The following is a 57,671-nucleotide window of genomic DNA, read 5'->3' on the forward strand; positions in this document are numbered from 1 at the left end:
GCGGCGCCGCGGCGGTCGGGCCGGTGCTCGGCGGGCTGCTCACCGAGGGGCCGGGCTGGCGGTGGATCTTCTTCGTGAACCTGCCGGTGAGCGTGGCGTCGGTGTGGCTGACGCTGCGGGTGGTGCCGGAGTCACGCGGACCGCGGGGGATGCGCATCGACTGGGCGGGCACGGTCGCCTTCGCCTGCTTCGCGGGGGCGACGACGTACGGGGTGGTGCGGGCCGGGGCGGACGGCTGGACGTCGGGGGTGGTGACGGGATCGTTCGGGACGGCGGCGCTGGCGCTGGTCGCGTTCGTCCTCGTCGAGCGGCGGGTCGCCCACCCGCTCCTGGACCTGTCGCTGCTGCGCAAGCCCGCGTTCGTGGGCGTGATGGCGGGCGCGCTCGCCTTCAACGGGGTGGCATTCGGTGTGATCCCGTACCTGTCCATCTGGATGCAGACCGTGCTGGGCATGAGCCCGGTGCGCGGCGGCCTCACCCTGCTCCCGCTGACCGGCGCGACGATGGTGGTCGCGATCCTCGCCGGGAAGCTGCTGCACGGGGTTCCCGCGCGGCTGACGATAGGCGGCGGGCTGCTCCTGGTCGGCTCGGGGGCGTTCTGCCAGGCCGTGCTGGACGCGGGTACGAGCTGGACGGTGCTGGTGCCGGGCCTCGTCCTGGTCGGCATCGGCACGGGCTTCGTGTCCCCCGCCATCGCGGGCGCCGCGCTCGCCGCCGTACCGCCGGAGCGGGCGGGCATGGCGGGCGGCGCGGTGAACACGGTCCGCCAGCTGGGGTACGCGCTCGGTGTCGCCGTCTTCGGCACGGTGCTGACCTCCCGCATGCAGGACACGCTCTCGCACGACGCGGCCCACACCCTGGCCGGCGGCGGCGCCGGGGCCCTGCGCGGCCCTCTCTCCGAACACGCCCTGCGGGCCGCGTTCGCCTCGGGGCTCGACTCGGCTTCGGTGGCGGCGGGCGTGACGGGGATGGTCGCCGGTGCGCTGGTACTGGTGTTGGTGCGGACGCCGCGCGCTGTGACGGACACGGCCGAGACACCGGCGAAGCGGGCGACGGCGTCCCGCGCATGACACCGGTGAGGGCCCGGTCATGACACCGCCGGAGCCGGTCCCGGAGCCACCGGGACCGGCTCCGGCGGTAGCCGCGGGGCGCGGAAGCGGAGCCTCCGCGTCCGGTATTCGGTGCCCCGCGCCCCGTAGCCGGGTCGTACAGATTCCGTGGAGATTGCGGGGCCGAAACTTACGCGAGCGTAGGGAAGATGTCCGGTCCCTTCCCCTTGTGCGGGCATTTTCTCGACTGACCAGTGCATATGCCGCACCCTCCGGCGCTTCGACCCCTCTCCCGCCCGGCCGCTGGGTGGGGTAGCTTCCAAGGCGCTGTGCGGAGCGCCACTAGGAGCGGGATTGCGCGAGTTCACCAACCCCCCGTTGGCGTCGGCGCCGCCGGTGGGCGGCCTGGCCGACGTCGTGTTCGACCATGCCCAGGAGGACCCGCTGCGGGCCGCGTTCGGCCGCAAGGACGAGAACGGACAGTGGCGCGATGTGACGGCCGCCGAGTTCCGTGACGAGGTCCTCGCCCTTGCCAAGGGACTGCTCGCCCAGGGAATCCGATTCGGCGACCGGGTCGCGATCATGTCCCGTACCCGCTACGAATGGACACTCTTCGACTACGCATTGTGGACGATCGGCGCCCACGTCGTCCCCATGTACTCGACATCCTCGGCCGAGCAGGTCTTCTGGATGCTGCACGACGCGCAGGTGTCGGCCGCGGTGGTCGAGCACGAGGACCACGCGATGACCATCGCCACGGTGATCGACCGGCTGCCCCAGCTTCACAAGCTCTGGCAACTGGACTCGGGCGCGGTGCAGGAGCTCTACGAGGCGGGCGCGGGCATCGACGACGAGGTGGTGCACCGGCACCGGCGCGCCGTCACCCCCGAGTCGATCGCGACGATCATCTACACCTCGGGCACCACGGGCCGCCCCAAGGGCTGCGTCATCTCGCACGCCAACTTCATGGCCGAGGCGAGCACGGTCATCGGGCTCATGGAACCGATCTTCACCTCCAAGCGCGACAACGGGGCGTCCACGCTGCTGTTCCTGCCGCTCGCGCATGTCTTCGGGCGGATGGTCCAGGTCGCGGGCGTCCTCGGGAAGGTCAAGCTGGGCCATCAGCCGCAGATGCACGCCGCCGTGCTGCTGCCCGACCTGGCCGCGTTCCAGCCGACGTTCATCCTGGCGGTGCCGTACATCTTCGAGAAGGTCTTCAACGCGGCCCGCCGCAAGGCCGAGAAGGACGGAAAGTCCGGTGCCTTCGAGAAGGCCGTGGAGGTCGCGGTCCGCTACGCGGACGCGATCGAGGCGAAGGCGTGGGGGATCGGCGCCGGGCCGTCGGCGAGCCTGCGGATGCAGCATCAGTTCTTCGACAAGGTCGTCTACACCAAGATGCGCGCCGCCATGGGCGGCCGGGTCAGACACGCGGTGTCGGGCGGCTCCGCGATGGACCGTCGGCTCGGGCTGTTCTTCGCCGGCGCGGGCATCCAGATCTACGAGGGATACGGGCTCACCGAGACCACCGCCGCCGCGGTCGTCACCCCGCCCGAGCGGACCCGGTACGGGACGGTCGGCCAGGCCATTCCGGGCATGACCGTGCACATCGCGGACGACGGAGAGATCTGGCTGCACGGCGACAACATCTTCCAGGGCTATCTGAACGACCCCAAGGCCACCGACGCCGCACTGCACGACGGCTGGCTCGCCACCGGCGACCTCGGCACCCTCGACGAGGACGGCTTTCTCACCATCACCGGGCGCAAGAAGGAGATCCTGGTGACCTCCGGCGGCAAGAGCGTCTCGCCGGGCGTCCTGGAGGAGCGCGTGCGTGACCATCCGCTGGTCGCCCAGTGCATCGTGGTCGGCAACGACCGGCCGTACATCGCGGCGCTCGTCACCCTCGACTCCGAGGCCGTCGAACACTGGCTCCAGATGCGGGGCAAGACGCGGCTGTCCCCGTCCGACCTGGTGCGCGACCCGGACCTGGAGACCGAGGTGCGGCGGGCGGTGGTCGCCGCGAACACCCTGGTCTCGCAGGCCGAGTCGATCCGTACGTTCCGGATACTGGCGAACCAGTTCACCGAGGAGCACGGGTTGCTGACGCCGTCGCTGAAGTTGAAGCGGAAGGCGATCGAGAACGCGTACGCGACGGAGGTGGAGGCGTTGTACCGGGCATGAGCCCGCCGCAACGCCTCGGTCCGGCTAGTTGATGCTCACCTTGAAGATCTTGTCCGAGCCGTCCGCAGCTCCTCCGTTGTTGTCGCAGTTGGTGGTGGAGAGCCAGAGCTGGTCGGCGCCGGGCACCTTGGTGACCGTGCGCAGGCGGCCGTAGGTGCCGACGTAGTACGCCGTCGGCGTGCCGACGTTCTCCGTGTCGCCGGTGATGGGGACGCGCCACAGGCGTTCGCCGCGCAGGGACGCCATGTAGACGACGTTGCGGACGATCGCGATGCCGCTGGGTGACGCCTCGGAGACGTTCCAGGTCGCCTTCGGGTTGGTCATCCCGGAGACGCTGCAGCTGCCCTCGCAGGTCGGCCAGCCGTAGTTGGCGCCCGGTTTGATGAGGTTGAGTTCGTCCTTGGAGCTGTTGCCGAACTCCGCTTCCCACAGGCGGCCGTTGCGGTCGAAGGCGAGGCCCTGCGGGTTGCGGTGCCCGTAGCTGTAGACGTAGTTGCCGAACGGGTTGCCGGGGGCGGCCTTGCCGTCCGTCGTCATCCGCAGGATCTTGCCGTTCAACGACGTCTTGTCCTGGGCCAGTTCGGGTGTCTGGGCCTCGCCGGTGGAGACGTACAGATAGCCGTCGGGGCCGAAGGCGAGGCGTCCGCCGTTGTGGTAGCGGTTCTTCTTGATGCCCTGGAGGAGGATCGTGTAGTTGGTGAGGGAGCTGCCGTCGTAGGTCATGCGGACGACGCGGTTGCCCTCGGAGGCCGTGTGCATGAAGTACACGTAGTGGTTGGTGGCCCACTTCGGGTCGACGGCCACGCCCAGCAGTCCGCCCTCGCCGTTCGTGGTCACGGCGTTCGGCACGGTTCCGACCTGGGTCCTCGTGCCGTCCTTGGTGACCTTCCAGACCCGGAAGTCGTCCCGCTCGGTGACCAGCGCCGTCTGTCCGTCGGGCATCCAGTACGTGCCCCAGGGGATCGTCCAGCCGCTGGAGACGGTCCCGATGGACGAGGGGACCCCGCCGTCGGTGGCACAGGCCTTGGTCGTGAACGTGACCGTGTTGCTCTGCGGCGACACGTTGCCGGCCGCGTCGCGCGCCACCACGTTCAGCGTGTACGGGCTGTTGCAGGCGAGCCCGGTGAGCGTGGTCGACGTACCGGTGACGCTCTTGTAGACCGTCGTGTCGCTGCGCACGTCGTAGCCGACGACCGCCTTGTCGTCGGTCGAGGCGCCCCAGCTCAGGTCGGCGCTGGTGGCCGTGACGTTCGAGGAGGTGAGGGTGCCGGGTTTGCCGGGCGGGGTGGTGTCGGAGCTGGGCCGTGTCGTGCAGTCGACGACCGGGCTGGCCTGGGAGGCGTTGCCGGCGGCGTCGCGGGCGATGACGGTGAGGTTGTAGGTGGTGTTCGGACTCAGGCCGGTGAGCACCTTGGAGGTCGCGTCACCGGCCGCCTCGCCGAGCTTGTTGCCGTGCTCGTAGAGGTCGTACGCGGCCACGCCGACGTTGTCCGTGGAGGCGCCCCAGGAGAGGGTGAGGCCGTCCTCGCCGATGGCCGAACAGCTCGGCTGGCCCGGCCGCGAGGGTGCCTGGGTGTCGGCGGCGGTACCGACGCTCACACGGTCGAGGTTGGGGCCGCCGTTCGCCGTGGTGGCGGTCGCGCGGATCTTGTTGGAACCCGCGTCGAGCTGGACGTTCACACTCTTCGTCGCCCAGGTGTTCCAGTCGGTGGTGGCCGGGAAGGAGACCCCGGAGGCGACGACCGTGCCGTTGACGGAGAGGTCCATCGGGCGGTCGACGCTCGTGCCGTTGGCGTAGCGCAGGGCCAGCGAGGAGGTGCCGGCCGTGGCCGCGCTCACCGTGAACTCCACGTACGAGCCGGTGATGTTGGTGTAGTCGACGAAGCCGGTTCCCGTGTAACCGGTGTGGTTGGTGGCGACGGCGCCCTGCGAGATCGTGGCGTCCTCGGCCTGGTAGTCGGTGGCCGCCTGCGCCGCCGTGCCGGTCAGTGCCACGAGCGGCACGGCCAGGACGAGCGAGAGGCACCAGGGCAGCGCTCTGTTGAGTTTCATGGGTTCGTCCCCTCAGCCCGTGTACTGGGCGAAGACCTTGAGGAAGTCGTACGGCTGCTGCGACACGCCGCTGCAGGAGTCACCGTCGGAGCCGGAGCCGCAGGCCCGGTCGCGGTTCACGGACCAGTAGGTGAGGCGCCCGATGTGGTGCTGCTGGGCGTAGGCGAGCATGGTCTTGAAGTCGGCGACACGGACCAGTTCGCCGGAGTCGTCGGTCTTGCCGTTCATGGACGACAGGCCGATGTGCGCGTACGCCGTCGCGTCGCTGTATCCATAAGCCGACTTGACCCGGGCCTTGAGGCCCTCCATGGCCTGGGTGGTGAGCGTGCCCATGTTCGTGGTGCCGCCGCCGAAGTCGAACGGCATGATGCACCAGATGTCGTTCACGAGGCCCGAGGCGGCGCCGCGCTTGATCATGTCGACGCCGGTGGAGTCCGGACCGCTGGTCGTCGTGCCGAAGGTGATGATCGTCTTGAGCCCGGAGTTGCCGGCCTTCACGATCTTCAGCGCGTCGATCACGCGTTGACGGACGGTGGCGTTGCTCCACTCGGTGTTCTCGATGTCGATGTCGATGACCTTGAGGCCGTAGGCGTTGATGACCTTCTGGTAGGCGCCCGCGAGCGCCGAGGCGCTGGAGCACTTCTCGCCGAGCTTGGCGCCGCTCCAGCCGCCGATGGAGACGACGACGTCACCGCCGGCCGCGCGGATCGCGTTGATCTTCGACTGGTCGTTGCCGCCGGTCAGCGGGCGCGAGCCGTCCCACTTCGGGTTGCAGGAGCCGTCGGAGAGGACGAACGCGAGCGTGAACCACTTCACCCCGGTGGCCGACATGACCGAGGTCGGGTTCTGCGGGCTGCCCCAGCCGAGGTACTCGTAGGGCGCCACCGCCATGCCGGGTGAGGCCGCGGCGGTCTTCAGGGCGGTGCTCACCGGCTTCACGCGGATCAGGCGCGTCTCGCCCGGGCGCAGGGTCGCGCTGTACGAGTCGGCGATCGTGCCCTTGTGGGAGCCCGACCACAGGTCCGTGACGTCACCGGAGCCGGTGAAGCCGACCTGCGACCAGTTCACACCGACCGTGGAGTTGCCTGACGTGCCGGTGTTGAAGAGGGCGACGACGTACTGGCCGTCGCTCTCCTTCTTGCTCCAGACCTGCTTGACGCCGCTGTTCACGATCCGTTTCGCGGCGACGCCGTCCTGATCGACACCGATGAGCCGGTCGTTCGTGAGCATCGGTTTGTCGACGGAGTCGAGGTTCGTCAGGTCCGTGCCGAGGAGCAGGGGCGCGCCCGCCATCGCCCACAGGGTGAAGTGCGAGCGGCGCTGGTCGGCGGTGAGGCCCGCCCGGTCGCCGTTGCCGATCTCCAGCGAGTCCAGGTCGTTCCAGCCCCCCGGGCCCGCGTACTGCTGCCAGTTGGCCGCCGAGGTGAAGCGGGCGGAGACGTGCGACCAGTCGGTCAGCGGATAGCCGCTGCCGTTGTCGCCCGAGCCGCAGTAGCACTCGACATCGCCCTGGGTGCGCCAGCTGTTCGCCAGTGACTTCCAGGTGGAGGCGCCCGCGATCGGCAGGTTGTTGGAGAGGGCGAAGGTGATGGGCCGTCCGGTGGCGCGCAGCGCCTTGTCCCAGGCCTGGACGTCGGGGATGTCGGCGCTGCCCACCCCGTCGATCTTCAGGTAGTCGACTCCCCAGGAGGCGAACTGCTTGGCCCATGAGTTCACGAACTCCTGGGCGCCCGGTTTCCCGTAGTCGATGTAGTACATGTTCTTGCAGTTGTAGTTCTTCTCGGTCTTCGAGGTGTCCGCGATGTCGGCCGCGTGGTACGAGGTCCCCTCGATCGGTGTGTTCCTGGTGACGGCGTTCTTGGCGATGCCCGGCGTCACGTAGAAGCCGAACTTCAGCCCCTTGGAGTGGATGTAGTCGGCCAGCGCCTTGATCCCGGCGGGGAATTTGGCGGTGTCGACGGTCCAGCGTCCGTAGGAGTCGACGACGAATCCGTTCGCGTCGCACTTCTGCCAGAAGTCGTCGAGGTTGATGTACACGAAGCCGTGGTCCTTGAGCCCGCTCGCGACGAGCGCGTCGGCCTGGGCCTTGATCTTCGCCTCGGTCGGCCAGCGGCGCACGAAGCTCCAGCTGCTCCAGCCCATGGCGGGGCGGAGGGCCTGGCCGTTGTCCGAGTACGTGTGGACGGTGGCCGCCGGGGTGGCGTACGACGTGCCGATCCAGGCCTCGTCGATCCGCAGCCGCTTGTAGCGGGTGGTGTCGGTGGACGCGGCCCAGGTGGTGTCGACTTCGAGGCGTACGTATCGGGCGTTGGCGGCCGTCAGGTCGATCCCCTGGATGCCCCGCCGACTGGCGAGCTGACCGGTCTTGACCGCGCTGCCCCAGGTGGACCCGTCGTTGCTGAGGAACACCTTGTAGTCCTTGATACGTGCGGACTGCTCGGTGTCGGAGCGCGCGTAGGCGACGGAGTCCTCGCGCTGGTTGAGGCCGATGTACTGGACCTTCTTCGCGCTGCCGAGGTCGAAGGTGAGGTTGACGGGCAGCGTCTTGTTGCTGTCCCAGTAGGTGAGGTAGTCGCCGTCGCCCGCGGCCGCCGCGCCGTGACCGCTCGCCGAGGCGCTCGCGGACATCGTGACGCCGGACGCGATGCCCTGGCGGCCGGCCGTGGTGACCTTGAAGACGGTGTCGTAGGGGTCCCAGTTCGCCAGGCCGGTCAGGGTGAGCACGCCGCCCGACTGGGACCACGAAACAGCCGCTCCCGTACGGAGGTCGGTGACGGAGGCGATGCGGTAGCCGTTGTCGCGGATGCGCAGGGTGCTGGTGCTGGGCGGGGTCAGTACGTGGATGTACTGCAGGTCGGGGTCGGTCTTGCTGACCGTGGTGACACCGTGGGCCCCGTCGTTCCAGAAGCCGGGCTTGAGGCCGCCGTACATGTAGCCGCCGCCCTCGGTGCCGTGCAGGGACTGCCAGATGGGGCCGAGATAGGAGTTGGCGAAGTTGTTGAAGGCCTCCTGATTCGACGGGAACTTACCGTTGACCTGCGCGGTCTCGGCCATCAGCGCCTTCACGGACGAGCCCGCGTTGGTGATCAGCCGGCCGAGGGTGAGCATCTTGTCGACGGAGGGGTTGGAGCCGTCGTACCACCACGCCCCGCTCGACGGCAGCTTGAAGTCGGCTTCGGTGAGGCGGGGCCCGGCCGTGTAGACGGCCTGGGGGTAGTCGTAGGACGGGGTCATGCCCGTCTTCTGCTCATTGCTGATCATGTCCATGATCGGCGTGTCTTCGTTGTTGTTGCTGAGCGTGTACTTCGGGCGCTTCTGCTGGATCTGCGCGTAGAGGTCGTGGCTCTCCCAGTACGCGTTGTCGTTGTCGATCCAGAAGCCGCCGAGGTCCGGATAGCGGTCCATGACCTCGAAGAAGTTGTCGTAGCTGAAGCGGCCGAAGCCGTCACGGGTGGTGAGGTCGACATCGGTGCCCTTGTAGGCGGAGTACGCGGCCGAGTCGAGCCACTCGTGGCCGCCCTCGTTGTGCCACTGGGGGTCGTCGGTCATGTAGAGGACGACCTTGAGGCCCTTGGCCTTGGCGGCGGTGATGAGCTCGCCGAGGAAGTCCCGCTTGGTGGAGCAGCTGCCGGGGATCTTCGAGGGCCAGGGGCGGGCGTAGCCGAGGCGGCTGTGGAAGGTGGCGAGGACGAGGTACTGGGTGTGCAGTTTCTGGGCCTCGTTCACCCAGTAGTCCGGAGTCCAGCCGCCGTTGGTGACGTCGTTCTCCCAGGCGGTGCAGCTGGTGTGGGCGGGGGCGGTGCGTTCGCCCCAGTGCAGGAAGAGTCCGCCGACGGAGCCGCGCAGGAAGGCCTGGCGGGGGTTTTCGAGGTCGAGCGGTTTCACACCTGTGTGCGGCCGCTGCACGGCTGTGGTCGCCCTCGCCGTGCTCTTGGCCGCCGTACCGCAGGTCTCACTGGAGCCGCTGGTGGAAACCCTCAGCGCGCCGCCCGAGGTGTTGTGACTGTCCGTCAGGCAGTAGCCGGTGACGTTCTGGAAGCCCATGTCGTGGGGTGAGTTGCTCCCCCGCTGGGCCGTGAACCGGGTGAACCTGATCCCGTTCGCGGCGTTCGCGATGACGGCCGGGCGTCCGTCGTCGGCCGCGTACCTCACCGAGCTGTCGGTGAAGGTGACGTTGTCGGCGTTGTGGACGTACCAGCCGTAGGCGGGCCGCGTGCCGATGGCCTTCGGGTTGTAGTCGCCCGGGTCGTTGCTCGGCACGGCGGTGGACATGGTGCCGTTGCCGCCGGGGACGGTGATGTTGACGTTGGTGAAGGTGACCCCGTTGATCCGGTGGCCGCTCTCGCCCCACAGCGTCGGGCTGAAGGACGGACTCACCCCGGTCGCCGTGATGTTGTCGTACGTGACGTTGCTGATCGAGCCGACGCCGGGACTGTTGCCGCAGCGCTTTCGGGTACCGATCTTCTGCATGATCGGCGAGTGGACGCCGGTCATGGTGATGTCGCGGTAGTGGACGTCGGAGATCTTCGCGCCGTCCATGGAGACCATGCCGAGCCCTGACTTGTTGGAGCCCTCGATGCGGATCTTGGCGAACTGGTAGTCGGAGAAGTCTCCACAGGTCTCGGACCCGAACATCAGGGCGTTGCAGCACACCGCCGACAGATATGAATCGCTCACCCGCACATGGCCGTTGGGGAGCTTGGCGCCGAGCGCGTAGTCGCTCTTGAAGACGAGGGCGTCGTCGTTGGCCTTGATGTTGGCGTTCGTGACCGTGACGTTGGTCGTGCTGATGATGTTCCAGCCGTCGCGGTCGCTCGCCGTGTCGATGGTCAGATGGTTCGAGGTGACGTTCGTACAGCCGTTGATGAGGGCCGCGAAGTGGCCGCCGCGCCGAAGGGTGAGGCCGTCGCCGAGGCGCAGGCCGTCGCAGCGGGTCAGCGAGAGGATCTTGTCGGCCTCGCCGGACTTGGGGTTGCCGGTGATGAGGTTGCCGAGGCCGTCGATGACACCCTCACCGACGAAGCCGATGTGTGTCAGCCGGTCGCCGTAGATCATCGCGTTGTGGAAGTGGCTGTGCCCGTAGTCCTGGTAGGCGTCGTTGGGGTTGGTCTCGGGTGGGTCGTAGGTGTCCGCGCTGGAGCCCTGGATCGTCGCGCCCTTGTCGACTTGAAGAGTGACCTCGCTCTTCATGTGGATGGTGTTCTTGGACTTGTACTGGCCGGCGGGGAAGCGGACGGTGCCGCCGCCCGCCGCGTTGGCGGCGGTGATGGCCTTGTTGATGGCGGGGGTGTCGTTGGTGGAGCCGTCGCCCTTGGCTCCGTAGTCGTGGACGTCGAAGACGGCGGCGTCGGGCGCTTTGGCGGACGTGGACGTGGGTGCGGTGCCGGTTCGGGGGGCCGCGAGGGCCTCGGGGTGGGTCAGGCCGAGTACGACGGCGAAGGCGAAGAAGACGCTCGCCGCCCAACTCCGTTTTCTCATGGGGGGTTTCATGGAACGGCTCCTCATACCAGTTGGTAGCCGCGCAGGTTGGTCAGCAGCAGGTAGCAGTCCTGCAGGGACCCGGAGGTGTCGCCGAGGGACCGGTAGATGCCCCACTTGGGGCGCACCCGGTCGGCGAGGAAGGTGTCGACGCCGGACTTGGACGCGTCGATGACGGTGGTGGAGCCGTTCTTGAGGATCCAGCGGATGGTGCCCGCGGAGCCGTTGCCGACCTTGATCTGGAAGTCGACGTCGATCCATTTGTTCTGCAGCGGCTCCAGATCGGTGCGGCCGACGAGGATGTCGTCGATCGCGAGCTTCAGCTCAATGGTCTGCACCCCGTTCACCCGCCGCAGTGACTGCACGACGATGGGCGAGGTGCCGGTGCCGGGCTGCTTCATCTGCATGATGTGGGTGAAGGTGGTGGTCGCCTTCAGCGAGCTCGGGATGTACATCGAGTACGTGACCCGCCAGGTCTGGCCCACGGTCCACTTGAGGTAGTCACTGCCGCTGCCGTTACGCAGGCCCGTGACTTCTTGGCGCTGGCGGTCCGTCGAGGTGTCGCGGTCGACCGTGTGCATGTTGAAGCGCCAGTTGTCGCCGGTGGCGAAGATGTGCGGCTGCCCCGCGGGGTGCGAGTCGGCGCGGTCGTCCTCGATCGTCTCGAAGGCGCCGAGCTTGTCGCCGCTCGCCGACGGCGACCACTTCAGCGTCCAGGAGGCGGCGTGGGCGGCGGTGGCCGTCGCCGGGATGCCGACCGCGGCTCCGGCGGCGCCGCCGAACGCCGCGCCGAGCAGGGTCCTTCTGGTGGTGCCCATGGCTGACTCACCTCGTCCTGAGTGGGTGGGCTGTGAGCTGTTCGTTCATGATCAGAAAGGCGCCGAGGCCGTGGAAGTCGTTCGTGGCCCGGTCGCGGGCGATGTAGTACGCGTAGTCGCCGACATTGGTGCCGATGGAGATGTCGGTGAGGTTGGTGCGGCCGTCGGAGCCGACCGAGATCCTGGCGAGGACGCCCTGGTAACCGCGTTGCGCGACCGTCCCGTAGTGCGGATCGAGGTAGCCCTGCTGGGCGCCGCGTGAGAGGGCGTAGGTGAACATGCTGGAGCAGGACGTCTCGGTCCAGTTGTCGCTGCGGGCGCCCTTGTCGATCACCTGGAACCAGCGGCCGGTGGCCGGGTCCTGGTACTTCTCCAGGCCGGCGGCCAACCTCCTGAAGATGCCGACGAGTTGGGGCCGTCTGGGGTGGTTGACCGGGATGGCGTCGAGCACGTTGACGATCGCCATCGCGTACCAGCCGACCGCCCGGCACCAGTGCTCCGGGGCGAGGCCGGTCGCCGGGTCGGCCCAGCTCGCCGTCTTCGACTCGTCGTAGGCGTGCTTCAACAGGCCGTTCGCCACCTGGAGGTGGTTGCCGTAGACGTAGAGCTGCTTGGCGGCCTCGTCGTTCGCGTAGGTCGCGTCCCCGAACTCCTTGCCGTACTCGACGAGGAACGGGTTCACCATGTAGACGCCGTCCGACCAGAGTTGGTGGGCCCGACTGCTGGTGTCGGCGTGCCAGAAGCCTCCGTCGGAGGTGCGCGGGTAGGTGTTCAGACGGTTCCGGATCTTCAGGGCCGCCTTGCGGTAGCGGTCCTGGCCCGTCTCGTGGTGAAGGATCGTCAGCAGCCGGCCCGCCTGCATGCTGTCGAGACTGTTGAAGCTCTGGCCGATCGAACCGTCGCTCGACACGAAGCGGTCGACATAGCTCTTGATGTAGGTGAGATAGCGGGCGTCGTGCGTGCGCTGGTACGTGAGGTACTGGCCGTAGAGGTACAGCCCGACCGGGTACGACCAGCCGCCGATCGTGCTCGGGGTGTAGCGGGCCATGGTCGAGTCGATCAGGGCGACGGACCAGTCCTGGGCGGCGGCGGGCCTTCCCACGGGCGCTCGGGGTAAAGGTGTCGGGGGTGCGGTGGCGGCCACCGTGGTCAGGCCGGCGGTGGTGAGCACGCCCGCCATCAGCGCTGCCCGCAGTCGTCGTCTCATGTTCCTCCCTCTCGGTAGGCGTAGGCGGAGTTCCTGAGCGGGGCCTCGTCGACGAGCGCGCGGACGAGGTGGTGATCGGGTGCGTGGCGGCAGGCCGGGTCGGTGCGGGAGGCGTCGCCGGTGAGCGCGTACGCCTGACAGCGGCAGCCGCCGAAGTCGGTCGTGCGCAGGGCGCAGCCGCGGCAGGGGTCCGGCATCCAGGCCTCGCCCCGGTAGGCGTTGAAGGCCTTCGACTCGCGCCAGATCCAGTCGAGCCGGTGTGCGCGCACGTTCGGCGCGTCGAGTGCCGGGAGTGTCGCGGCGGAGGGGCACGGGAGCGCGGTGCCGTCCGGGGCGACGGTGAGGGAGACGGCGCCCCAGCCGCCCATACAGGGTTTCGCGGTGGCGTCGAGAAGGTCGGGGGCGACCCAGACCAACTCCAGGGAACCGGTGAGTTGTTCGCGTCGGCGGCGCACGGTGACGCGAGCCTGTTCGACCTGGTCCCGGGTCGGCAGCAGGGCGGTGCGGTTGCGGGCGGCCCAGCCGTAGTACTGCGTGTGGGCGAGCTCGATCCGGTCGGCGCCCCAGGCGAGGGCGAGCGTGATCAGGTCGTCGACGGCGTCGATGTTGGCCCGGTGCAGCACGACGTTCAGACCGAGCGGCAGCCCTGTCGCCCGCACCAGCCGTGCGGCGCGCTCCTTGGCGGTGAACGCGCGAGCTCCCGCGATGCGTTCGGCGGCCTGGGGATCGGTGTGCTGTACGGAGAGCTGGACGCTGCGCAGTCCCGCGGCAAGCAGCTCCGCGAGCCTTCGCTCGTGCAGGCCCACACCGCTGGTGACGAGCTGGGTGTAGAGGCCCGCGGTGTCGGCGGCGGCGACGATCCGGGCGAGATCGCGTCTGAGGAGGGGTTCGCCGCCGGACAGGTGGGTCTGGACTACGCCCAGGTCAGCGGCTTGACGAAAGACGTCGGTCCATTGTTCGGCGGTCAGCTCTCTTGACCGACTGATCAGTTCGACGGGGTTGGAGCAATACGCGCAGCGCAGCGGGCAGCCGTGGGTGAGTTCGGCCAGCAGCGCCCAGGGGGGATCGACGGTCGAGGTCATCGCAGCCAGCCCTCCTCGTGCAACGCCGAAAGGAATCGGGGTACTTCGTCGGCGACCGGCGCGCCGGGGAACCGTTCGGCGAGCGCGGCGACGATCTCGGGCACCTCGCGCCTGCCGTCACAGAGCCGGACGACACTCCCGGCGTGGCCGCGCAGGACGACGACGCGTTCGGGTATGAGCAACAAGTCGGTGTCACGGACGGGATCATGACGGAGCATCACAGGGCGGGCGAGAACGGGACGCCAGGTCATGACGGGCCCCCTGCGGGGCCGGGCACCACCGGGGTGTCCGTCTGCACGGGTGCACCGCGGCGGCGGCCCGGGATCTTCGTCGGCATCGACGCACCCGAGGTCCGTGCCTGCGCCGCCGCGCCCGAAGCCCCGGAAGCCACGTCGCCGCCGGCCACGTCCCGCACGGCGCGGGGACACCCCTGCGCGGGCCCGCGCGCACGCGAAGTCGCCACCGAATCCGACAGACCCGGCGAGGCGCCTCCGGGCGAGACATCCCCTGACGCCGACTCAGACACGAGGTGTGAGACATCCCCTGATGCCGAATCAGACATGAGGGGCGAGGCATCTCCGGGCGCACCCTCAGACACCAAGGACAAGGCATCCCCCGATACGCGCCCAGGCCCGAGGCCCGAGACATCCCCCGGCACATGCTCAGACACAAGGGGTGAAGCATCTCCGGGCACACCCTCAGACACCAAGAACAAGGCATCCCCCGACACGCGCCCAGGCCCGAGGCCCGAGACATCCCCCGGCACACCCCCGGACACGAAGAGCGAAGCATCTCCCGGCGCGCCCTCGGGCACGAAGGGCAGGACATCCCCCGGCGGGCACCCTGACACGAGGCCCGAGGCATCTCCCGGCACACGCCCGGACGCGAGGCCCGAGGCATCCCCCGGCACACCCTCAGCCACGACGGGCAACGCATCCCCCGCCACCCCGCCGGAGGCGCCCGGAAGGTGATCCGAACCGCTCCCCGACCCACCCCGATGGCCGCGACCCGGTGTGCGCCGCAGGGTGCCCGGTGGTGCGGCGGCCGGGTCGCCCCGAGAGGTACCCCCCGACACCCGGTCCGACGCGCCCGTCGGAACGGAGTCGCTCGCTCGGTCCACCGCGTCCAGGAGCGCCCACAGCACCTCGCACTTGAACGTCAGCGCCGCCACGGCCCGTTCCTGCTGCTCACGGGTGCGGGCCCAGCCCTGGACCAGGGCGAGCGCCTCCTCGCTGTCACGGCCGCCCTGCCCGATGCGGGTGCGGAAATACGCGAGCCCCTCTGCCTCGATCCAGGGGTAGTACCGCTCGAACGCGGCGATCCGCGTGCGCATCAGCCCCGGTGCGGACAGCTCCGTGAGGGAGGCGGCGACCGCGTCGAGCGCGGGGCGCAGGCGGCAGAAGTTGACGTAGCCCTCGACCGCGAGCCGGACACCGGGCAGCACCCGGGCGGTGTCCCACAGCGCCGGCCGTTCGAGGCCGGCGGCCTCGCCCAGCCGCAGCCAGCGTTCGATGCCGCCCTGCCCGACGGCCGTGCCGTCGTGGTCCTGGATCCTGCGGACCCACACCCGCCGCAGTGCGGGATCGTCGAACTTGGCCAGGATCAGGGCGTCCTTGACGGGGATGTGGCGTTGGTAGTGGAAGCGGTTGATGATCCAGCGGCGCAGCTCGGCCGGGGTCAACTCACCTCTGTGCATACGGACGTTGAAGGGATGACGGTCGTGGTAGCGGTCCTCGGCGACGGCGCGCAGCCGCTCGGTGAACTCGGCGGTTCCCCAAGGGGCCGCGGCACCGTCGTCGCGCACCGGTGTCGCGGTCATGGCCCGACAACCGTGGGGCTAGGCCGTACGTGCCAGGTGCGGCCCGGCGGTTGCCCGTTCGGTGACCGGGCCCAGTCGCTCGCCGAGGGCGTACGCGGTGACCTCCAGGGCGGTCTCGACGACCAGATAACCGGGGGTCTCCCAGACCCTTTCCTCCGATGTTTCCCGAATGACCTGCTCCGCGCGGCGGCCTTCGAGGGCGCTCTTGTTCATGTGCGCGTACCTGCTTTCCTGATGGGTGGGGGGTGTAGAGCCCAGACAGGTGCTGGTGTTCACATGCGTGCACCGGGTTCATGAACCCGTTCGGTGACGCCCTACAGAGTGGTCGGATGACGGAACTCGGTCAATGGTCCGGACCGATAAGGTCGGATCCATTTCCGGCCAATCTCCGACCCTCACCAGGAATCCACAGCGAATCCGCCGGTCAGGAATGCATAACGCCCGGTGATCGTTGACCATGGGAGTACCACCCGACGACTTAAGGATCGAGAGCTCGTGAGCAAGGTCCCCCCGATCATCCTGAACAACGGCGTCGAGATGCCGCAGCTGGGCTTCGGTGTCTGGCAGGTCCCGGACGACGAGGCGGAGCAGGCCGTCGCCACGGCGCTGGAGTCCGGATACCGCAGCATCGACACCGCGGCGATCTACGGCAACGAGGAGGGCACGGGCAAGGCCATCGCCACCTCCGGCATCCCCCGTGAGGAACTCTTCGTCACCACCAAGCTCTGGAACAGCGACCAGGGGTACGACTCGACGCTCCGCGCGTTCGACACCTCCCTGGAGAAGCTCGGCCTGGACTACCTCGACCTGTATCTGATCCACTGGCCGCTGCCGTCCCGGGGCAAGTACATCGACACGTACAAGGCCTTCGAGAAGCTCTACACGGACGGCCGGATCAAGGCCATCGGTGTCTCCAACTTCTACCCGGAGTACCTGGAGCAGCTGATCGAGGCGACGTCCGTCATCCCGGCCGTCAACCAGATCGAGCTGCACCCGCACCTCCAGCAGCACGCGGCCCGCGAGTACCACGCGCAGCAGGGCATCGCCACCGAGGCCTGGTCCCCGCTCGGCTCGGGCAAGGGCCTGCTGGAGGTCCCGGCGATCGTCGCCATCGCCCAGAAGCACAACCGCACTCCGGCCCAGATCGTGCTGCGCTGGCACATCCAGCTGGGCAACGTCGTGATCCCCAAGTCCGTGACCCCGTCCCGGATCAAGGAGAACATCGACGTCTTCGACTTCTCGCTCGACACCGAGGACATCGCGGCGATCAGCGCGCTGAACGAGGACCGTCGCCTGGGTCCCGACCCGGCGACGTTCGACATGGGCTGAGCCCGGCCCCCGTCGGCTGACCTGCCCCGACCCCGTCGCCGGCCCGGACGCGCACCGCGTGTCCGGGCCGGCGACGTCTTCCCCCACACGCATCGACTTCCCCCACACGCGTCGACACGCATCGACACGCCCTCACGCCGGTTTCAGCCCCTGGACCGGACCAACTCCACCCGAGGGCTTGACGCGGTCATGCAAGAGGGCCACCTTGTACGGCAACCTGGTAAGGAAACTTTCCTAACAGAAGGGTCCCCCACAGTGCGCTCTCGAACACTGACCCTCGCGGCCGTCGCCGGTGCCGCGCTTCTCGCCACCGCGGCACTCCCGGCCAGCGCGTCGGGCTCCGTCACCCCCCGTTCCGCCCAGGAGGGTTCGGTCAGCGCGGCCGACCTGCTCGCCAAGGTGACGTCCTGTTCGCAGATTTCGAACGGCAAGTACAAGACCGACGACGAGACCTCGGCCACCATCCCCGTGTGCGGCAAGAACGGCGCGGTGTTCTGGAAGGCCGACATGGACATCGACTGCGACGGTCAGGTCACCGGCAAGTGCAACGGCGACGCCGACCCCTGGTTCCAGGACGACACGGCGTTCCACCAGTCCGACGGGAAGCCGCTGCGCGCCGAGTCACTGCCGTATGTCGTCGTGCCCAGCACCAGCAGCATCTGGAAGTACACGAGCTACGGCATCAAGGGCGGCGGAGTCGTCGCCGTGATCTACAACAACAAGGTCGAGTACGCGGTGGTCGGCGACACCGGGCCCACGAAGATCATCGGTGAGGCGTCGTACGCCACGGCGAAGGCCCTCGGCATCGACCCCGACCCTGCCACGGGCGGGGCCGACTCCGGCGTGACCTACATCCTGTTCAAGAACTCCCAGGTGTCGCCGATCGAGAGTCACAGTGCGGCGGTGTCGCTCGGGGACTCGTTGGCGAAGCAGTTCCTGCGGAACAACTGAGGCTTCCGCAACGATCGAGGTTGCCGCAACAACCGAGGCGCCCGCGGGTCCGACGTCAGTTGGGCTGGCCGATCGGACGTACCACCACGGTGTTCACATCGACGCCCGAAGGCTGTCCGATCGCCCAGACGATCGACTCGGCGAGCTGGTCCGCCGTCAGCAGATGACCGGGTGGCAGACTCCCGTAGCTGTCCCAGAACGGGGTCTCCACCCGGCCCGGCGAGATCAGGGTCACGCCGACACCGAACTCGGTCACCTCGCGGCGGGCGTTCTCGGCGAGCCCGGTCACGGCCCACTTGGTGGCCCCGTAGATGTTGCCGGGGCCGTGGACGTGGCCCGCCACGCTCCCGACCAGCACGATCCGGCCGCGCGTCTCCTTCAGGGCGTCGATGGAGGCCCTGATCAGCAGCGCGGGACCCAGTACATTGGTCAGCACCATCTCGGACCAGCCCGCCGGATCGCCCTCGGCGACGGTGTCGTGCGTGGCGAAGCCGGCGTTGGCCACGACGGTGTCGAGGCGCCCGAACTCCTTGAGCGTCAGCTCGACCGCGGCGCGCACCTGGTCGTACTCGGCCGCGTTCCCGACGACCGTCAACAGGCCCTGCGGACGCCCGAGTTCCTCGGCGAAGGCACGCAGCCGCTCCGCACCGCGGCCGGTGACCGTGACCCGGTGGCCGGCATCGAGCAGTCGCCGCGCGACCGCGGCGCCGATACCGCTTCCGCCACCGGTGATGAGTGCGACAGGTGAGTCGGTCATGGATACCCCCGTATGTGTACGACAACGAGCGGGAGTACATCACTTGAAGCGCCCTCGAAGTCAAGGCCGGGGCCAACGACCTCCCTCAACACGTGTGCCGGTAAGGCACGTCGGGCAGATATCTGCGCCACTCGGCCCGGGTCGCCCCGCCCCCCGCCCGGGCGCACACCTCGCCCGCCGCACGCTCCGGCGTCAACTGCGCCGAGCGCAGGGGCAGATGAGCTGTCGCGATGCGCAACTCCCTGGCGTCCGAGGTGAATCCGATCGCGAGGACCGGTCCGTCGCCGGTCGGCAGGGTCGCCCCCTCCAGTCGCGGGGACGCCGTCTCCCACACGCGGACCGAGCCGTCGGCCCGGCTCGCGGCCAGCAGCGAGCCGTCGGCCGAGAAGGCCAGGGCGGGCCGCTCGACGGTGGAGTCGGCGGCTGCCAGAACGGCGATCCGGTGCTGCCCGCCCGCGTCCCACAGAGTGAGGCGCCCTTGGGTGTCGGCGGCGGCCAAGTAGCGTCCGTCCGGGCTGAAGACCGCGGTCGGCAGGAGATCCTCGCCCTGGAGTCCCTGTCTGCGACCGCCCGTCGCGACGTCGATCAGGACTCCCTCGGCGGTCACGACCGTACGCCCGGCCGGGTCGATCGCGGCGGGGCCTTCGCTCCGTCTTCCGACGACGTGGGAGACGGGGTGCGCGCCCTGACGGGTGACGAGGATCCCGTCGCGGGTGCTGACGGCGGTGTGCACCGTGCCGTCCGCGGCGACGGCACGCACCGCGGGCCGCATGGCGGGTTCGGCGGGCTTCCCGTCGGCGTCGAACGCGGCGTCGGTCCGCGCCTTGTTCCGCCACGCCGGGCTGATGAGCCCGTGCAGCGAGAGGGTGCGTACGACTCCCGCCTGGGAACCTTCGCGGTAGCGCAACACGCCCTCGCCCGGGTCGATCCGGATGTCGGTGACGGCGGGGGTCTCGACGGGGAACGTGATGAGCGGTCGGCGCGGCCCGCCGTCCGCCGGGGCCGGGCTGTCCGTACGCCACAGGGCAAGGCCGGCCGAACCCCAGGTGAGGACGTAGGCGCCGGTAGGGTCGAACTCCACCGAGTTGACGCCCTCGCCTGGCATCGGCAGCAGGGGACGTCCCCGGTCGGCGTGGAAGTCCCAGGTGACGACGCCGTCAGCGGTTCCCGCGGCCAGCGCGCGGTTGTCGGGGGTGAAGACCGGCTCGTCCGACCGGCACAGGAGCCGCTGCGTCCGCGCGGGCGGCTCGGTCGCGACCCGGCGCCGCTCGACGACGTCCCAGACGCGCAGTCGTTCCCCGTCGTGGGTGCACCAGGCGAGAAAGCGGTCGTTCGGGCTCAGAACCGGCAGCGGTCCGTCCCGGTCGCCTCCTGGATGTCGCAAGAGGACCCGCTCCCGTCGTACGTCCCACACCTCGACCGTGGCCCCCTCGTCTCCGGCCCCCCGCCCCTCGCGCCGTACGACGAAGGTGCGTCCGCTCGGCCCGAACGCCCCGCCGGTGTCGGTCCAGGATCCCGGCGCGACGCTGTGGCTCTCCCCGTTCATCAGGTTTCTGACCGTCGCGCCGTCGCGGCCGCGGTACGCGATCCAGCGGGCGTCGGCGCTGACGTCGATGATCCCCTCCGAAAGACCGGGCAGCGCGACCTCGCGCAGGAGCCGCTGACGGCGTACGTCCCACTGAACAGCCCTGTCCCGTACGACCGTTGTCAGGATCCGGCCGTCCGCGCCGAGCCAGTGCGGCGCGTCGGGGGCGCCGAGCTGTGCGGGCTCGGTGAAGGCGGCCTGGTCGCTCTGGGCGGCGGCCGTCCGGACCGCCTCGCGGGTCTCGGGCAGGTCCGCGGTGCGCCAGGCCGCGAGCGCGAGGCGCATCGCAGTGCGCGGATCCGTCGGCCGGAGCGTGTCCGCGAAGGCGGCGACCCGCCGGGCCTGCGCCTCGTCCCGCTGCCGTGCGCTGACCCCGCTCTGCCGCCAGGCGGTCGCACCCGCGACGACGGCGAGACAGAGCAGAACGGCGAGGGACACGGTCAGACCCCGCAGACGGCGGGCCGCGCGGGCGGCGGCACGACGACCCGACTCGTACGCCGTCACGCTCGCGGCCAGGAAGTCCCGTTCCAGCGGGCTCAACTCGCCCAGCCCGGAGCCGAATTCCTCGCGCGCCGCCGTCAGTCGCACCCCCCGGTAGAGGGCTCCGGCGTCCCGGTCCAGCTGCTGCCAGGTGCGCGCCGCCTCGGTGAGCCTACGATGCAGCCGCAGGCGTTCGCGGTCCTCGTCCACCCAGCCGCGCAGCCGGGGCCAGGCACTGATCAGGGCCTCGTGCGCGAGGTCGACGGTGTCGCCGTCGACCGTCAACAGGCGTGCCCTCACCAGCTGTTCGAGCACCCGCGCCGTGGTGTCGGCATCCCCCAGCTCGTCGCGAAGGACGGGCCTACGGGTGTCCTCGGCCCCGTCACCGGGGTTCACCAGCCGCAGCAGCAGCGCCCGTACCGCGGCCGCCTCGACGGGGGTGCAGCGCGCGTACACCTCTTCGGCGGTGTGCGCGACGGCGCCCTGGACGCCGCCGATCGCCTCGTACGCGGCCAGGGAGAGGGTACGGGCGCTGCGGCGCCGCCAGATCTCGCGCAGCGCGTGGGCCATCAGGGGCAGACCGCCCGGCTCGTCGGCCACGTCCGCCACGATGCGCGCGGTGAGGGCGCGTTCGACGACGACCCGTCGTGCGACGGCCGGCCGGACGACCGCCTCGCGCAGCCGCTGCGGGGTCATCGGCCCGACGAGCAGGGTGGAGTCCCGCAGCGCCTCGGCGAGCGGACCGTGTTCGGCGCACCGTCCGTAGAAGTCGGCGCGCACCCCGATGATCACGCGCAGTCCGCTGTCCGGATCCAGCGCCGTGAGCAACCGCTCGATGAACAGGGCCCGTTCACCGGGGTCGGCGCAGAGCGCGAAGAGCTCCTCGAACTGGTCGATGACGAGCAGGGTGTCGCCGGGCGCGTCGTGCGGGACGAACAGCGCGCCGTGGATGCGGGCCGGGTGGGCGCCGGGGGTGAGGATGCGGATGGCGGCGGGGGCCGGAGGGTGAGTGGCGGACAGCGGGGAGGGGACGGCGGGCGGAGCGGGCTCGGTGGCCGTGGTCCCGAATTCGGCCACGGGGTAAGCGCGTTGTCCGGGGAGCGACGCGCGCGTCCGCACCGCGGCGGCCGGCTCCGCTTCCCCCGTACCGGCCGATGTGCGCAGCGCCGGTATCAGCCCCGCCCGTAAGAGGGACGATTTGCCGCTGCCCGAGGCTCCGACCACGGCCGACACCCGCCTGCGGCCGACGAGTCGCAGCAGTTCGGCGATCAGGTCGTCGCGGCCGTGGAAGCGGTCCCGGTCGGCGGGCTCGAAGCGGGCGAGTCCCGGGTACGGGCCCTCGGCGTCGTCCGGTGCGGGCGTGTCCGCCTCGTCCGCGAGCGCCGCACGCCAGCGCCGCTCCCACACGGAGGTGTCCCCTCCGCACGCGCTGACGTACGCCAGGAGCACCGGCAGTGTGGGCAGTTTCTCGCCCGCCGCCGCGGCGGACAGGGTGGGCCCCGAGTAGCCCGCCCGGCGGGCCATCGCGCGGTAGGTCGGGGCGCCCGCCTCGTCGCGGAGCCCCCGCAGCTCTAAGGCGAACCGCGCCACCGCGCCCTGCGCCGGATCCAACGGCTTCTCTCGGCGTCCCACCGGTGACTCCCCCCGTCCGCGGGCGGACCGATCCGTCGGCACCGCTCCCCACCTGCATTGATAGGTGCCCCGCGACGGGGCTGCCCATCAATCGTCCGGCGGCTGGACTCGACGGTGCACGTCCTCGGGGTCCCTCGAAGGGGACCGCGAGGCATCGACCACGCGCCGGAGTCAGCCATCGCCACCACACACACTTCCAGACCGCCGCTCGCCCCCGCACGGTTGTCGTCGCCCGCCCCGCACACCCCACTGACGGTCTACGCTCCCGCCCTGCTCTCGCTCGCCCTCGGACTGTGGGGCGTTCGGCGCGGCGGCGCCCTGTGGCGGGACGAGGCGGTGACCTACGACATGGCGCGGCGGTCCCTGCCCGACCTGTGGTCGACACTCGCCGACGCCGACGCCGTACACGGTCTGTACTACCTGCTCATGCACCTGCTGTTCGAGGTCACCGGCGGGCTCGACCCGCTCCTGGTGCTCCGGCTCCCGTCGGTCCTCGCCACGGCCGCGGCGACGGGAACGCTGGCCCTCCTCGGACACCGGCTGGCCGGACCCCGCGCGGGTCTCCTCGCGGGATCCGTCTTCGCACTGCTGCCGCAGGTCCAGCGGTACGCGCAGGAGGGCCGGTCGTACGCGATCGTGTGCGCGCTGGTCGTGTGGGCGACGTATCTGCTGGTGCGGGCGGTGGCGGGCCGGGACGGCCGGACCTGGGTCGCCTACGCCGCGGTGCTGGTGGCCGCCGGGCTGCTGCACGAGTTCGCCGTACTGGCGCTCACCGCGCACGCGGTCGCCGTGCCACGCGCCGCCCGCCGGGCCTGGGCCGGGGCGGCGGCGGTGGTCCTCGCAACGGTGGCGCCGCTCGCCGTGCTGAGTACGCGGCAGTCGGATCAGGTGTCGTGGATCGGCAGACCGGGCGCCGGAGCGCTCGCGGGGTTCGCGGGAACGGCCGTCCTCGCCCTGGCCTGCGCGGCGGTATGCCGGAACCCCACTTCGCGCGTACTCCGGGGCGTCCGGCTGCCCGCCCTCGCGCTCGGGCTCCTCGTCCTGCCCGCCCTGCTGCTCCTGCTGGTCTCGCTGGTCACACCTCTGTATGTGGACCGCTATGTCCTCTACGGCCAGAGCGGCACCGCCCTGTTGACCGGCGCGGCGCTGGACCGCCTCACCCGGGCCCGGCGCACCCGCGCGGCGGCGCTGACCTGCGCGGGCGCCGCCGTTCTCGCGCTGCTCCCCGTCACCCTGCAGCTGCGTACACCGCAGAGCCGGGTCGACGACGTGGGCGCGATCGCCCGGGCCGTCGCCGAGGCCGGTGCGCCGGGTGACGGGGTCCTCTACCTGCCGGCGCGGCGCCGGGTGTGGTCCCTGCCCGACCCCGGATCCCTGCGCGGGCTGCGTGATCTGGCCCTCGACCGCGCACCGGCCGCCTCGCACACCCTGTACGGCACCGAGGTTCCGGCGCCGGTCGTCCGCGCCCGCATGATCACGGCGACCCGTATCGTCGCCGTGAGCGATCCCGCGGGGCAGCCGCTCGACGGGACCCCGGGAGAGATCGTCAAACGGCGGGTCCTGGCCACGTACTTCGAGAAGTGCGGCACACGCCGGGTCCAGGGTGCCCGGGTCACCGTGTACGCGCGCCCCGGCACATGCTGACCGGACGGGACTACTCCGGCTTCACCGCGACGTGCACGGTGTGCGCGGTCAGCAGGAACACGTCCGGCCGGTGGTACACGCTCGCCTTGTCGTCCGGGTCGAGGAGACGGTCGAGGGTGGCGAGGTCGTCCGCGTCGAGGCCGGGGGCGAGGGAGTCGCGGCGGTGGGTGAGCGAGGTGACGACGAAGGCGCGCGTCTCGTCCGAGACCGGGGCGGGAAGGTCGACGAGGAAGGTGCGGGTCGCCGTGTGGCGCAGGCCGACGGCGGTCATCAGGGCGGGCCAGTCCTCCGTCTCTCGCACCGCTCCGGGCAGCTCGTCCCGCATCCGGCCGAACCATTCGTCGTGGACCGCGTCGACACGGGACTGAAGGCCGGGACGGCCGATGCCGATCTCGCGCGGGAAGTAACGCATGGGCAGGCCGCCCTCCATGAGGGCGAGGGTGCCGCCGGGCGCGAGTGCGCGCGCGAAACCGGCGAGCGCGGCGCGCTGGTCGCCCACGTGATGCAGGGACCTGCTCGCCCACAGCAGGTCCGTCGGGTACTCCAAGTCACCCAGTCCGCCGCCGAGTTCGGCCCGCAAGGTGCTGAAGCGGTCGCCGACGCCGAGCCGGTCGGCGCGGGCGCGGGCCCGCTCCAGCAGAGGTTCCACCTCGTCCACGGCCACGACCCGCGCCGCGGGGAAGGTGTCCGCGAGGAGACAGGAGATGACACCGGGGCCACTGCCCGCGTCCACGATCAGCCCGGTCTCGGACCGCTGGTCCCGCAGCCAGCCCGCCGCCTCGGCGTAGAGCGGGCTGAACAGCTCCGCCTCCTGCTCCAGCATGGGGATCATCTGGGCGAAGTCCATGTGGGTGTGGTCATGAGCGTGCTGGGCGTTCTCGTGGTCGTGGTGGTCGTGTGCCATGGTGGTCCGCCTCTCGTCCGGGTGCGTACACAGCGTGCTCCTCGGCTCCCGGAAACAGCCAACGATGTTGCGCGAACAGCAAAAACGGCGGTCGGAAAACCTGATGCGCCCGAAGCGGCCGGTCCCCGAGCATGGCCCCATGGACGACGAGATGGTGGAACGGTTCCTCGAGGACGGGTTCGTGAAGATCGAGGGCGCCTTCCCGCCGCGCGTCGCCGAGAGCTGCGCCCGGCTGCTGTGGAAGGAGACGGGGTACGACCCGGACGACCCCGGCACCTGGAAGGACCCCGTGCACTGGGTGAGCAGCATGGCGCAGGGCCCGTTCGCCGCCGCGGCCAACTCCCCCGCTCTGCACCAGGCCTTCGATCTGCTGGTCGGCGAGAGACGCTGGGAGCCGCGCTACGCGCTGGGCAGCTTCCCGCTGCGGTTCCCGCACACGGAGGAGCCGGACGACGCGGGCTGGCACATCGAAGGCAGTTACCTCCCCGACGGTGAGGCGCTCTACCACTCCAACCTCCACTCGCGGGGTCGGGCCCTGCTGATACTCTTCCTGTTCAGCGAGGTGACCGAGGACGACGCCCCGACCCGTATCAGGGTGGGCTCGCACCTCGACGTGCCGCCGGTCCTGGAGCCGTACGGCGAGGCGGGGGCCTCGTTCCTCGAACTCGGTCCGAAGGTGGCCGAGGCCTCCGCGCACCGCCCGCTCGCCCACGCCACCGGCCGCCCCGGTGACGTATTTCTCTGCCACCCGTTCCTGGTGCACGCGGCGCAGCCGCACCACGGCACGCGCCCGCGGTTCATGGCGCAGCCGCCGCTGTATCCGGCGGTGCCCTACGAGCTGGAGCGGGCGGACGGCGACTACTCGGCGGTGGAGTTCGCGATCCGCCGGGGGCTGGCCCAGGAGGCCTGACCCCGGCGGATCACCAGGTCGGACGCCCTACAGCGGCGGATACGCGTTCGTCATCAGCTGCTGGAACTGCGCCGAGAACCAGTGCCCCGACAGCGGGGCGTTCGGCAGCGCGCCGGACATGTTGTTGTTGTTCCGGGGGTTGCCCGTGTAGGTCGGGTCGCACATCCGGTCGAAGCCCTTGCCTTCGTCGTTGGCGATGGCGGAGCTGGAGCCGTCGGACTCACCCGGGGGCTTCATCCAGACATAGGCGTCGATCCCGGTGGCCGGGGAGGCCTGCGGGCGCTCGCCGAGACCGGCACCGGCCTGGTTGCACCAGTTCCCGACGTGGATACGGCGGTCGTAGCGCCCGCCGTCGACGTAGGTGTCGACGCTGGTCGTCGCGCCGGGACCGGTGGGCCGGGCGGTGCCGCCCCAGCCGTTCCTGGAGGTGTCGATCAGCATGCCGATGCCGGAGTTGAAGCCGACGGACACGAGCTGGTTGCGGAAGGCCTGGGCGAAGGACAGCTCGTCGACATAGCGGTTCCAGTCGACCCACTTGGACTGGCGGACGGAGGTGCCGTTCACCGTGTCGTTGATGGTGAAGTTGTTCTCCTTCAGGGCGCTGTAGTTCGCCGTGTTGGTGATGAACCCGGCGACGTCGTCGACCGTGGCGCCCTCGCTGGTGGCCGCCTGCTTGAACAGGGTGGCGGACGCTCCGAAGTTGTCGTCCCAGCCGATCCAGCCGTGGTGGCCGGCGTCGAGGTAGTTGTAGACGTTCGGGATCGCGCCGAGCTTGGCGAGCGCGTAGCCCACGCCCTTCACGTAGTTGCCGTTGGCGAGCATGGTGTCGCACTGCGGGGTGGCGGTGGCCCGGCTGCCGGTGTTGGTGACGAGGTTCGGCAGCGAGTCGATCTCGATGGTCGTGACGATCCGCAGCGAGGCGTACTTGCTGTCCGCGAGGATCGCCGCGATCGGGTCGATGAACTGCGTCTTGTACTTGTCGATCTCCGTCGGGCCGAGCTCTCCGTTGGAGGCGAGGGCCGCGCAGTCACGTCCGGGCAGATCGTAGACGACCAGCTGGACGACCTCTTCGCCGCTGCCCTTCTGCGCGAGCGCCGCGTCGAGGTGGGCGCGCAGGCCCATGCTGCCGCTCGCCCCGTTGATCGCGGCGATCCGGTCGAGCCAGACACCGGTGGGCTGGTTGGAGATCCGGCTGCCGCCGGTCTCCGCCGCCGCCTTCGCGGACCACTCCGGGTTCACGTACACCTTGGCACCGGCGTACGGGTTGTCGACTCTCCCGGAGGGGTCACTGCCCCCTCCGCCGCCTCCGCCACCACTTCCGTCGTCGACGTTGCAGGTCACCCCGTCAAGGGTGAAGGAGGTGGGCAGCGCGTTGGTGCCGCTGTAGGAGGCGTTGAAGCCGAAGCTGACCGAACCGCCGGTCGCCAGCGTCCCGTTGTAGGTCTCGTTGGCCGCGGTGACGGCGGTGCCGCTCTGGCTGATCTTCGCGTTCCAGCCCGAGGTCACCTTCTGGTTCCCGGCGTACGCCCACTTCACCGCCCAGGAGGTCTTGGCGGCGCTGTTGTTGGTGACCGTGACGGCGGCGGTGAAGCCGGTGTCCCACTGGTTCTGCACCTTGTAGTCGACGGTGCAGGGGATGGCGGCGATCCCGGCGGGGTCCGCGGGAACGGCCGCCACGGCGGTTCCCGAGGCGCCGGCGAGCAGGACGAGCGCCCCTAAGAGCGCGGATTTGGTACGACTCATGAGTGCGGGTTCCCATCTCTTCTTGTGCGGGTGTCCGTTGACTTCTTGCGCGGGTGTGCGTCTGGTTCCTGCGCGGGTGTGCGTGTGATTCCTGCGCGGATGTGCGTCTGATTGCTGCGCCGGCTATCCGTTGAGGGCGCGCAGATGATCACGCAGCCCGACTCCGTACGACGTCGGAGTGCCGTCGTAGTCGGAGATCAGGGAGGGACCGGAGGAGCAGTCCCAGGTGTTCCAGGTCCAGCCGAGGTAGGAGAGCCCCCGGTCGTCGAACCACTTCATCGCGGTGTCGACGAAGCCGTGGGAGCAGGTGTTCTCGCCGATCTCCCCCGCCACGAGCGGGACTTGGGCCGCCACCGGGGCGAGCGTCGAGTTCCAGCAGCTCTCACTGGCGCACGTGTTGAAGTTGTAGGTGTGGAAGGCGGCGACGAGGTTGCCCGTCGGGTCGCTCGGCTTGTACGTCAGCCACTGGCTCAGGTCGTTGGAGTACGCGAGTCCGCCGGCCAGGATCAGGTTCCTGGCGCCGGTGCCGCGCACCGCGTCGACCAGGTCCTGCATCCCGGCGACCTCGTAGCCGATGCCCGGGCAGGTGCCGCCGTCCTTCCAGCAGGCCCACGCCTGGGCGGTGGTGGAGGTCGCGCGGTCCGGGTAGGGCTCGTTGAACAGGTCGAAGGCGACGGCCTGGTCGTCCTTGAACGTACTGGCGACCGAGGACCAGAACGCCGGGCTGTACTGCGCGTCCGGCATCGGCTTCTGGCAGGTGGCGTGCACGTCGGAGCAGCCCGCCGAGTTTCCGGTGTACTGCCCGTAGTTCCAGTGCAGTTCGACGAGCGGGGTCATCCCGTGCGCCTCGACCTTGGCGACCAGGTCCTTGACGGCGGAGATGTAGTTGGCGCCCGCGTACTCCGGTTTGATGTTGGACAGGCCGAGCCAGCACTCCTCGTTGAGCGGAATGCGGACCGTGTTGGCCTTCCAGTCGGCGATCGCCTTGACCGAGGCGTCGTCGACGGGGCCGTCGAAGATGCCGTACCCCTGGACGCACATGAACTCGCCGCCGGAGCGGTTGACGCCGAGCAGCCGCCGCGTCGTGCCGTCGGCGTCGACGAGCTTGTTGCCGGAGACGTGCAGCTTGGGTGCCGTACCGGTCGTGGGCGGCGGATCCGTCGGGGTCGGCGACGGCTCCGTGTCCACGTTGCACGTGGTCCCGTTGAGCTTGAACGTCGTCGGTACGGCGTTGCTCCCCGACCACGAGGCGAGGAACCCGGCGCTGACACTGGCCCCTGAGCCCAGCGAACCGTTCCAGCTCTCGTTGGCCGCGGTGACCGTCGTGGCGGACTGGGACCACTTGGCGTTCCAGCCCTGACTGACCTTCTGACCGTTCGCGAAGTCGAAGGTGAGACTCCAACCGCTGAGCGCGGCCCTGTTGTTGGTGATCTTCACGGCGCCCTGGAAGCCGGTGTCCCACTGGCTCGTGACGGAGTAGTCCACCGTGCACGCAGGTGTGGCTCCCGAAGCCGTGACGACCGGCGCGATCGCGGTGCCCACGAGGGCGACCGCGGCGCCGACCACTAAAAGTCCTGAACGCGGAGGGTGTCGCATGAGCGACTCCTTACAGCTCGGGCGCGTCGTGACGGACGCGTCGACTGATGGAACCGCTCCCACTGGTGCGGATGAAGTTAGCGCCAAGTGCTGGTAAAGGACAGAGGCGTCGCACTGTTGATCAATCGAACAATTTCGACTCTTCAAGCACCTTGACCCCTTCGACCCCCCTCTCCAATATGGGAGCGCTCCCACTGGTTCAAGGCTTGTTGCTGCTCCGCCCCCACTTCTCCGAGCCGCAAGGAGGAACCAGGACATGCACCCAAGTTCCAGAAGCAGACGCCGGAGGACCCGGCGTCTGTGGACCGCCGTGGCGGCGGCCCTCGCGCTTCCGTTCACCATGCTCGCGAATGGCTCAACTCCCGCTCAGGCGGCGGGAGTTCAGTGCAGCGTCGACTACAAGACCAACGACTGGGGCTCCGGCTTCACCGCCGATCTCACGCTCACCAACCGGGGCACGGACCCGATCAACGGCTGGACCCTGACGTACGACTACACGGGCAACCAGACACTGACGAGCGGCTGGAACGGGACCTGGTCGCAGTCCGGCAGGACGGTCACCGCGAAGAACGCCTCCTGGAACGGGACGATCGCCGCCGGGGCAGCGGTCTCCACCGGCGCGCAGTTCACCTACAGCGGCACCAACACGGCGCCCGCCTCCTTCGCGATCAACGGCACCACCTGCACCGGCGCCCACCAGCCGCCGGTCACCGTGCTGACCAGCCCGGCCGCGGGCGCGGTCTACACGCAGGGCGACGCGATACCGCTGGCCGCGACCGCGGCGGCCGCCGACAACGCGACGATCGCCAAGGTCGAGTTCTACGACGACACGACCCTGCTGGGCACGGACACCAGCTCCCCCTACACACTGTCGACCTCCAGCTTGACCGTGGGCGGTCATTCGCTGGTGGCCAAGGCGTACGACAGCCTGGGCGCCTCCGCGGCGTCCACACCGGTCGGCATCACGGTCGCCTCAGGTCCCGCCGTGGTGGCCTCGCCGACGCAACTCGGCGTCCAGCAGAGCAAGTCGGGAACGTTCGCAGTGCAGCTTTCGAAACAGCCGGCCGCGAACGTGACGGTGACAACCGCCCGTACGGACGGCAATACGGGACTGTCCGTGACCGGCGGCGCCTCGCTCACCTTCACCCCGGCCAACTGGAACACGGCACAGAACGTGACCGTCACCGCCGACGCCTCCGGGACCGGTGCCGCGACCTTCACGGCCTCGGCGACCGGGTACGCCAAGGCGACGGTCACCGTGACGGAGCTGGCCGCGTCGAAGGCGTACGACGCGCGTTTCCTGGACCTCTACGGCAGGATCACCAACCCGGCGAACGGCTACTTCTCGCCCGAGGGCATCCCCTACCACTCGGTGGAGACGCTGATCGTCGAGGCGCCGGACCAGGGTCATGAGACGACGTCGGAGGCGTACAGCTATCTGATCTGGCTGCAGGCGATGTACGGGAAGGTCACCGGCGACTGGTCCAAGTTCAACGCCGCGTGGACGACCATGGAGACGTACATGATCCCCACCCACGCCGACCAGCCGACGAACTCCTTCTACAACGCCTCGAAGCCCGCGACCTACGCGCCGGAACTCGACACCCCGAACGAGTACCCGGCCAAGCTCGACACCGGTGTCTCCGTCGGCTCGGACCCGATCGCGGCCGAGCTGAAGAGCGCGTACGGCACGGACGACGTGTACGGCATGCACTGGCTCCAGGACGTCGACAACGTCTACGGCTACGGCAACGAGCCCGGCAAGTGCGAGGCCGGACCGACCGCGACCGGACCGTCGTACATCAACACCTTCCAGCGCGGCGCGCAGGAGTCGGTGTGGGAGACCGTGCCGCAGCCGACCTGCGACGCCTTCAAGTACGGCTCCACCAACGGCTATCTGGACCTCTTCACCGGGGACTCCTCGTACGCCAAGCAGTGGAAGTACACCGACGCGCCGGACGCCGACGCGCGGGCCGTGCAGGCCGCGTACTGGGCCGACGTATGGGCCAAGGCGCAGGGCAAGGGCGGCGATGTGTCCACGACCGTCGGCAAGGCGGCGAAGATGGGCGACTATCTGCGCTACGCCATGTACGACAAGTACTTCAAGAAGATCGGTAACTGTGTCGGCCCGTCGACCTGCGCGGCCGGCACCGGAAAGGACGCCTCGCACTATCTGCTCTCCTGGTACTACGCCTGGGGCGGCGCGACCGACACCTCGGCGGGCTGGGCCTGGCGCATCGGCTCCAGCCATGTCCACGGCGGCTACCAGAACCCGCTGGCCGCGTACGCGCTCAGCTCGTACGCCGATCTGAAGCCCAAGTCCTCGACAGGGGCGGCCGATTGGAGCACCTCCCTCACCCGGCAGCTGGAGTTCTACCGCTGGCTGCAGTCCAACGAGGGCGCCATCGCGGGCGGCGCGACCAACAGCTGGGCGGGCCGTTACGCGACCCCGCCGACCGGGACGCCGACCTTCTACGGCATGTACTACGACCAGCAGCCGGTGTACCACGACCCGCCGTCCAACCAGTGGTTCGGCTTCCAGGCCTGGTCCATGGAGCGGGTCGCCGAGTACTACCAGCAGACGGGGAACGCGAGCGCGAAGGCGATCCTCGACAAGTGGATCTCCTGGGCGCTGTCCAAGACCACGATCAACCCGGACGGCACCTACCAGATCCCCTCCACGCTCCAGTGGTCCGGCGCACCCGACACCTGGAACGCCTCAAGTCCCGGCGCCAACACCGGACTTCACGTGACCGTCGCCGACTACACCAACGACGTCGGTGTGGCCGCCGCATACGCCAAGACCCTGTCGTACTACGCCGCCAAGTCCGGCAACGCCCAGGCGAAGACGACGGCGAAGGCACTCCTCGACGGCATGTGGAGCAACTACCAGGACAGCCTGGGCATCGCCGTCCCGGAGACCCGCGCCGACTACAACCGCTTCGACGACACGGTCTACGTACCGTCCGGCTGGAGCGGCAAGATGCCGAACGGCGACACGATCAACTCCACGTCGACCTTCACCTCGCTCAGGTCCTTCTACAAGAACGACCCGAACTGGTCGAAGATCGAGGCCTATCTGGCGGGCGGAGCCGCGCCCTCCTTCACGTACCACCGGTTCTGGGCCCAGGCGGACATCGCCCTGGCCATGGGCTCGTACGCGGAGCTTCTCGAATAGTCCCCGCCGAGCGCTCCGCGGGTCGGGCGGTACTTGAGCTGCGGGCCGGTTGTGGCCGGTCGCGCAGTTCCCCGCGCCCCTGTCGGGGCGCGGTTGCCGGCCGCGATTCATCGGAACCGCTTGAAGGCTCCGCGTGCGTGGTCTCGTCACCTGACGACGGGGCCGCCTGGCCGGGCGGCCCCCACCCGCACTGGGGGCCGCCCGGTCGTCATGCCCTCCTTCAGAGAGGACCCCACCGTGCGAAGAACCCGTATCCTCACGGCCGTACTGGCACTGGCCGCCGGCCTGCTGGCGGGCAGTCCGTCCGCCCTCGCCGCGAGCACCCCGACAACGACGCTCGCCGCCGACACGTACACCTGGAAGAACGCCCGGATCGACGGCGGCGGCTTCGTCCCCGGCATCGTCTTCAACCGCTCCGAGAAGAACCTCGCCTACGCCCGCACGGACATCGGCGGCGCCTACCGCTGGCAGGAGTCGACGAAGACCTGGACCCCGCTCACGGACTCGATCGGCTGGGACCGGTGGGGCCACACCGGGGTGGTCAGCCTCGCGTCCGACTCCGTCGACCCGAACAAGGTGTACGCGGCGGTCGGCACCTACACGAACAGCTGGGACCCCGGCAACGGTGCCGTGCTGCGCTCCGCCGACCGGGGCGCGAGCTGGCAGAGGACGGACCTGCCCTTCAAGCTGGGCGGGAACATGCCGGGCCGGGGCATGGGCGAGCGCCTCGCGATCGACCCCCGCAAGGACAGCGTGCTGTACCTCGGCGCGCCGAGCGGCAAGGGTCTGTGGCGGTCCACGGACTCGGGTGTCACGTGGTCGCAGGTGACCAACTTCCCGAACGTCGGCACCTACGTGCAGGACGCGACCGACACGAGCGGCTACGCCAGCGACAACCAGGGCATCGTGTGGGTGACCTTCGACGAGTCCACGGGCACCTCCGGAAGCGCCACGCAGACGATCTACGTCGGGGTCGCCGACAAGGACAACGCGGTCTACCGCTCGACGGACGGCGGCGCGACCTGGTCCCGGCTCGCCGGACAGCCCACCGGCTACCTCGCCCACAAGGGCGTCCTCGACGCCACGAACGGCTACCTCTACCTCGCCTACAGCGACAAGGGCGGCCCGTACGACGGCGGCAAGGGCCGGCTGTGGCGGTACGCGACCAGGACCGGGACCTGGACGGACATCAGCCCGGTCGCGGAGGCCGACACCTACTACGGATTCAGCGGACTGACCGTCGACCGGCAGCATCCGGGCACGGTGATGACCACGGCGTACAGCTCGTGGTGGCCGGACACCCAGATCTTCCGATCCACCGACAGTGGCGGCACCTGGACGAAGGCCTGGGACTACACCTCGTACCCGAACCGCTCGAACCGCTACACGATGGACGTGTCGTCCGTGCCCTGGCTGACGTTCAACGCGAACCCGTCGCCCCCCGAGCAGTCCCCCAAACTCGGCTGGATGACCGAGGGGTTGGAGATCGACCCGTTCAACTCCGCCCGGATGATGTACGGAACGGGTGCGACGATCTACGGCACCGAGAACCTCACGAACTGGGACAGCAACAGCCAGTTCACGATTCGGCCGATGGTCCAGGGCCTGGAGGAGACGGCCGTCAACGACCTGGCCGCTCCCCCCTCCGGGGCCACCCTCCTCAGCGCCCTCGGTGACATCGGCGGCTTCCGGCACACGGACCTCACCAAGGTGCCGTCGATGATGTACACCTCGCCGAACTTCACCACGACGACGAGCCTCGACTACGCCGAGACCAACCCGAACACGGTGGTGCGCGTCGGCAACCTCGACTCGGGCCCGCACATCGCCTTCTCCACGGACAACGGCGCCAACTGGTTCGCGGGCACCGACCCTTCGGGCGTCAGCGGTGGCGGCACGGTCGCCGCGGCGTCCGACGGCAGTCGTTTCGTGTGGAGCCCGGCGGGCGCGGGGGTGCAGTACACGACCGGCTTCGGTACGTCGTGGTCGGCGTCCGGCGGCATCCCGTCCGGGGCGCTCGTGGAGTCGGACCGGGTCGACCCGAAGACCTTCTACGGGTTCAAGTCCGGTCGTTTCTACGTCAGTTCGGACGGCGGCGCGACCTTCACCGCCTCCGCCGCCACCGGCCTGCCGAGCGGTGACAGCGTGCGCTTCAAGGCGCTGCCCGGCGCGAAGGGTGACGTGTGGCTGGCGGGCGGCGCGAGCGACGGCGCGTACGGGCTGTGGCACTCCACGGACGGCGGCGCGAGCTTCACCAAGCTGTCGAACGTCGACCAGGCCGACACCATAGGCTTCGGCAAGGCGGCGACCGGCGCCTCGTACCAGACGCTCTACACCAGCGCGAAGATCGGCGGGGTGCGTGGCATCTTCCGCTCGACGGACAAGGGCGCGAGCTGGACCCGCATCAACGACGACGCCCACCAGTGGGGTTGGACCGGCGGCGCGATCACGGGAGACCCGCGGATCTACGGACGCGTCTACATCGCGACCAACGGGCGCGGAATCATCTACGGCGACAGCTCCGACACCGGTGGCGGGGGTGGCGGTACGGATCCGACGCCCCCGCCGACGGGCGCCTGCGCGGTGACGTACAAGATCACCAACCAGTGGTCGGGCGGCTTCCAGGCCGACGTGGCGCTCACCGACACCGGCACCACCGCCTGGAGCGGCTGGTCCCTCTCCTGGGCCTTCGCGGACGGACAGAAGATCACCCAGGCCTGGAACGCCGACGCCACCCAGTCGGGCACGACGGTCACAGCGAAGAACCTGACCTGGAACGCGAACGTGGCGGCGGGTTCGTCGGTGAGCTTCGGCTTCACGGGAAGTTGGACGGGGTCGAACACCACACCCACGTCCTTCAAGCTGGGGGATCAGACCTGCACGGTGAGCTGAGCGAGTAGGGGCGCGCCACACCCGGCACGCGCCCCTACTGCTTACGGCGTGTAGACCGTCGGCCGGGGTGCCGTCGTCATCCCGTCGCCGATGAAGAAGCTCGGGTGCGGGGGCTGGTTGTAGGCGGTGTTCTGCCAGGCCAGGGCCGTGCGGTACTGGGTGTCGTGGAGGAGGGTGGTGATCCTTGTGGTCGTCTCGTAGGGGGTGGAGTAGATCCTGAGGGCCGTGTTGTCGGTCGTCGGCCAGACGACCTCCTCGCGCCAGTCTCCGAGGATGTCGCCGGACAGTGACGGAGTCGCCTTGGTGCTGTTGTTGGAGTGGACGCCCGAACCGGTCAGCAGGCGGGTGTCGGACGAGGTGCCGTACTTGTCGATGTGGGTGTCGTCGAGGAGTTCACGGACGGGGTCGCCGTCCCACCAGGACAGGAAGTTGATGCTGCCCGGCTTGCGGGTCGCCACCACCGTGCCCTGCGGGTTGCGGACGCCGTCGGCGTGCGAGGACCAGGACTCGGCGCCCGCGCTGCCCGCCCAGATGTCACCGGAGACGCCTCGGCCGTTGTCGCCGTTGGCCGCCGTGGACCAGAGGATCGCGCCCGTCCTGGCGTCCGCCATCCAGGACGCCGGTTTCGAGGAGTCCTCATCGACCTTGAACTCCTCCAGGCCGGGGCGGGAAGGGTCGAGGTCGCCGACGTGCAGGGCGTCCCCGTGTCCGTTCTTGGTGGTCCACAGGCCGTTGCCGTTGTCGTCCACGGCCATCGAGCCGTACACAATCTCGTCCTTGCCGTCCCCGTCGACGTCCGCGACCGACAACTGGTGGTTGCCCTGGCCGTCGTAGCCCTTGCCGCTGTTGGTCGAGGAGTTGGTGTCGAAGGTCCAGCGCCGGGTGAACGCGCCGCCCCGCCAGTCCCAGGCGGCGATGACGGTACGGGTGTAGTAGCCACGCGCCATGACGAGGGAGGGCCGGGAGCCGTCCAAGTAGGCCGTTCCCGCGAGGAATCGGTCGACGCGGTTGCCGTACGAGTCGCCCCAGGAGGAGACCGTGCCGCGCGCCGGGACGTAGTCGACGGTGCCCATGGCGGCGCCCGTCTGCCCGTTGAACATGGTCAGGTACTCGGGCCCGGACAGCACGTATCCGCTGGAGTTCCGGTAGTCGGCGGAGGAACTGCCGATCACCGTGCCCCGGCCGTCCGTCGTCCCGTCCGCCGTCTTCATGGCGACCTCGGCCTTGCCGTCGCCGTCGTAGTCGTACACCTGGAACTGTGTGTAGTGCGCGCCCGAGCGGATGTTCCTGCCCAGGTCGATGCGCCACAGGCGGGTGCCGTCGAGCTTGATGCCGTCGATGACGGTGTTGCCGGTGTAGCCGGACTGGGAGTTGTCCTTGGCGTTGGTGGGCTGCCACTTGAGGACGAAGTCGAGTTGGCCGTCGCCGTCGAGATCCGCGACGGAGGCGTCGTTGGCCTCGTAGGTGTAGGCGACTCCGTCGGGAGTGGTGCCGCCCGCGGGCGGGGTGATGGGCACGTCCTTGTATCCGGTGCGGAACTGGACGGCGTGGACGGAGTCGGCCTGCTCGACGCCGTTCACGACCGCGCGCACCGTGTAGTCGGCCTGGGCGGGCGCACCCGAATGGAAGTAGTTGGTGGAGCCGGTGATCGGCGACGAGTTGACCAACGTACCGGCGCGGTAGACGTTGAACGACACGTCGTTCGGGTCGGTGCCGAGCCAGCGCCAGCTGACCAGGTTGCCGCTGTCGGTGTGGACACTGACGACGCCCCGGTCGAGGGACTCCACCTGTCGGGCCGTGGCCGCATGGGCCGTTCCGGTGCCGAGGGCGGTGAGCCCGGCGGCGATCAGGGCGACCGTGGCCACCAGGGCCGAACCGATGACGCGTCTGCGGTGCTGCCTGTGCGGGTGCTGCACGATGGTTACCTCCTGGGAGGACAGACTGCTTCTGTCCCCTCAGTTGCCGTGGTGGGCAGAGGAGTTGCCGCCTTTGGACACCTGCGTGCACGTGCCTTCTACGCGTACAGGCGGGCCAGTGCCGCCACCGTGCGCGCGATGCGCTCCCTCAGTTCGGCGGGCTCCACCACCTCGATCGCCGCGCCCAGTCCGAGGAATGCGTCGTGGGCCTGGTCGATGGACTCGATGGGGACGGTGGCGCGGGTCCAACCATCCGTATCTGTACGGCCGTTGACCTCGGCGGCACGGGCCGCCGGGCCGGTGAGAACGGCTCCCGGCGCGATCCGGATCACGGCCTCGGCGCGGTGCAGCCGGTCGTGGAACTCCTGTTGGTACGCCGTCCAGTACGCGGCCAGGTCGAACGTCTCCGGGCGGCTGAACTCCTCCACTGTCGAGGTGAGTTCGAGAATCTGGTCGACGCGGAACGTGCGCGGACCGGGGCCCGCGACGACGTACCAGCGGCCCGCCTTCAGGACCAGGCCGTACGGTTCCAGGCGGCGCCGCACATCCGTGGGCTCGCGCCAGCGGCGGTACAGGACGTGCACCACCCGCGCGTTCCAGACGGCGTCGGCGACGGCGGGGAGGTACGGGGTGTCGTCGGCGTCCGCGTACCAGCCGGGGGCGTCCAGGTGGAAGCGGCCGCTGATCCGGTCGGCGTGCGTGCGCAGCTCGCGCGGGAGGGCGGCGCGCACCTTCAGCTGAGCGGCGGCCAGGACCGGACCGAGGCCCAGCTCGGCGGCGGGGCCGGGGACGCCGGCGAGGAAGAGGGCCTCGGCCTCCCCCTCCGTGAGGCCGGTGAGACGGGTGCGGTAGCCGTCGAGGAGGCGGTAGCCGCCGGCGTGCCCCGCGTCGCCGTACAGCGGGACGCCCGCCGCGCTCAGTGCCTCGACGTCCCGGTAGACCGTGCGCACCGAGACGTCGAGTTCCTCGGCGAGGTCGGCGGCGGTCATCCGGCCGCGGGTCTGGAGCAGCAGGAGGATCGAGACGAGTCGGCTGGACTTCACTGACATATGGTGTCAGTGAAGTCGGCCTAGCGTGCGCGTCATGGCCTCGACGACCTTTCCGAACTCCTCGAACGAACCGAACGACCCACGCTCCCGGAACTTCAGGGAGAAACTGCTGACCGTGCCGCCGCCCATCGAGGTGGCGGGGCGACGGATCAAGCGCTACCACGTCACCGCGGACCCGGCCGGTATCGCACCCGACGTCGAGGCGGCGGCGTACGCGATGCTGCCGAAACTGCTGCCGGAGCCCGACGGCACACCGCCCGCGACCTTTGTCGTACTGCACCGGGGCGGAGACGACGGCGCCTACCTCAACGCGTACAGCTGGGTGTGGGACAACGTCCTGCACTTCCGCGGCGCGTCGGCGGGCCAGCCGGTTCTGGGCTGCCCGGACCGGGACCCCACGCACTTCATCACACCCGACCTCCCCTGGATCGGCTGCGTCTGGGAGCTGCCGCCGATCCTGCACGAACGCGATGCCTGGGTACGGCACATGCTCGCGCCCGACGCCCCCGACCTCGACGCCTACCTCGCCGACACCCTCCCCGAGGGCACGACTGGAGACCGCTCATGAGCAGCCCGCACGACTTCGACTTCTTCCACGGCGAGTGGGACGTCCACCACCGGCGTCTGACCGACTTCCTCGATCCCGACAGCGGCTGGGAGGAGTTCGGGGCCACGAACCGCTGCTGGAGCCTGTTCGACGGCGCCGCGAACATCGACGAGATGACGGTGCCCGGTGAGGGTTGGCAGGGGCTCACCCTGCGGCTCTTCGACCCGGCGGCGCGGGTGTGGTCGCTGAACTGGTCGTCGAGCCGCAGCGGGAAGCTGTTTCCGCCGGTGGTGGGGCGGTTCGGGTCCGACGGGCGGGGTGCGTTCCACGGCGACGACACGCACGACGGGAAGGACGTGCGGGTGCGGTTCGTGTGGTCGGGGATCTCCCCGACCACGGCCCGCTGGGAGCAGGCCTTCTCCGTGGACAGGGAGATGACGTGGGTGACCAACTGGGTCATGGAGTTCGCGCGGCGGGGATCTTCCTGAACGCGCGGAGAGCGAACTGCGGGTCGGGGCGCGGGACTTCCTGATCGGGCAGCGCTTCGAGCAACGTGACGAAACGCTCGGTCAGCGGGTCGTCCGGGGCGATCCGGGTGAACCAGCCGCGGCGCAGGTCCGCCACCGTGCTGCGCGGGCTGCGGCCCTGGCCGTGGCCCCGGAAACGGGCCCGACCGGTCGGGGTGAGGCCGTGCTCGACGGCGTACGCCTCGACGTCCTCGGTGCGGTCCTGGGCGGGGCGGCGCGGGCGGGAGGCGAGTACGGCGTCGATGTCGCTGCCCACGTCGTGCGCGGCGGCCTTGTCGACGGTGGTGACGTACACCCCGCCCGGGCGCAGGACCCGCGCGCACTCGGCGACGATGGCGCGGACGTCCTCGGCGCCGTCGACCAGATGGAGCAGCCAGACGCTGGTGACGGCGTCGAACGAGGCGTCGGGGAAGGGCAGTCGGCGGCTGTCGGCGCGGACCACCGCGCCCGGGAGCCGTGCCGCCGCCATCCGGGCCATGCCCTGCGCGGCGTCCGCGCCCGTCACGCGGAGCGTCGGCCGGGCGGCGGCGAGGCGGCGCGTGACGATTCCGGTGCCGCAGGCGACGTCGAGCAGGGCCTGTACGTCGTCGGGGACGAGGCCGAGTACGGCGTCCGCGGCAGCGGCCGCTCTGGGCTCACCGCCCCTGCTGGCGTCGTATGCGTCGGCTTCCTTGTCGTAGTCCAGCATGCGGATCAGTGTGCGCCATGTCCCGGAGCGAGTGCCTCCACCCTGCGGGCGAGCTTGAGGTCGAGCTCGGTGACGGCGCCGCCGACGCTGTGGGTGTTCACGGTGAGGGAGATCGTGTTGTAGCCGAGGGTGAGGTCGGAGTGGTGGTCGAGCTCCTCCTGTACCTGGGCGATGTGTACGACCATCGCGGTCGCGGCGAAGTGGGAGGGGAGGCGGTAGGAGCGGGCGAGGTGGTCGCCGTCCAGCGACCAGCCGGGCAGCTCCGCGAGCTGATCCTCGATCTCCTTCTGCGACAGGGGTTCGACGGGCATGATCTCGCTCCGTTCTTCGTGCGGTGGGGATGCGGTGGGGTGCGGTGGGGGCCTTTTCTCAGCCTGCCACAGTCCCTCGACCAGGGCTCTCCGGCGCTCCGGCCCCATCCCTGGGGGCTCCGCCCCCAGACCCCCGGGTGTGTGCTTCGACTGCGGGTGGGTGGGGGCTGGTCGCGCAGTTCCCCGCGCCCCCAAAAGCCCCGGCCGGCCGGCGTTCGAGGGCAAGGCCCATGCTCCACCCATGGCCTTCCTCGGTTACGGTCGGCGTATGTCCATCGTCGCCGCTGGTCCGACCAGGCCCTCAACCACCCCTGCCGGCAAAGGCGTCGGCCCGCTGCTGCGGGGCTGGCGGGAGCAGCGCCGGGTCAGCCAGCTGGAACTGGCGCTGCGGGCCGACTCCTCGGCCCGCCACATCAGCTTCATCGAGACCGGCCGCTCCCGCCCGAGCGAGGAGATGGTGCTGCGGCTGGCCGAACACCTCGACGTCCCCGTACGGGAACGCAACGCGCTGCTGCTGGCCGCCGGCTACGCGCCCCACTACCCGGAGACCCCCCTCGACGACCCCTCGATGGACGCCCTGCGCCAGGGCATGGAGCGGCTGATCCAGGGCTACGAGCCCTACCCGGCGCTGGTGGTCGACGCCACCTACACCGTGCTCGCCGCCAACCGTGGCATCACCATGCTCCTGGAGGGCGTCTCCGAGTCGCTGCTCACACCGCCGCTGAACGCGATGCGGCTGACCCTCCACCCGGAGGGCCTGGCGCCGCGGATCCGCAACCACCGCGAGTGGCGCGACCACCTGCTCGCGCAGATGGAACGGCAGATCGCCCTGGACCGCTCCGAGCCACTGCGTGCGCTCCACGAGGAGGTGGCGGCCTACCCGGTACCGGAGCAGGAACAGGCAGGGGAACTGGATGGTGGCGTCGAGCCCGTTCCCTATTTCGCGCTCCCCCTGCAGATCGAGCACGGCGGGCGCGTGCTGTCCTTCATCTCCTCCATCTCCACTTTCAACACCCCGATGGACGTGACCGTCGCCGAGCTGGCCATCGAGACGTTTCTGCCCGCGGATCCGGCGACGGTCAAATACCTTCAGTCACTGGTGTCTTGACGGAGCGTCGCCGATCCGTTTGAGTGGTGGCTTCGGCGCTTGGGGAGGGCGTGGCGTGAGTGAGCGGCGGGCTGCGCCCACCGTGGGGCAAGTGGTGCTCGGGCGGCGGCTGCAGGAATTGCGGGAGGCCACCGGGCTGAAGCGGGAAGAAGCCGCGCGTGTCCTGCGTGTCGCCCCGGCGACGGTGCGGCGGATGGAGATGGCCGAGGTCGCCCTCAAGATCCCGTACCTCCAGGTGCTGCTGACGACGTACGGCGTGGCCGACGACGAGGTGGCCGCCTTCGTCGCGCTCGCCGAGGAGGCGAACCAGCCGGGCTGGTGGCAGCGGTTCCACGATGTGCTGCCGGACTGGTTCAGCATGCACGTCAGCCTGGAGGGCGCCGCCCGTCTGATCCGCTCGTACGAGCCGCACTTCGTGCCCGGGCTGCTGCAGACCGAGGAGTACGCGCGCGCCGTGCTGGAGGCGGGAACGGTGGGCCAGACGGGCCCCGAGGCCATCGAGCGGCATGTGACGCTGCGCATGACGCGGCAGCAGCTGCTGCTGGGGCGCGAGCACCGGCCCCACCTCTGGGTGATCATGGACGAGACCGCGCTGCGGCGTCCGGTGAGCATCCGTGGCGAGGTCATGCGGGACCAGATCGACCGGCTGCTGCGGGAGATGGAGAGCGACGACATCTCCGTCCAGGTCGCCGAGTACGCGAGCGGCCCGCATCCGGGGACGTACACCTCCTTCGCGCTGTTCCGCTTCGCGGAGCCGGAACTGCCCGACATGGTCTACAGCGAGTACCTGACCGGTGCCATCTACCTCGACTCGCGCGCCGAGGTGGCCATGCACCTGGAAGTGCTGGACCACATGTCCGCCCACGCCGCCTCCGTGCCCCGCACCAAGGAGATCCTGCGGGAGATCCGGGACTCCTACTGAGAAGTTCCCAGGGAGGGGCTCTTGGCGGGGAGTTCCCAGGGAGGGGCTCTCCTCGAGCCCCTCACCTCGAGGGTCCTTACGCCGCGCCGCCCCTCGTCTCCCTCTCGTCGTCCACGATCTCGGCGTCCACCACACCCTCCTCCGCCGCCGTGGTGTGCTCGGCGGCCGGCTCCTCCCGGGGCGTCTGCTGGGCCTGGGCGTACATGGCCTGGCCCATCTTCTGGCTCACCGAGGCCAGATTCTCGACGCCGCCGCGCAGGGCGGCGGTGTCGGTGGCGGAGTCCTCCAGGAGGCGCTTGAGGTCGGCGACGGCGGACTCGACCTCGGGTTTCGTCCCGGAGGGGATGCGCTCCTCGTTGTCGCGGAGGAACTTCTCGGTCTGGTAGACGAGTTGTTCGGCCTGGTTGCGGGTCTCGGCGGCCTCGCGGCGCGCGCGGTCCTCCTCGGCGTACTGCTCGGCCTCGCGCATCATGCGGTCGATGTCGTTCTTGGGGAGCGCGGAGCCACCCGTGACGGTCATCTTCTGTTCGCGCCCGGTGGCGAGGTCCTTCGCGGAGACGTGCATGATCCCGTTGGCGTCGATGTCGAAGGCGACCTCGATCTGCGGGACTCCGCGCGGCGCGGGCGGCAGCCCGGTGAGGTCGAAGACGCCGAGCTTCTTGTTGTACGCGGCGATCTCGCGTTCGCCCTGGTAGACCTGGATACCGACCGAGGGCTGGTTGTCCACGGCCGTGGTGAAGATCTCCGAACGGCGGGTCGGGATCGTGGTGTTGCGCTCGATGAGCTTGGTCATGATGCCGCCCTTGGTCTCGATGCCGAGGGACAGCGGGGTGACGTCGAGGAGCAGGACGTCCTTCACGTCCCCCCGGAGGACACCCGCCTGGAGGGCCGCGCCGAGCGCCACGACCTCGTCCGGGTTGACGCCCTTGTGCGGGTCCTTGCCGGCGAGTTCCCTGACCAGGTCCGTGACGGCGGGCATCCGGGTCGAGCCGCCGACCAGGATGACGTGGTCGATCGCGGCGAGCTTGACGCCCGCGTCCTTGACCGCCTGGTGGAAGGGGGTCTTGCAGCGGTCGAGCAGATCGGCGGTCAGCTCCTGGAACTGGGCGCGGGTCAGTTTCTCCTCGAGGTGCAGGGGGCCGTCGGCGGTGGCGGTGATGTAGGGCAGGTTGATGGTGGTCTCGGAGGAGCTGGACAGTTCGATCTTGGCCTTCTCGGCGCCCTCGCGCAGCCGTTGCAGCGCCATCTTGTCGTGGCCGAGATCGATGCCGTACGAGGCCTTGAAGCGCTGTGCGAGGTGTTCGACGATCCGCTGGTCCCAGTCGTCGCCGCCGAGCCGGGTGTCGCCGTTGGTCGCCTTGACCTCGATGACGCCGTCGCCGATCTCCAGGAGCGAGACGTCGAAGGTGCCGCCGCCCAGGTCGAAGACGAGGACGGTCTGCTCCTCGCCCCGGTCGAGGCCGTAGGCGAGGGCGGCGGCCGTCGGCTCGTTGATGATCCGCAGCACCTTCAGGCCCGCGATCTCGCCCGCCTCCTTGGTGGCCTGGCGCTGGGCGTCGTCGAAGTACGCGGGCACGGTGATCACGGCGTCCGTGACGTCCTCGCCGAGGTAGGCCTCCGCGTCCCGCTTCAGTTTCTGCAGGACGCGCGCCGACAGCTCCTGGGCGCGGTAGCGGGTGCCGTCGACGGAGCCCTTCTCCGGGAAGCGCCAGCTCGCGTCGCCCATGTGGCGCTTGACCGAGCGCGCGGTGCGCTCCACGTTCGTCACCGCCTGCCGTTTGGCGACCTCGCCGACGAGCACCTCGCTGTTCTTGGCGAAGGCCACCACGGAGGGGGTGGTGCGCGCACCCTCCGCGTTGGTCACGACGGTGGGGTCGCCGCCTTCCAGGAGGGCCACCACCGAGTTCGTCGTACCGAGGTCGATCCCGACCGCACGTGCCATGTCCGTCCCCTTCCGCCAGGGCGCTGCCCACCTTCAAGCACAAAACTTGAGTGCGTTCTTGTCAATGGGGCGGACATGACAGCGCCGCGGGCCCTGCGCGGGGACCGCGGCGCCGTACTGCTCCCGGACGTCAGGCCAGCTTGGCCGTCAGGGTGATCGTCGTGCCGGTCAGCGCCGCGCTGACCGGGCAGTTCTTCTTCGCGTCCTCGGCCGCCGCGACGAAGCCGTCGTTGTCGAGGCCCGGCACCGTGCCCTCCACGGTCAGGTGGATGCCGGTGATGCCCTCGCCGGGCTGGAAGGTGACGTCGGCGTTGGTGACGAGCTTGGTGGGCGGGGTGCCCGCGCCCGCGAGGGCGTGCGACAGCGCCATGGAGAAGCAGCTGGAGTGGGCGGCGGCGATCAGCTCCTCGGGGCTGGTCTTGCCGTTGGCGTCCTGCGCCCGCGACGCCCACGTCACCGGCTGCTGGCCGATGCCGGAGGAGTCGAAGGTGACGACGCCGCTGCCCTCGAGCAGGTTGCCTTCCCACACGGTGTGCGCGGTGCGCGTGGTTGCCACGATGATTCCCTTCGATGGGGTCCCGTTTTCGGGGTCCGTGCGCACCATCCGATCACACCTGCGCGCGACTCACCCAGAATGACGGCTCACCGAGACCGCGAAGACGGTTCACCGCACCCGGAAGACGGGTCCCCGCGCCGTGAACGGGAGCCGCGCGCCCTGCGGAATCAGATACGCGTGCTCGCGCCGCACCCGCAGCACGTCGCACCAGCCGTCCGTGATGACCAGCAGCGGCGCGCCCGGCGGGAAGTCGTCCGCGCGGTGCAGCAGATCGATGCCGGGCTGCAGCACCGTACCGCCGCGCCCGTGCACCCGTACGCGACCGGCGATCTCGGTGACCGGAAGATAGCCCGCGTCGTGCGGCGCCGCGTCGCAGAACACCACCCGCGCGGCCGGTACGTCCCGGGCCTCGGCGTACGAGGCGATGGCGCCCAGCGCCTTGCCGAGCAGCGTGCGGTCCATGGAGCCGGAGGTGTCGAGGACGACGCCGAAGGTGCAGCGGGCGATCTCCTCGGGCGGGAAGTACCGTCCCGCGCGCGGGATGTCGGGGGTGGACGCCTGACGGCGCGAGGGGCGCGCGTACGTCCGTACCGGCTCGGGACGGGGCACGAACTCGTCGAACCAGCGGGCCAGGCGGGCGTCCCAGGGCAGCGGCGGATGGTCGAGCGCGCGGATCTCCTCGACCAGACCGCCCGGCAGATAGCCCCGCTCCAGCTGCTGGTGCAGGTCGAAGCCGTGGCTCAGGCCTCGCCGGTAAAGCTCGTCCAGGTCCACGTAGTCGCGCGGGGAGCCGAGCGGGGCGCCGAGGATGTCACCCGCGCCCTTGCCGCGCAGCGTGGACAGCCGGCGCATCCGGCGCAGGTCCTTCGCGATCCGGTCGTACACCTCCTCCGCCGAGAGGTCCTTCAACTCCGCGTCGTACAGGAGTCCTTCGGGCATCGTGCCGACCTGCATCTCGCACAGCCAGCCGTTGATGACGTAGTCGGCCGCGATGTTGAAGAGGTACGGGTCGCGGGCGCCGCAGCGGTCGCCGTGCCGCAGGGCGGCGTGCAGCATCTCGTGGGCGAGGACGAACCGCCATTCCTCGTCCTCCAGTTGACGCAGCGGGTTGATGTAGATCTCCCCCGCCTCCGCGTTCACGGCGGCGACGGAGATGTCGTGGGCGCGGGCCAGCTCGGCGTCGGCGACCAGGGTGATGCCGGCCGCGATGCCGCCGAGCAGCGGGTAGGAGGAGATGAACCAGCTCAGCGCCCGCTCCCAGGGCTGCAGCCGGGTGGGCCCGCCGCGCATCGAGCCGCGGCGGCCGCCGGCCATGTCCATCGCCGTGGCCACGGTGCGGGTCAGGGCGTGCGCGAACTCGAGCTGCCAGTCCGGGGCCTGACCGCCCTTCCAGGTGTCCCACGGCACCAGCAGCTGGTCCGGCTCGCCGCCGGCCGTACCGCAGCGCTCGTACGGGGCCGGAGTGCCCTCGCGCCGCCAGCGGGCGGCGAGTTGCTCCTCGTCGCCGTCGGGGTATGCGGGCGGCAGGTCCTCGGGGGTGAGGCCGATGGGGAAGCCGAGCAGGAAGCGGTTGACGACCGCGCAGCGGGCGGCGAGGGCGTGACGGTCGGGCTGCTCGCGCGTCTTCGGCGCCGCCGGGACATGGCCGAAGCCCAGGTGGATGACGGCGTGCGCGACCGCCCAGGCCCACTCGACGGGTTCGGCGCGGCGGGTGGGGTGGACGTGCAGTACGCCGTTGGAGTCGACGCGGACGAGACCGTCGCGCGGCGAGTCGGGGCAGTCCTCCTGGCGGCAGGTGCTGAAGCCGATGGCGGCGAGCGCCCGGTTGGCCCGCACCAGCCGCATCCCCTCCGCGAAGGCCTCCGCCGCCAGGTCCTTCTTCGGCTGTCCCTTACTACGGCTCGTCGAGGTACGGCTCACTGCCGCGCCTCGACCAGCCGGGGCATGTCGCGGGCCGCCTCGACCAGGAACCAGGCGGGCAGGAGAGGATTGCCGTCGGTGTCCGGGGCGATGACGCTCTGCGCGACCTCCACGGAGATCTCGGCGAGCTGCACGAGCAGCGACTTGGCGCGGTACGCGGTCTGCTGTCCGCTCGCCGAGAGGTGCTCCTTGCTGGCGGGCAGTTCCTTGACGAGCCGGCCGCGGAAGGACTCGGCGAGGTAGTAGAGCAGGTCTCGGTCCTCGGGGCGGTGCGGCCAGCGGGCGTCGCCCTTGACGATCGCCTCGATGCCGAACTGGCTGCGCACGATCTTCACATAGCCGCAGAAGGCGACCGCGTGCGCGGGCGTCAGCGTGCCGTGCGCGATCACCTTCAGGGTCGGCTCGTCGAGGGCCGGTCCGAAGGAGTGCAGCGCGTCGGAGAGCATGTGCCAGGAGCGGGGCGTGGAGAACGGCTCCTCGGTCTTCGGCGGCTTGGACCACAGGTGGTCGGGCCGGTCGGTGAGGTGGTCCACGACCCAGGGGTGAATGCCGTTGCCTGCGGCCCAGCCGAGCCAGTCCTTGGAGGAGGCCTCCAGGTGCACGTGCGTGAGGCGGTTGATCAGCGCGGAGGCGATCGGGCGGGCCAGCGCGTTGTCGGTGGCGCGGTTGCCCGCGCCGATCACGATCGAGCCCTTGGGCAGCTCGTAGTTGCCGATGCGGCGGTCCAGGATCAGCGAGTAGAACGCCTTCTGCACATCCGGCGTCGCCGCGTTCAGCTCGTCCAGGAAGAGGCAGTACGGCTCGTCCCGGGCGATCGCCTCCGGCGGGCAGAACACCGAGCGCCCGTCGCGGATCTGCGGGACGCCGATCAGGTCCTCGGGCGCGAGCTGGGTGCCGAGCAGGCTGACGCACTCCAGTCCCAGCGACTCGGCGAACTCCCTCACCAGGGAGGACTTTCCGATGCCGGGGGCGCCCCAGAGGAAGACCGGCCGCACGGTCGCGAGACCGAGCAGCAGTTCCGGTATACGGGCGGGGGTGACGGTCACTACTGCCTGCACGCAGCATCCTCGGGGGTCGGGAAGTGCCCCGCGGGTGCGCGGTGCTCCATGCGAACAGTGTGTGCGCGGGGCTCGCCGACCGCAGCCCATTTTCCGCCGCCACCGACCGGGGCCCGTCCGCCGCCACCGACCGCAGCCCGTTTTCCGCCGCCCCGGCCCCGCCCCCTGGCCGTGGCTCAGGCGGCGCGCTCGTCCGCGGGCGCCGCCAGCGGCACCTGGGGGCCGTCGCACTCGCGCAGCCAGCGCCGCAGTACGCGGTGCACCTGCTCCGCGCCCACGAGATCCGCGTCGTCCTCGACCGGCACGGACAGGGCCACCGGTGACAGCAGGAAGGGGCGTGCCTGGGCCCCGCCGAGTCCGCCGTGCGAGCCGATCTGCTCCTCGAAGGCGAGGACCTCGCCCTCCTTCGGGTCGTACGAGGAGTTGACCATGATGTCGGCGACGTGCGGGAAGGAGTGCGTACGTCGTACGGCGTCGGCGGCGCCGGGGCCGAAGTCGGCGAGCGGACCCGGGCGCGCGTCGTCGAGCCTGTCGACCGGCGCCTCCGCGCCGTTCGCGCCCAGCACGAGACCGCCGTGCTCCTCGCTGCGGACCAGCACGAAGCCGACGCCGGGGTGGTTGGCGAGGGTGGACAGCAGCGCGGGGTGGCGGCGGTCGATCTCCTCCCGGCTCATCCGGTGCGGCACGTCGGGGAAGGAGACCAGGCCGAGGTTGCCGGAGGCCAGCACGATGGGCTCGGAGCGGCGCGAGGGACGGTGACGCTCGCCGCGCTCCTCGACCGGTCTGCGCAGCGCGGCCCGCACCGCCGCCCGCGCCTCGGTGCCGCTGTGGGTGCGCTGCGCCTTGCGCGGCACGGGCAGGCCGCAGCCGGCCCGGACCAGGTTGCCGAGGCTGAGGCCGTAGCGGGTCAGGAAGGTCTCGCCGGGGCTCTGGCCGTGGTCCGACAGCACCACTATCCGGTAGGGCCGCGGGGCGTGTTCGGCGACCTTGGCCACCAGGGCGAGGGACCGGTCGAGGCGCTCCAGGACCTTGTCGGCGTCCCGGCTGCGCGGCCCTGAGTGGTGGGCCACCTCGTCGTACGCCACCAGGTCCGCGTAGACCGCGTTGCGCCCGGCGAGCATGTCGCCGATCACCGCGGCGACGACGACGTCCCGCTCGACGACGGTCGCGAAGGCGCGCACGAAGGGGTACAGCCCGCCGCGCTTGACCCGGGGCCGCCGCTTCTTCATCCGGGCCCCCGTGGACTGGCCCATCTCGCGCAGCACCTCGGCGACGAAGGACATGGCCGTACGGACGGCGTTGGCGGGGTCGCTGAAGTAGGCGAAGTAGCCGGAGCGGGAACGGTTCTCCCGGCCCCTTCGCGCGGCCATGGACAGCACCAGAGCCAGCTGGTCGGCGCCGCCGCTGAAGAGGTTGCCGCGGCTGGCGCCGTCGACGGTGAGCAGGCCTCCGTCGCCGGTGTACTCGATGGCCCGGCGCTGGAGTTCGGCGGCGCTGGAGGGCCGGTTGCACACCATGACCTCGTGGGTGTCCTTCTCGTACCAGCGGAAGGCCGGCACGTCGTGATTGCTGCCGTGCAGGATGCCGAGCTGGCTGGCGCCGGTCTGGCTGGACCAGTCGGTGCGCCACGGGGTGAGGCGGTGGGTGGGGCAGCCGCCCTCCCCGGAGCCGTCGAGCCACTGCGCGACGGTGGGCATCAGCCCCTTGCCGACCGCCTCCTGCAGCACGTCGTGGCCGACGCCGTCGAGCTGGAGGAAGACGGCACCGGGGGTCGAGGGCCAGGCCTGCCCGTCGCCGCGCCTGCGGCGCCGGTCGGCGAGCCGGTAGAGCCTGCGCCGGTAGGCGTCGTCGTCACGGACGGCGAGGGCACCCCCGGTGGCCGAGGCGACCGCGGACATCACGGCGGCGACGACCACGGCGGTCTCGGGCGCGGCCTCGCCCTGCCCGGAGGGGTTGATGCGCAGGGCTATCAGCAGCAAGGAGCCGTTCAGGAAGAAGACGAGCAGACCGAGCACGAGGGCGGGCACCAGGAGCAGTGCCCGTACGAGCAGGGGCCACACGAGCGAGGAGAGCAGACCGAAGACGGCCGCGCCGACCCCGGCGGTGACGGCGATCCGCGTGGCGCTGTCGCCGTTGCTGGACTCCAGCTGGAAGTCGGGCAGCACACCGGCGAGGACGAGCATGGTGACCGTGGACACGGCCCACACCGCGATGCTCCGCCACACTCCGCTGAGAAGTCGCCGCCAACGCCTTCCGCCCACGCCCTGTCCACCTCACGTCCCGGCCCGCCCGGTGTGCGAGGCCGCTCCCACCCTGTCACAACGGTCGAGCGGCCCCCGGTGTCCCCCTCAGCGGCCGTCGTAGCCCGCGGTCGGCATCGACAGGCGGCGGTGGACCCGGGCCTTCATCTGGGCGTCGTACGACGGTTCCGCGCACCCGACCGTCTCGATCCGTACGCCGCGGCGGGCGCACTCGGCGGTGAACTCGTCCACGGAGGCGAGGGCGCGCTCCAGGACGCGGTGACTCGGCGCGACGAACAGGTCCACGAGGCCCGCCTCGACGTCCGCCCACAGGGTGCGGTGGTCGGGGCGCAGACCGCGGACGAGGAGTTCGCGGGTGACGACGTAACCGCGCTCGGCGGCCCAGCGGGCGCACATCGCGTACTGGCTGCGGGAGTCCACGAGGAAGGGATCCGCGTCGAGCTCCTCCAGGGGCGTCAGGCTCGCGATGGCCGTGACGCGGACCAAGGTCGGCACTGCGGAGGCGCTGCGCGCGTGTCCCATGGCGTCCCCCCTCACCTCCGGGTTTCGCGGCCGACCCTACTCCTGCACGTAGGCTCGGGGGGAGTCGCACGGAGGAGGCAAAGAAGTGCCGGTGGAGATCACCTGGTGGGGGCACGCCACTTGCACGCTGGAGGACTCCGGCACACGCGTCCTCACCGATCCGCTCTTCGCGCGCCGGCTCGCGCACCTGCGGCGCAGGCGCGGGGCGCCGCCCCCTCCCGAGGCGGCGGTCGCGGATGTGGCGCTGGTCTCGCATCTGCACGCCGACCATCTCCATCTGCCCTCGTTGCAGCGGCTCGCGCCGGGCACCCTGGTGCTGGTGCCGAAGGGCGCGCCGCGCGTGGTGCCGGCGCTGCGCAGGCTGGACCATCTGCGGTTCGTCGAGGTGGCGCCCGGGGACCTGACCGAGGTCGGTGACCTGGTCGTACGTACGGTGTCGGCGCGGCACGACGGGCGGCGACTGCCGGTCGGACCGCACCGCTCCCCCGCGCTGGGCTTCGTGGTGGAGGGCGAGGCCCGGACGTATTTCGCCGGGGACACCGGGCTGTTCGAGTCGATGGCCGAGGAGGTCGGACCGGTCGACGTGGCGCTGCTGCCGGTCGGCGGGTGGGGCCCGTTCCTCGGGGAGGGACACCTGGACGCGGGGCGGGCCGCCGAGGCGCTGGCCCGGCTGATGCCGAGGAGCGCGGTGCCGGTGCACTACGGCACGTACTGGCCCATCGGCATGGACAGCGTGCGCCCCCATGAATTCCATGCGCCGGGTGATGAGTTCGTGCGCCTGGCTGGGGAGCGTGCGCCCCAGGTGGCGGTGCACCGGCTCGAACACGGCGAGAGCGTGCGCCCGGAGGTCGCGCGGTGACGCCTCTGACCGCCATGGGCGCGGCCCCCGCGATATTCCTGTCCGCCAAGAGCACCGCCCCCGCCCTGTTCCTGTCCGCCACGGGCGCGGCCGTGTCACCGGAGAGCACGCAGCAGGCGATCGGCTATCCGTCGCTGTTCGTGCTGGTGCTGATCGGCGCGCTGGTCCCGGTGGTGCCGACGGGTGCGCTGGTCAGTTCGGCGGCCGTGGTGGCCTTTCACGAGACGGCGCCGTTCGCCCTGCTGCTGGTCTTCGCGGTGGGCTCGCTCGCGGCGTTCCTCGGTGACGTGGCGCTCTACTGGCTCGGCCGGCGCGGCATGGGATCCAAGAACGGCTCGCGCTGGCTGGAGGCGATCCGGGTGCGCGCCCCGGAGGACCGCCTCACCCAGGCCCAGGAAAAACTGGACGACCACGGCGTCGCCGTCCTCGTCCTGTCCCGCCTCGTCCCGGCGGGCCGCATACCGGTGATGCTCGCCTGCCTGCTGGCGAAGATGCCCCTGCGCACCTTCGCCCGCGGCGACATCCCCGCCTGCCTCGCCTGGGCGGCCACCTACCAGGTCATCGGCATCCTCGGCGGCTCCCTCTTCGACGAGCCGTGGGAGGGCGTGGTGGCGGCGGTGGTCCTGACTCTGGCGATCAGTGCGGCGCCGGGGGTGTGGCGGAGGGTGCGCGGAACCGCGCCGCGATAGAAGCAGCGCCCGTGTAAGGGGCGCGAGGACTGCGCGAGCAACCACAGCCCACCCGCAGGCACCCCACCACCGCCATCACCCCAGGACCCGAGAGCCCCCCACCGCCAGATCCCACAGATTCCCCCGCTCCAAGCCCACCCGCTCCCAAGCCGCCTTCACCCGGGTCAACGGCTCGAGCACGGGCTCCGCGGACAGCACGAACGTCCCCCAGTGCATCGGCGCCATCCGCCGAGCCCCCAGGTCGACAGCCGCCCGAACAGCCTCTTCCGGGTCGCAGTGGACGTCACTCAACCACCACCGGGGGTCGTACGCCCCGATGGGAAGCAGGGCCAGGTCTATCCCCGGGTACCGCTGCCCGATGGCCGCGAACCAGTGCCCGTACCCCGTGTCCCCCGCGAAGTACACCCGCTGTCCTTCGGGCGCCGTCAGCACCCAGCCGCCCCACAGCGTGCGGCAGGTGTCGGTGAGACCGCGCTTGGACCAGTGGTGCGCGGGGACGAAGTCGAAGCGCACGCCGTTCAGTTCGACCGCCTCCCACCAGTCCAGCTCGGTGACCCGGGTGAACCGGCGGCGCCGGAACCAGCGCCCGAGTCCGGCCGGCACGAACACCGGTGTGTCGCGCGGGAGTCGGCGCAGCGTCGGCGCGTCCAGATGGTCGTAGTGGTTGTGGCTGATGACGACCGCGTCGACGCGCGGCAGCGCGCTCCAGGCCACGCCGACCGGGGTGATCCGGGCCGGGGTGCCGAGGATCTTGCGGGACCAGACCGGGTCGGTGAGGACGGTGAGCCCGCCCATGCGGATCACCCAACTCGCGTGCCCCGCCCAGGAGACGGCGACGGTACGGGTGCCCACCCGCGGCAGCGGCCCCGGTTCGAAGGGCAGCACTGGAATGTCGGTGAGCCCCCCGGGCCCCGGCCGCAGCGCCCCCTCACGGGCGAACCGCGCGAAGGCCCGCAGTCCCGGCAGCGGCGCGGTCAGCCGGTCGACGAACGACCGCGGCCACACACGGCGCTCACCGAGCGGACGGGGTTCGGCGAGAGGTGGGGGCTCGACGAGCGGACGGAGAGGAACGGCCAGTGAGGAACGCCCCGCCGTCGGGGCCATGGCGGACGCCGGCTCCTCGGCGTCCCGCGTGTTCGTGGCCACGGACGTACTCGTGGATATGGACGTGCTCGGGGATACGGACGTGCTCGGGGACGTACTCGTGCTCGTGGTCGACTCGGACTGCTGCGTCATCGAGGAGGCTCCCATCGCTGAGCGTCGTCACGGAGATCGTCGAACGCCGACCCCAGGAGGGTCAACGCGCGTTGCACCTGTGGCAGTTCCAACGGTGAGGGTGAACTGAGGCATTCCGCCCGTTCCTCGTCGGTGGCGCCGAGCAGCGGTCCGGTCTCCAACCGCACGCGCAGCGCCTCGAGGTCGTCCCCGAAGCGGTGGCCGCCCGGCGCGGGCATGCCGAGCCGGGCGGTGAGGAAGTCCTCCAGTTCCTGTGCGTCCCCGACGCCGAGGGCGGTCAGCGCGGAGCTCAACGGGCCGAGATCCACGTACAGATGTCGGCCGGCCTGTGGCGGCCGTGCGAGGGCCCCCGACCCGACCACCGCGCGGTGCGCGGCGAGAGCCACGCGCGCGTGCAGACGTACGGCGGCGCTCACCCGCTCGGTGACCGCGTCCGGCTCGCCGAGCGCGTACGCGGCCGCCGCCGCGACCGGTTCGGCGACCCGGGCACCGAGCACGGTGAGCACGTCGAGGACGCGGGCGCGCAGCCGAAGGCCCTCGTCGGTGTCCGGGAAGCGGGCGACGGCGGCCGGCCAGCCCTGCGGCAGGAAGGCGCCCGCGAGGTCCGTCAGCACAGTGACCTCGCCGGGGAGCATCTCGGCGGGGCTGAGCAGCACGGTGTCGTGCGGCCGGTGCAGGGTGTCGCGCCAGGTCTCGTCGCTGACCACGTGCAGTCCCTCGCCCACCGCGGCCTCCACGGTCTCGTGCACCACCTCGGGCGGTGCGACGGTGGCGGTGGGGTCGTCGGCGACGGAGAGCACGAGCAGGCGCGGGTCGCCGCCCTCGGCGCGGACCCGGCGGACGGTCTCCAGGAGTGCGTACGGATCCGGCAGGCCACCGCACTCCGCGGGCGTCGCCGCGTGGAACACGGAGCGGCCCAGGAGGCGGACCTGCGGTGCCCACCAGGCGGCGCACGGGCGCGGCACCAGGACGTCGCCGCCGAGTGCGCCGGTCAGCGCGAGGAGCAGCGCGGGGGCGCCGGGGGCGGCGACCACCCGGTCGCGGTCGGCGGCCAGGCCCCGCCGGGTCCAGTAACCGCAGGCGGCGTCGAGAAGCGCGGGGCCGCCGCCGGAGGGCTCGGCGTGGGCGTGGCCCGCCGCGTCGGCGAGCACGGCGCGCAGCTCGGCCAGTACCGGCAGGCCCTGATCGGGAAGGGGCGGCCCGTAGCGGACCGGACCGTGTCCTTCCGGAACCGTCCGCCGCATCCGTGCCTCCGTGCAGTCCGTGGTGCCGTGCCCTGTCGTTACCCGGGCTCCCGCCCCGCCATGGGCGCCCGGCCGGGTTGCGCCCGTCACAGCGTCAGCGGTGGGGGGAGCCCTTTTGGCGCAGCCGGTGGGCGGCCGCGCCCAGCGCGCCCACGATGAGGACGCCGCCGGTGATCAGGGCCGGGACGGAATCGGTGAAGGTGCCGCCTTCGCCGCCCTGCACTCCGTACTGGGCACCGGTGGGGCGCTCCTCGGTGTCGTGCCCCGTGCCGGTGTCACGCCCGGTGTCGTGCCCCGTGCCGGTGTCACGCCCCGTGCCGGTGTCACGCCCGGTGCCGGTGTCGTGAGCCGCACCGGTCTCGCGCCCGGCACCCGTGTCATGAGCCGCGCCGGTCTCGCGACCCGTACCCGTGTCACGCCCCGTACCCGTGTCACGCCCCGTACCGGTGTCACGCCCCGTACCGGTGTCACGCCCCGTACCGGTGTCATGCGTCGCACCGGTGTCACGACCCGCGCCCGTGTCATGAGGCGCGCCCGTGTCACGAGGCGCGCCGGTCTCGTGCCCCGTAGGCGTGTCACGCCCGGCACTTGTGCCCGTGCCGGTGCCGATGCCCGTGCCGGTGCCGGCGTCGCGGGACACGGTGTACGAGGCGTTCCACGGCCGCTCCTGGCCACCCGGCGCGACGGGACACACGCCGTTGACGCCCCATTGGGCCTCACGGTCCCCGGCGACGGAATCGCTGTTGAACTGCTCGCCGGCCCCGGCTGCCCCTCCGAACCCACCGACCCCTCCGAACCCACCGACCGCGCCGGATCCACCAACCAGTCCGGATCCGCCGGAGCCGGCGTCGGAAGTCCCACCCGCCGGGATACGGGCCGTCCCGTGGTACGAGGTGGCGCCGCCCGTCTTCTCGTCGCCGCCGGTGACCCGGTGCAGCTGGACCTTGCCTCCCTCGAAGCCCTGGGAGTGCGCGTCGATGGACTCGGGCGGGGTGCCGCCGATCGCGTCGCAGGTGACGGAGACGGAGAGGAGGCCACCGGGGCCCACGGAACGGGGATCGACCTCCGCGCCCGGATCCGCGGACGCGGCCGTGGCGGCCGCCCCCAGGGCGGCACAGGCCAGGGCGGTGGCGGACAGGACACGGACGGTACGGCACATGGGTCGGGCTCCTTCGGACAGACACTGTCTGAAGGGGGCACGGCCGTCGCGCCCCCACCCCATCACAGCCCGCCCCGGCGCGGGGCGCGCGCGGCCGGACACCATTCGCGCGACACGGACGCCCGAGCGGGTGACGCGGGTGACAGCGGGGGCTCGGCCGACCGCGTCAGTTCGACAGGGAGACGAGCTCCCGTTCCAGGCCGCGTCCACGTTTGTCCACGACGGCCGAGGCCACGTCGGACAGTTTGCGCTGGGTCGCCTGCGAGACGCGGCGCAGTACGCCGAAGGCCGCGTCCGCGTCGCAGCCCAGTACGTGCATGACGATCCCGCACGCCTGGTCGACGACGGGCCGGGTGCGCAGCGCGGCGCCGAGCTGGTCGAGCTCGGTGAGCGCGGCCCGGTAGGAGCGGTCACGGACCAGGCAGGTGACGGCGAGGTCGCCGAGCGCGCGGGCGGGTCCGTGCGGGGCGTCCTCCAGGGCACCGGGCCGGAAACTGTAGAGGCTGAGGGTCACGGTCAGCCCGGAACGCCGGAAGGGAATCGTGACACTGGAGCGGACACCCGAGTCGAGGGCCATCGCGCGGTACGCCGGCCAGCGCTCCTCGCGCAGCAGGTCCGCCGAGTCGACGGGCTCACCGCGTTCCAGCGCGGCGGGGATCGGACCATCTCCGGAACGGAGTTGGACCGAGACGAGTGCGGCGAGGTCGGGGTGGGTGACCGCGGCGGGGCGTTCCGGGCCGCCCTCGGAGACCATGCAGCTGGCGCCGCAGCAGTCGGTGGTGCAGCGGGCGGCCTGCTCGGCGAGCTCCGACAGCCGCCTCCCTGGAAGCGTGGATTCCGGCGACCGCGTTCCCAGGTGCCCGAGTTGACCGCCTCGGGCGCCTCGACTGCCTTGACCGCTTTCACCGCCTTCACCGCCTCGACCGTGCCGATCGTTGTGACCGCGTTGCTCAAGTCGCCCCGCATTCAGCATGGTTCACCCCTCCTCCCTCCGCGCCTTCCCGCTCACCTGCGCGGAAAACAGGCCGGGCGGGTTACACCCCCGCCACCCCGGGAACCAACCCGTCGGGTTACGTTCCTCGCATGGCGCAGACGGACGAATTCGGTGAAGAACTCGCGGATTTCGTGCGCCGCGTGGCGGAGCTCAAGGCGGCTCGATCGGTACCGGCCGACGACCTGCCGACGGTGCTCGACGCGGCGATCTTCGAACTCGACCATGTGGCGGGCCAGTTGTGGCCCTGGTACGAGAGTCTGTCCTCGACGGGCCCGTCCGGCGTCGCCTCGGTCGACCGCCAGGAGCAACAGCTCCTCAAGGCGCTCTTCCAGCGGGTGCCGGTGCCTGTCGCGCTGGTGGACCGCGAGACGGTGGTGCGCAGGCTGAACTTCGCGGCGACCTCGTTCACCGGCGTACGGGCCGGCTACGCGACGGGCCGGCCGCTCACCGGTTTCCTCGCGCACGCCGACCGTGCCGCGTTCCGTTCGCAGGTGGCGGCGGTGGCGCGCGGCGAAGGCGACCGCAGTCTCACCGTGCACCTCCAGCAGCAGCCCGCGGTGCCGGTGCGGGCGACGCTCACCGCGCTGCGGCCCAGCGGCGAACCCCGCACCGCCGTCCTCGTCGTCCTGCAGCCCGCGGACAGCCGGGTGCCGTCCCCCGAGCGCGTGCCGGGCCCGGTAGCGACCCTGACCGAGACGACCCGGCACGCGGCGCTGATGGACCTGGTGGACGCCATGACCACGGCGCTGCTCAGCGGTCCGGTCGGCGATCCGGCCGGGGTACTGGAGCGGGCGGCCGGAGTGCTGCACGGGCGGTTCGCCGACTGGGTGGTGGCCGACGTGGCGGGAGCGGCGCGGCTGTCCCGCACGACGGTGC

General features: G+C 70.6%; 41 protein-coding genes and 1 pseudogene (2 of these 42 only partly in view). 15 read left to right on the forward strand and 27 right to left on the reverse strand.

Annotated features, from left to right (window positions below; translation table 11 throughout):
- On the forward strand, positions 1-1,070 hold the 3' portion of the coding sequence (locus tag KVT44_RS19335; protein ID WP_190168093.1) for an MFS transporter. Its footprint begins 415 nt before the window's first position; only the last 1,070 of its 1,485 coding nucleotides appear in the window; its start codon lies off the left edge, out of view; the stop codon is at positions 1,068-1,070.
- Between the two features lie 333 nt (positions 1,071-1,403).
- Complete coding sequence (locus tag KVT44_RS19340; RefSeq protein WP_190168092.1) at positions 1,404-3,230, forward strand: long-chain fatty acid--CoA ligase; 1,827 nt, start codon at positions 1,404-1,406, stop codon at positions 3,228-3,230.
- A 24-nt stretch (positions 3,231-3,254) separates the two neighbouring features.
- Here KVT44_RS19340 and KVT44_RS19345 read toward each other — a convergent pair whose 3' ends face one another.
- From KVT44_RS19345 to KVT44_RS19380, 8 genes and pseudogenes are all read right to left on the reverse strand, one after another.
- The gene (locus KVT44_RS19345; protein ID WP_217567918.1) at positions 3,255-5,282 is read right to left on the reverse strand and encodes a PQQ-dependent sugar dehydrogenase; all 2,028 of its coding nucleotides are present in this window, start codon (positions 5,280-5,282) and stop codon (positions 3,255-3,257) included.
- A 12-nt stretch (positions 5,283-5,294) separates the two neighbouring features.
- The gene (locus KVT44_RS19350) at positions 5,295-10,772 is read right to left on the reverse strand and encodes a glycosyl hydrolase family 28 protein (RefSeq protein WP_254649593.1); all 5,478 of its coding nucleotides are present in this window, start codon (positions 10,770-10,772) and stop codon (positions 5,295-5,297) included.
- Positions 10,773-10,783: 11 nt separating this feature from the next.
- Positions 10,784-11,578 (reverse strand): heparin lyase I family protein, encoded by a 795-nt coding sequence (locus KVT44_RS19355; RefSeq protein WP_217567919.1) that lies wholly within the window; start codon positions 11,576-11,578, stop codon positions 10,784-10,786.
- Between the two features lie 7 nt (positions 11,579-11,585).
- Positions 11,586-12,785, reverse strand: a complete 1,200-nt coding sequence (locus KVT44_RS19360; RefSeq protein ID WP_217567920.1) for a glycoside hydrolase family 105 protein — start codon at positions 12,783-12,785, stop codon at positions 11,586-11,588.
- Positions 12,782-13,867 carry a pyrroloquinoline quinone biosynthesis protein PqqE gene (pqqE, locus tag KVT44_RS19365; protein ID WP_217567921.1) on the reverse strand — a complete coding sequence of 362 codons (1,086 nt, stop codon included), beginning with the start codon at positions 13,865-13,867 and terminating at the stop codon, positions 12,782-12,784. Before pqqE ends, KVT44_RS19360 begins: the two co-directional genes overlap by 4 nt.
- Complete coding sequence (pqqD, locus tag KVT44_RS19370; RefSeq protein WP_217567922.1) at positions 13,864-14,118, reverse strand: pyrroloquinoline quinone biosynthesis peptide chaperone PqqD; 255 nt, start codon at positions 14,116-14,118, stop codon at positions 13,864-13,866. Before pqqD ends, pqqE begins: the two co-directional genes overlap by 4 nt.
- A gap of 857 nt (positions 14,119-14,975) precedes the next feature.
- A pseudogene (gene pqqC, locus KVT44_RS19375) lies at positions 14,976-15,686 on the reverse strand (pyrroloquinoline-quinone synthase PqqC); the annotation flags it as partial.
- Positions 15,687-15,704: 18 nt separating this feature from the next.
- A complete protein-coding gene (locus KVT44_RS19380) occupies positions 15,705-15,899 on the reverse strand; it encodes a hypothetical protein (protein WP_217567923.1) in 195 nt (64 codons plus the stop codon).
- Between the two features lie 324 nt (positions 15,900-16,223).
- Here KVT44_RS19380 and KVT44_RS19385 point away from each other — a divergent pair, with 324 nt between their 5' ends.
- Positions 16,224-17,015: an aldo/keto reductase gene (locus KVT44_RS19385; RefSeq protein ID WP_075029887.1), complete on the forward strand. Its 792-nt coding sequence runs from the start codon at positions 16,224-16,226 to the stop codon at positions 17,013-17,015.
- A gap of 255 nt (positions 17,016-17,270) precedes the next feature.
- Complete coding sequence (locus KVT44_RS19390) at positions 17,271-17,966, forward strand: glycoside hydrolase family 75 protein (protein WP_217567924.1); 696 nt, start codon at positions 17,271-17,273, stop codon at positions 17,964-17,966.
- Positions 17,967-18,021: 55 nt separating this feature from the next.
- Here the strand turns inward: KVT44_RS19390 and KVT44_RS19395 are convergent, their stop codons facing one another.
- Together KVT44_RS19395 and KVT44_RS19400 are read right to left on the reverse strand one after the other, a co-directional pair.
- A complete protein-coding gene (locus tag KVT44_RS19395) occupies positions 18,022-18,723 on the reverse strand; it encodes an SDR family oxidoreductase (protein ID WP_075029798.1) in 702 nt (233 codons plus the stop codon).
- An 85-nt stretch (positions 18,724-18,808) separates the two neighbouring features.
- The gene (locus KVT44_RS19400) at positions 18,809-22,420 is read right to left on the reverse strand and encodes a hypothetical protein (RefSeq protein WP_217567925.1); all 3,612 of its coding nucleotides are present in this window, start codon (positions 22,418-22,420) and stop codon (positions 18,809-18,811) included.
- A gap of 222 nt (positions 22,421-22,642) precedes the next feature.
- On the opposite strand from KVT44_RS19400, the gene KVT44_RS19405 reads away from it, so the two are divergent.
- Positions 22,643-24,064: a glycosyltransferase family 39 protein gene (locus KVT44_RS19405; RefSeq protein ID WP_254649594.1), complete on the forward strand. Its 1,422-nt coding sequence runs from the start codon at positions 22,643-22,645 to the stop codon at positions 24,062-24,064.
- A gap of 10 nt (positions 24,065-24,074) precedes the next feature.
- On the opposite strand, the gene KVT44_RS19410 is transcribed toward KVT44_RS19405, so the two are convergent.
- Positions 24,075-24,968 carry a trans-aconitate 2-methyltransferase gene (locus KVT44_RS19410; RefSeq protein WP_217567926.1) on the reverse strand — a complete coding sequence of 298 codons (894 nt, stop codon included), beginning with the start codon at positions 24,966-24,968 and terminating at the stop codon, positions 24,075-24,077.
- A 139-nt stretch (positions 24,969-25,107) separates the two neighbouring features.
- Between KVT44_RS19410 and KVT44_RS19415 the strand changes: the two genes are divergently transcribed.
- Positions 25,108-25,878, forward strand: coding sequence for a phytanoyl-CoA dioxygenase family protein (locus KVT44_RS19415; protein ID WP_254649595.1), 771 nt, complete (start codon positions 25,108-25,110; stop codon positions 25,876-25,878).
- 27 nt (positions 25,879-25,905) lie between these two features.
- Here KVT44_RS19415 and KVT44_RS19420 read toward each other — a convergent pair whose 3' ends face one another.
- Positions 25,906-27,621: a glycoside hydrolase family 6 protein gene (locus KVT44_RS19420; protein WP_217567928.1), complete on the reverse strand. Its 1,716-nt coding sequence runs from the start codon at positions 27,619-27,621 to the stop codon at positions 25,906-25,908.
- A 123-nt stretch (positions 27,622-27,744) separates the two neighbouring features.
- Positions 27,745-29,217 (reverse strand): cellulase family glycosylhydrolase, encoded by a 1,473-nt coding sequence (locus KVT44_RS19425; RefSeq protein ID WP_217567929.1) that lies wholly within the window; start codon positions 29,215-29,217, stop codon positions 27,745-27,747.
- Positions 29,218-29,473: 256 nt separating this feature from the next.
- On the opposite strand from KVT44_RS19425, the gene KVT44_RS19430 reads away from it, so the two are divergent.
- The gene (locus KVT44_RS19430) at positions 29,474-32,395 is read left to right on the forward strand and encodes a glycoside hydrolase family 48 protein (RefSeq protein ID WP_217567930.1); all 2,922 of its coding nucleotides are present in this window, start codon (positions 29,474-29,476) and stop codon (positions 32,393-32,395) included.
- Between the two features lie 237 nt (positions 32,396-32,632).
- The gene (locus KVT44_RS19435; protein ID WP_217567931.1) at positions 32,633-35,287 is read left to right on the forward strand and encodes a cellulose binding domain-containing protein; all 2,655 of its coding nucleotides are present in this window, start codon (positions 32,633-32,635) and stop codon (positions 35,285-35,287) included.
- A 41-nt stretch (positions 35,288-35,328) separates the two neighbouring features.
- Here KVT44_RS19435 and KVT44_RS19440 read toward each other — a convergent pair whose 3' ends face one another.
- Together KVT44_RS19440 and KVT44_RS19445 are read right to left on the reverse strand one after the other, a co-directional pair.
- A complete protein-coding gene (locus KVT44_RS19440) occupies positions 35,329-37,152 on the reverse strand; it encodes a rhamnogalacturonan lyase (protein WP_308314052.1) in 1,824 nt (607 codons plus the stop codon).
- A gap of 149 nt (positions 37,153-37,301) precedes the next feature.
- Entirely contained in the window at positions 37,302-38,246 is a 945-nt protein-coding gene (locus KVT44_RS19445; protein WP_217567932.1) for a YafY family protein, read from the reverse strand.
- Between the two features lie 121 nt (positions 38,247-38,367).
- Here KVT44_RS19445 and KVT44_RS19450 point away from each other — a divergent pair, with 121 nt between their 5' ends.
- Together KVT44_RS19450 and KVT44_RS19455 are read left to right on the forward strand one after the other, a co-directional pair.
- Positions 38,368-38,820: a hypothetical protein gene (locus KVT44_RS19450; protein WP_180293213.1), complete on the forward strand. Its 453-nt coding sequence runs from the start codon at positions 38,368-38,370 to the stop codon at positions 38,818-38,820.
- Positions 38,817-39,287 carry a hypothetical protein gene (locus KVT44_RS19455; protein ID WP_217567933.1) on the forward strand — a complete coding sequence of 157 codons (471 nt, stop codon included), beginning with the start codon at positions 38,817-38,819 and terminating at the stop codon, positions 39,285-39,287. Before KVT44_RS19450 ends, KVT44_RS19455 begins: the two co-directional genes overlap by 4 nt.
- On the opposite strand, the gene KVT44_RS19460 is transcribed toward KVT44_RS19455, so the two are convergent.
- Positions 39,256-40,014, reverse strand: coding sequence for a class I SAM-dependent methyltransferase (locus tag KVT44_RS19460; protein WP_217567934.1), 759 nt, complete (start codon positions 40,012-40,014; stop codon positions 39,256-39,258). The two genes, KVT44_RS19455 and KVT44_RS19460, sit on opposite strands and share 32 nt — an antisense overlap.
- Positions 40,015-40,019: 5 nt before the next feature.
- Entirely contained in the window at positions 40,020-40,325 is a 306-nt protein-coding gene (locus tag KVT44_RS19465; protein ID WP_099919776.1) for a 4a-hydroxytetrahydrobiopterin dehydratase, read from the reverse strand.
- Positions 40,326-40,593: 268 nt separating this feature from the next.
- Here KVT44_RS19465 and KVT44_RS19470 point away from each other — a divergent pair, with 268 nt between their 5' ends.
- Both KVT44_RS19470 and KVT44_RS19475 read left to right on the forward strand, forming a co-directional pair.
- Positions 40,594-41,433 (forward strand): helix-turn-helix domain-containing protein, encoded by an 840-nt coding sequence (locus tag KVT44_RS19470; RefSeq protein ID WP_217567935.1) that lies wholly within the window; start codon positions 40,594-40,596, stop codon positions 41,431-41,433.
- Between the two features lie 55 nt (positions 41,434-41,488).
- The gene (locus KVT44_RS19475) at positions 41,489-42,355 is read left to right on the forward strand and encodes a helix-turn-helix transcriptional regulator (protein ID WP_054236665.1); all 867 of its coding nucleotides are present in this window, start codon (positions 41,489-41,491) and stop codon (positions 42,353-42,355) included.
- A gap of 76 nt (positions 42,356-42,431) precedes the next feature.
- Here KVT44_RS19475 and dnaK read toward each other — a convergent pair whose 3' ends face one another.
- The 6 genes from dnaK to KVT44_RS19505 form a co-directional block, all read right to left on the reverse strand.
- Complete coding sequence (dnaK, locus tag KVT44_RS19480) at positions 42,432-44,297, reverse strand: molecular chaperone DnaK (RefSeq protein WP_217567936.1); 1,866 nt, start codon at positions 44,295-44,297, stop codon at positions 42,432-42,434.
- A 130-nt stretch (positions 44,298-44,427) separates the two neighbouring features.
- Positions 44,428-44,853, reverse strand: coding sequence for an OsmC family protein (locus tag KVT44_RS19485; protein ID WP_060901013.1), 426 nt, complete (start codon positions 44,851-44,853; stop codon positions 44,428-44,430).
- A 108-nt stretch (positions 44,854-44,961) separates the two neighbouring features.
- On the reverse strand, positions 44,962-46,773 hold the full coding sequence (locus KVT44_RS19490; protein ID WP_180292801.1) for a hypothetical protein: 1,812 nt from the start codon (positions 46,771-46,773) through the stop codon (positions 44,962-44,964).
- The gene (locus KVT44_RS19495) at positions 46,770-47,831 is read right to left on the reverse strand and encodes an ATP-binding protein (protein WP_075029780.1); all 1,062 of its coding nucleotides are present in this window, start codon (positions 47,829-47,831) and stop codon (positions 46,770-46,772) included. Before KVT44_RS19495 ends, KVT44_RS19490 begins: the two co-directional genes overlap by 4 nt.
- A 176-nt stretch (positions 47,832-48,007) precedes the next feature.
- Complete coding sequence (locus KVT44_RS19500) at positions 48,008-50,092, reverse strand: phage holin family protein (RefSeq protein ID WP_217567937.1); 2,085 nt, start codon at positions 50,090-50,092, stop codon at positions 48,008-48,010.
- An 87-nt stretch (positions 50,093-50,179) separates the two neighbouring features.
- Positions 50,180-50,614, reverse strand: coding sequence for a hypothetical protein (locus KVT44_RS19505; protein ID WP_054236669.1), 435 nt, complete (start codon positions 50,612-50,614; stop codon positions 50,180-50,182).
- 85 nt (positions 50,615-50,699) lie between these two features.
- On the opposite strand from KVT44_RS19505, the gene KVT44_RS19510 reads away from it, so the two are divergent.
- Positions 50,700-51,473 (forward strand): MBL fold metallo-hydrolase, encoded by a 774-nt coding sequence (locus KVT44_RS19510; protein WP_095851660.1) that lies wholly within the window; start codon positions 50,700-50,702, stop codon positions 51,471-51,473.
- Between the two features lie 14 nt (positions 51,474-51,487).
- Positions 51,488-52,162, forward strand: a complete 675-nt coding sequence (locus KVT44_RS19515; protein WP_190168490.1) for a DedA family protein — start codon at positions 51,488-51,490, stop codon at positions 52,160-52,162.
- Between the two features lie 75 nt (positions 52,163-52,237).
- Here KVT44_RS19515 and KVT44_RS19520 read toward each other — a convergent pair whose 3' ends face one another.
- The 4 genes from KVT44_RS19520 to KVT44_RS19535 form a co-directional block, all read right to left on the reverse strand.
- Positions 52,238-53,398 (reverse strand): MBL fold metallo-hydrolase, encoded by a 1,161-nt coding sequence (locus tag KVT44_RS19520; protein WP_217567938.1) that lies wholly within the window; start codon positions 53,396-53,398, stop codon positions 52,238-52,240.
- A complete protein-coding gene (locus KVT44_RS19525) occupies positions 53,395-54,642 on the reverse strand; it encodes an aminotransferase class I/II-fold pyridoxal phosphate-dependent enzyme (RefSeq protein WP_190168069.1) in 1,248 nt (415 codons plus the stop codon). Before KVT44_RS19525 ends, KVT44_RS19520 begins: the two co-directional genes overlap by 4 nt.
- Before the next feature lie 94 nt (positions 54,643-54,736).
- Positions 54,737-55,801 carry a hypothetical protein gene (locus tag KVT44_RS19530; protein WP_217567939.1) on the reverse strand — a complete coding sequence of 355 codons (1,065 nt, stop codon included), beginning with the start codon at positions 55,799-55,801 and terminating at the stop codon, positions 54,737-54,739.
- A gap of 166 nt (positions 55,802-55,967) precedes the next feature.
- Entirely contained in the window at positions 55,968-56,657 is a 690-nt protein-coding gene (locus KVT44_RS19535) for an ANTAR domain-containing response regulator (protein ID WP_254649627.1), read from the reverse strand.
- A gap of 227 nt (positions 56,658-56,884) precedes the next feature.
- Between KVT44_RS19535 and KVT44_RS19540 the strand changes: the two genes are divergently transcribed.
- Positions 56,885-57,671: the 5' portion of a PAS domain-containing protein gene (locus tag KVT44_RS19540; RefSeq protein ID WP_217567941.1), read on the forward strand. It continues 341 nt past the right edge of the window; only the first 787 of its 1,128 coding nucleotides appear in the window; it begins with the start codon at positions 56,885-56,887; its stop codon lies beyond the right edge, outside the window.

The sequence above is a fragment of the Streptomyces sp. GbtcB7 genome (assembly GCF_019091445.1).
GTDB lineage: Bacteria > Actinomycetota > Actinomycetes > Streptomycetales > Streptomycetaceae > Streptomyces > Streptomyces mirabilis.

Coding starts and splice junctions, on each gene's coding strand:
- KVT44_RS19465 (WP_099919776.1), bottom strand. CDS start 40,325: ATGCCCGTCGAACCCCTGTCGCAGAAGGAGATCGAGGATCAGCTCGCG.
- KVT44_RS19345 (WP_217567918.1), bottom strand. CDS start 5,282: ATGAAACTCAACAGAGCGCTGCCCTGGTGCCTCTCGCTCGTCCTGGCC.
- KVT44_RS19455 (WP_217567933.1), top strand. CDS start 38,817: ATGAGCAGCCCGCACGACTTCGACTTCTTCCACGGCGAGTGGGACGTC.
- KVT44_RS19470 (WP_217567935.1), top strand. CDS start 40,594: ATGTCCATCGTCGCCGCTGGTCCGACCAGGCCCTCAACCACCCCTGCC.
- KVT44_RS19530 (WP_217567939.1), bottom strand. CDS start 55,801: ATGTGCCGTACCGTCCGTGTCCTGTCCGCCACCGCCCTGGCCTGTGCC.
- KVT44_RS19360 (WP_217567920.1), bottom strand. CDS start 12,785: ATGAGACGACGACTGCGGGCAGCGCTGATGGCGGGCGTGCTCACCACC.
- KVT44_RS19505 (WP_054236669.1), bottom strand. CDS start 50,614: ATGGGACACGCGCGCAGCGCCTCCGCAGTGCCGACCTTGGTCCGCGTC.
- KVT44_RS19460 (WP_217567934.1), bottom strand. CDS start 40,014: ATGCTGGACTACGACAAGGAAGCCGACGCATACGACGCCAGCAGGGGC.
- KVT44_RS19515 (WP_190168490.1), top strand. CDS start 51,488: ATGGGCGCGGCCCCCGCGATATTCCTGTCCGCCAAGAGCACCGCCCCC.
- KVT44_RS19350 (WP_254649593.1), bottom strand. CDS start 10,772: ATGAAACCCCCCATGAGAAAACGGAGTTGGGCGGCGAGCGTCTTCTTC.
- KVT44_RS19525 (WP_190168069.1), bottom strand. CDS start 54,642: ATGCGGCGGACGGTTCCGGAAGGACACGGTCCGGTCCGCTACGGGCCG.
- KVT44_RS19410 (WP_217567926.1), bottom strand. CDS start 24,968: ATGGCACACGACCACCACGACCACGAGAACGCCCAGCACGCTCATGAC.
- pqqE (WP_217567921.1), bottom strand. CDS start 13,867: ATGACCTCGACCGTCGATCCCCCCTGGGCGCTGCTGGCCGAACTCACC.
- KVT44_RS19520 (WP_217567938.1), bottom strand. CDS start 53,398: ATGACGCAGCAGTCCGAGTCGACCACGAGCACGAGTACGTCCCCGAGC.
- KVT44_RS19425 (WP_217567929.1), bottom strand. CDS start 29,217: ATGCGACACCCTCCGCGTTCAGGACTTTTAGTGGTCGGCGCCGCGGTC.
- KVT44_RS19420 (WP_217567928.1), bottom strand. CDS start 27,621: ATGAGTCGTACCAAATCCGCGCTCTTAGGGGCGCTCGTCCTGCTCGCC.
- dnaK (WP_217567936.1), bottom strand. CDS start 44,297: ATGGCACGTGCGGTCGGGATCGACCTCGGTACGACGAACTCGGTGGTG.
- KVT44_RS19395 (WP_075029798.1), bottom strand. CDS start 18,723: ATGACCGACTCACCTGTCGCACTCATCACCGGTGGCGGAAGCGGTATC.
- KVT44_RS19385 (WP_075029887.1), top strand. CDS start 16,224: ATGCCGCAGCTGGGCTTCGGTGTCTGGCAGGTCCCGGACGACGAGGCG.
- pqqD (WP_217567922.1), bottom strand. CDS start 14,118: ATGACCTGGCGTCCCGTTCTCGCCCGCCCTGTGATGCTCCGTCATGAT.
- KVT44_RS19430 (WP_217567930.1), top strand. CDS start 29,474: ATGCACCCAAGTTCCAGAAGCAGACGCCGGAGGACCCGGCGTCTGTGG.
- KVT44_RS19355 (WP_217567919.1), bottom strand. CDS start 11,578: ATGGGCACCACCAGAAGGACCCTGCTCGGCGCGGCGTTCGGCGGCGCC.
- KVT44_RS19415 (WP_254649595.1), top strand. CDS start 25,108: ATGGACGACGAGATGGTGGAACGGTTCCTCGAGGACGGGTTCGTGAAG.
- KVT44_RS19380 (WP_217567923.1), bottom strand. CDS start 15,899: ATGAACAAGAGCGCCCTCGAAGGCCGCCGCGCGGAGCAGGTCATTCGG.